The organism is Rhizobium sp. BK661 (assembly GCF_024808825.1).
In the GTDB taxonomy this organism is placed as follows: Bacteria; Pseudomonadota; Alphaproteobacteria; order Rhizobiales; family Rhizobiaceae; genus Rhizobium.
On record NZ_JANTYT010000001.1, the window covers coordinates 1 to 57,671 of the forward strand.

45 protein-coding genes and 1 tRNA gene (1 of these 46 running past the window's edge) are annotated in these 57,671 nt (G+C 60.1%); 19 read left to right on the forward strand and 27 right to left on the reverse strand.

Features of this window, described 5'->3' with window-relative positions:
- The first annotated feature begins 157 nt into the window (after window positions 1-157).
- Window positions 158-234 (forward strand) — tRNA-Met (locus FHX16_RS00005).
- A gap of 23 nt (window positions 235-257) precedes the next feature.
- Here the strand turns inward: FHX16_RS00005 and FHX16_RS00010 are convergent.
- From FHX16_RS00010 to FHX16_RS00035, 6 genes are all read right to left on the reverse strand, one after another.
- A complete protein-coding gene (locus FHX16_RS00010; RefSeq protein WP_183863043.1) occupies window positions 258-533 on the reverse strand; it encodes a hypothetical protein in 276 nt (91 codons plus the stop codon).
- Between the two features lie 136 nt (window positions 534-669).
- On the reverse strand, window positions 670-2,049 hold the full coding sequence (locus tag FHX16_RS00015) for an aldehyde dehydrogenase family protein (protein WP_183863045.1): 1,380 nt from the start codon (window positions 2,047-2,049) through the stop codon (window positions 670-672).
- Between the two features lie 17 nt (window positions 2,050-2,066).
- A complete protein-coding gene (locus tag FHX16_RS00020) occupies window positions 2,067-2,369 on the reverse strand; it encodes a putative quinol monooxygenase (RefSeq protein ID WP_183863047.1) in 303 nt (100 codons plus the stop codon).
- Between the two features lie 27 nt (window positions 2,370-2,396).
- A complete protein-coding gene (locus tag FHX16_RS00025; protein ID WP_183863049.1) occupies window positions 2,397-3,080 on the reverse strand; it encodes a type 1 glutamine amidotransferase domain-containing protein in 684 nt (227 codons plus the stop codon).
- 48 nt (window positions 3,081-3,128) lie between these two features.
- Window positions 3,129-4,184, reverse strand: a complete 1,056-nt coding sequence (locus FHX16_RS00030) for an NAD(P)-dependent alcohol dehydrogenase (protein WP_183863051.1) — start codon at window positions 4,182-4,184, stop codon at window positions 3,129-3,131.
- Between the two features lie 12 nt (window positions 4,185-4,196).
- Complete coding sequence (locus FHX16_RS00035; protein WP_183863053.1) at window positions 4,197-4,628, reverse strand: heme-binding protein; 432 nt, start codon at window positions 4,626-4,628, stop codon at window positions 4,197-4,199.
- Window positions 4,629-5,076: 448 nt separating this feature from the next.
- On the opposite strand from FHX16_RS00035, the gene FHX16_RS00040 reads away from it, so the two are divergent.
- The 3 genes from FHX16_RS00040 to FHX16_RS00050 all read left to right on the forward strand — a co-directional run bounded on the left by FHX16_RS00040 (window position 5,077) and on the right by FHX16_RS00050 (window position 7,525).
- The gene (locus tag FHX16_RS00040) at window positions 5,077-6,300 is read left to right on the forward strand and encodes an MFS transporter (RefSeq protein ID WP_259126301.1); all 1,224 of its coding nucleotides are present in this window, start codon (window positions 5,077-5,079) and stop codon (window positions 6,298-6,300) included.
- Window positions 6,301-6,490: 190 nt separating this feature from the next.
- Window positions 6,491-7,207 carry an alpha/beta fold hydrolase gene (locus FHX16_RS00045; protein ID WP_183863057.1) on the forward strand — a complete coding sequence of 239 codons (717 nt, stop codon included), beginning with the start codon at window positions 6,491-6,493 and terminating at the stop codon, window positions 7,205-7,207.
- 12 nt (window positions 7,208-7,219) lie between these two features.
- Window positions 7,220-7,525 carry a putative quinol monooxygenase gene (locus FHX16_RS00050; protein ID WP_183863059.1) on the forward strand — a complete coding sequence of 102 codons (306 nt, stop codon included), beginning with the start codon at window positions 7,220-7,222 and terminating at the stop codon, window positions 7,523-7,525.
- A 9-nt stretch (window positions 7,526-7,534) separates the two neighbouring features.
- Here FHX16_RS00050 and FHX16_RS00055 read toward each other — a convergent pair whose 3' ends face one another.
- The gene (locus FHX16_RS00055) at window positions 7,535-10,405 is read right to left on the reverse strand and encodes a helix-turn-helix transcriptional regulator (protein WP_259126302.1); all 2,871 of its coding nucleotides are present in this window, start codon (window positions 10,403-10,405) and stop codon (window positions 7,535-7,537) included.
- A gap of 462 nt (window positions 10,406-10,867) precedes the next feature.
- On the opposite strand from FHX16_RS00055, the gene FHX16_RS00060 reads away from it, so the two are divergent.
- From FHX16_RS00060 to FHX16_RS00100, 9 genes are all read left to right on the forward strand, one after another.
- Window positions 10,868-11,896 (forward strand): substrate-binding domain-containing protein, encoded by a 1,029-nt coding sequence (locus tag FHX16_RS00060; protein WP_183757651.1) that lies wholly within the window; start codon window positions 10,868-10,870, stop codon window positions 11,894-11,896.
- Between the two features lie 167 nt (window positions 11,897-12,063).
- Complete coding sequence (locus FHX16_RS00065; protein ID WP_259126304.1) at window positions 12,064-13,590, forward strand: sugar ABC transporter ATP-binding protein; 1,527 nt, start codon at window positions 12,064-12,066, stop codon at window positions 13,588-13,590.
- Between the two features lie 16 nt (window positions 13,591-13,606).
- Window positions 13,607-14,596, forward strand: a complete 990-nt coding sequence (locus FHX16_RS00070; RefSeq protein WP_259126305.1) for an ABC transporter permease — start codon at window positions 13,607-13,609, stop codon at window positions 14,594-14,596.
- Window position 14,597: 1 nt separating this feature from the next.
- Window positions 14,598-15,605 (forward strand): sugar-binding transcriptional regulator, encoded by a 1,008-nt coding sequence (locus tag FHX16_RS00075; RefSeq protein ID WP_183863066.1) that lies wholly within the window; start codon window positions 14,598-14,600, stop codon window positions 15,603-15,605.
- Complete coding sequence (locus FHX16_RS00080; RefSeq protein WP_183863068.1) at window positions 15,602-16,597, forward strand: aldo/keto reductase; 996 nt, start codon at window positions 15,602-15,604, stop codon at window positions 16,595-16,597. Before FHX16_RS00075 ends, FHX16_RS00080 begins: the two co-directional genes overlap by 4 nt.
- A 12-nt stretch (window positions 16,598-16,609) precedes the next feature.
- Window positions 16,610-18,358: a glycerol-3-phosphate dehydrogenase/oxidase gene (locus tag FHX16_RS00085; protein ID WP_183863070.1), complete on the forward strand. Its 1,749-nt coding sequence runs from the start codon at window positions 16,610-16,612 to the stop codon at window positions 18,356-18,358.
- Window positions 18,331-19,173: a class I fructose-bisphosphate aldolase gene (locus FHX16_RS00090; protein ID WP_183863072.1), complete on the forward strand. Its 843-nt coding sequence runs from the start codon at window positions 18,331-18,333 to the stop codon at window positions 19,171-19,173. Before FHX16_RS00085 ends, FHX16_RS00090 begins: the two co-directional genes overlap by 28 nt.
- A gap of 68 nt (window positions 19,174-19,241) precedes the next feature.
- A complete protein-coding gene (locus tag FHX16_RS00095; protein ID WP_259126306.1) occupies window positions 19,242-20,771 on the forward strand; it encodes an FGGY-family carbohydrate kinase in 1,530 nt (509 codons plus the stop codon).
- A 2-nt stretch (window positions 20,772-20,773) separates the two neighbouring features.
- Window positions 20,774-22,393: a GMC family oxidoreductase gene (locus tag FHX16_RS00100; protein ID WP_210296714.1), complete on the forward strand. Its 1,620-nt coding sequence runs from the start codon at window positions 20,774-20,776 to the stop codon at window positions 22,391-22,393.
- A 372-nt stretch (window positions 22,394-22,765) separates the two neighbouring features.
- Here FHX16_RS00100 and FHX16_RS00105 read toward each other — a convergent pair whose 3' ends face one another.
- The 12 genes from FHX16_RS00105 to FHX16_RS00160 form a co-directional block, all read right to left on the reverse strand.
- Complete coding sequence (locus FHX16_RS00105; RefSeq protein WP_183863077.1) at window positions 22,766-24,016, reverse strand: glycosyltransferase family A protein; 1,251 nt, start codon at window positions 24,014-24,016, stop codon at window positions 22,766-22,768.
- Window positions 24,017-24,143: 127 nt separating this feature from the next.
- Entirely contained in the window at window positions 24,144-24,902 is a 759-nt protein-coding gene (locus FHX16_RS00110) for a TylF/MycF/NovP-related O-methyltransferase (RefSeq protein WP_183757669.1), read from the reverse strand.
- Window positions 24,903-25,009: 107 nt separating this feature from the next.
- Window positions 25,010-25,822 (reverse strand): cephalosporin hydroxylase family protein, encoded by an 813-nt coding sequence (locus FHX16_RS00115; protein WP_183863079.1) that lies wholly within the window; start codon window positions 25,820-25,822, stop codon window positions 25,010-25,012.
- Window positions 25,815-26,561 carry an FkbM family methyltransferase gene (locus tag FHX16_RS00120; protein ID WP_183863081.1) on the reverse strand — a complete coding sequence of 249 codons (747 nt, stop codon included), beginning with the start codon at window positions 26,559-26,561 and terminating at the stop codon, window positions 25,815-25,817. Before FHX16_RS00120 ends, FHX16_RS00115 begins: the two co-directional genes overlap by 8 nt.
- The gene (locus tag FHX16_RS00125) at window positions 26,558-27,793 is read right to left on the reverse strand and encodes an FkbM family methyltransferase (protein WP_246712648.1); all 1,236 of its coding nucleotides are present in this window, start codon (window positions 27,791-27,793) and stop codon (window positions 26,558-26,560) included. Before FHX16_RS00125 ends, FHX16_RS00120 begins: the two co-directional genes overlap by 4 nt.
- Before the next feature lie 33 nt (window positions 27,794-27,826).
- Window positions 27,827-29,128 (reverse strand): glycosyltransferase family 4 protein, encoded by a 1,302-nt coding sequence (locus tag FHX16_RS00130; RefSeq protein WP_183863085.1) that lies wholly within the window; start codon window positions 29,126-29,128, stop codon window positions 27,827-27,829.
- On the reverse strand, window positions 29,125-30,333 hold the full coding sequence (locus FHX16_RS00135) for a radical SAM protein (protein ID WP_259126307.1): 1,209 nt from the start codon (window positions 30,331-30,333) through the stop codon (window positions 29,125-29,127). The genes FHX16_RS00130 and FHX16_RS00135 overlap by 4 nt, the downstream gene beginning before the upstream one ends.
- 204 nt (window positions 30,334-30,537) lie before the next feature.
- Window positions 30,538-33,837 (reverse strand): MASE1 domain-containing protein, encoded by a 3,300-nt coding sequence (locus FHX16_RS00140; RefSeq protein WP_259126308.1) that lies wholly within the window; start codon window positions 33,835-33,837, stop codon window positions 30,538-30,540.
- A gap of 578 nt (window positions 33,838-34,415) precedes the next feature.
- Window positions 34,416-34,862 carry a hypothetical protein gene (locus FHX16_RS00145; protein ID WP_259126309.1) on the reverse strand — a complete coding sequence of 149 codons (447 nt, stop codon included), beginning with the start codon at window positions 34,860-34,862 and terminating at the stop codon, window positions 34,416-34,418.
- A gap of 328 nt (window positions 34,863-35,190) precedes the next feature.
- The gene (locus tag FHX16_RS00150; RefSeq protein WP_405049259.1) at window positions 35,191-36,027 is read right to left on the reverse strand and encodes an alpha/beta fold hydrolase; all 837 of its coding nucleotides are present in this window, start codon (window positions 36,025-36,027) and stop codon (window positions 35,191-35,193) included.
- Between the two features lie 306 nt (window positions 36,028-36,333).
- The gene (locus FHX16_RS00155; RefSeq protein ID WP_183863096.1) at window positions 36,334-37,518 is read right to left on the reverse strand and encodes an adenylate/guanylate cyclase domain-containing protein; all 1,185 of its coding nucleotides are present in this window, start codon (window positions 37,516-37,518) and stop codon (window positions 36,334-36,336) included.
- A gap of 218 nt (window positions 37,519-37,736) precedes the next feature.
- Window positions 37,737-38,108 carry a response regulator transcription factor gene (locus tag FHX16_RS00160; RefSeq protein ID WP_183757684.1) on the reverse strand — a complete coding sequence of 124 codons (372 nt, stop codon included), beginning with the start codon at window positions 38,106-38,108 and terminating at the stop codon, window positions 37,737-37,739.
- 774 nt (window positions 38,109-38,882) lie between these two features.
- Here FHX16_RS00160 and FHX16_RS00165 point away from each other — a divergent pair.
- From FHX16_RS00165 to FHX16_RS00175, 3 genes are read left to right on the forward strand one after another with little or no spacing between them, the layout of a single operon-like run.
- Complete coding sequence (locus tag FHX16_RS00165; protein ID WP_183863098.1) at window positions 38,883-39,440, forward strand: TetR/AcrR family transcriptional regulator; 558 nt, start codon at window positions 38,883-38,885, stop codon at window positions 39,438-39,440.
- Window positions 39,441-39,450: 10 nt separating this feature from the next.
- Window positions 39,451-39,870: a sensor histidine kinase gene (locus tag FHX16_RS00170; RefSeq protein ID WP_246712636.1), complete on the forward strand. Its 420-nt coding sequence runs from the start codon at window positions 39,451-39,453 to the stop codon at window positions 39,868-39,870.
- Between the two features lie 33 nt (window positions 39,871-39,903).
- On the forward strand, window positions 39,904-40,659 hold the full coding sequence (locus FHX16_RS00175; RefSeq protein WP_183863100.1) for an SDR family oxidoreductase: 756 nt from the start codon (window positions 39,904-39,906) through the stop codon (window positions 40,657-40,659).
- 137 nt (window positions 40,660-40,796) lie between these two features.
- Here FHX16_RS00175 and FHX16_RS00180 read toward each other — a convergent pair whose 3' ends face one another.
- The 8 genes from FHX16_RS00180 to hemA form a co-directional block, all read right to left on the reverse strand.
- A complete protein-coding gene (locus FHX16_RS00180; protein WP_259126310.1) occupies window positions 40,797-42,197 on the reverse strand; it encodes an amidohydrolase family protein in 1,401 nt (466 codons plus the stop codon).
- 108 nt (window positions 42,198-42,305) lie between these two features.
- Window positions 42,306-43,163 carry a LysR substrate-binding domain-containing protein gene (locus FHX16_RS00185; RefSeq protein ID WP_259126311.1) on the reverse strand — a complete coding sequence of 286 codons (858 nt, stop codon included), beginning with the start codon at window positions 43,161-43,163 and terminating at the stop codon, window positions 42,306-42,308.
- Window positions 43,164-43,300: 137 nt separating this feature from the next.
- Window positions 43,301-43,792: a heme-binding protein gene (locus FHX16_RS00190; protein WP_259126312.1), complete on the reverse strand. Its 492-nt coding sequence runs from the start codon at window positions 43,790-43,792 to the stop codon at window positions 43,301-43,303.
- A gap of 93 nt (window positions 43,793-43,885) precedes the next feature.
- Window positions 43,886-44,467, reverse strand: a complete 582-nt coding sequence (locus FHX16_RS00195; protein WP_259126313.1) for a response regulator transcription factor — start codon at window positions 44,465-44,467, stop codon at window positions 43,886-43,888.
- A complete protein-coding gene (locus FHX16_RS00200) occupies window positions 44,464-45,909 on the reverse strand; it encodes a sensor histidine kinase (protein ID WP_259126314.1) in 1,446 nt (481 codons plus the stop codon). The genes FHX16_RS00195 and FHX16_RS00200 overlap by 4 nt, the downstream gene beginning before the upstream one ends.
- Window positions 45,910-46,197: 288 nt before the next feature.
- Complete coding sequence (locus tag FHX16_RS00205; protein WP_259126315.1) at window positions 46,198-49,356, reverse strand: efflux RND transporter permease subunit; 3,159 nt, start codon at window positions 49,354-49,356, stop codon at window positions 46,198-46,200.
- Between the two features lie 8 nt (window positions 49,357-49,364).
- Window positions 49,365-50,582, reverse strand: a complete 1,218-nt coding sequence (locus FHX16_RS00210) for an efflux RND transporter periplasmic adaptor subunit (RefSeq protein WP_259126316.1) — start codon at window positions 50,580-50,582, stop codon at window positions 49,365-49,367.
- An 89-nt stretch (window positions 50,583-50,671) separates the two neighbouring features.
- Window positions 50,672-52,030: a 5-aminolevulinate synthase gene (gene hemA / locus FHX16_RS00215; RefSeq protein WP_259126317.1), complete on the reverse strand. Its 1,359-nt coding sequence runs from the start codon at window positions 52,028-52,030 to the stop codon at window positions 50,672-50,674.
- 364 nt (window positions 52,031-52,394) lie between these two features.
- On the opposite strand from hemA, the gene FHX16_RS00220 reads away from it, so the two are divergent.
- From FHX16_RS00220 to FHX16_RS00230, 3 genes are all read left to right on the forward strand, one after another.
- Complete coding sequence (locus FHX16_RS00220) at window positions 52,395-54,674, forward strand: CDC48 family AAA ATPase (RefSeq protein WP_183863112.1); 2,280 nt, start codon at window positions 52,395-52,397, stop codon at window positions 54,672-54,674.
- 162 nt (window positions 54,675-54,836) lie between these two features.
- Window positions 54,837-56,666 (forward strand): sensor histidine kinase, encoded by a 1,830-nt coding sequence (locus FHX16_RS00225; protein ID WP_259126318.1) that lies wholly within the window; start codon window positions 54,837-54,839, stop codon window positions 56,664-56,666.
- On the forward strand, window positions 56,663-57,671 hold the 5' portion of the coding sequence (locus FHX16_RS00230; protein ID WP_183863113.1) for a sigma-54 dependent transcriptional regulator. The gene runs 335 nt beyond the window's last position; the window shows 1,009 of its 1,344 coding nt (coding positions 1-1,009); it begins with the start codon at window positions 56,663-56,665; its stop codon lies beyond the right edge, outside the window. The genes FHX16_RS00225 and FHX16_RS00230 overlap by 4 nt, the downstream gene beginning before the upstream one ends.

Here is a 57,671-nt window from a genome sequence, read left to right on the forward strand (position 1 = left end):
CTGCTATAATCGGCCGACTGAAATTTGAGGGCATTCACCAGACATATAATGGTGCGTCCCTTACAGGAGACAAAACCCATAGGGTTTTGCTCCGGCAGTAAGAGCAAACCGCAAAGCGGTTTACTCTATCGCGACAACTCCGAAGGAGTTGCGCTGGCGCGGGGTGGAGCAGCCCGGTAGCTCGTCAGGCTCATAACCTGAAGGCCGCAGGTTCAAATCCTGCCCCCGCAACCAAACAAACTTGAATATTTGCACATTCAAGGCGCCTGATACAAAGCTCCTCCGCTCAAGCGTCGAGGAGCTTTTTTGCGTTTCTGCCAAGTGTCCAGCTCGACGGATGCGATCCTGGTCATCAAATCATTCTGTGCGGCGGTGATGAACTGCTGCTCCATCAGGTCCAGAACCTCCATCGAGGCCATGATGTTGGCGATCGAGCCGTGCACCTGCAGACCGGCCGGCTGATGGCCCGGGGTCTTGCCGATCACGGTACCCGGTTCAGGCTGCCAGCAGCCAGGGGAGACGAGTTTACTCATGGTGGCGGGCCGGATCCACGCGATGCATCGAAGCCGATCGTGCGACCGAAGGCGATGGATGAGCCCGATCTGAGGATCGAAATGCTGAAGGTCAAGGCGCGGAATTTTCACTAATGCCCTCGCGGCGGACGGCGAGCTACGGCTGCCTGAAGACAATCATTTTTTCTGCCGTCATCTCACGCGCAGTATATGGAATACCGCCGACCCCATAGCCTGATGTCCGCCGACCGGCAAACGGCATCCAGTCGGTCCGAAACGCGCTGTGGTCATTGACCATAACAGTCGAGGCATCAAGGCGCTCGGCCGCCTTGAGCGCAACGGCGAGATCACGCGTGAAGATGCTGCTCTGAAATGAGACCGGCAACGAATTTGCCTCATGAATGGCCTCATCGAGACTGGAAAATGAAAAGATGCAGGTGACCGGGCCGAACGCTTCTTCGTGTGATATCGTCGATTTTTGGGGCGGCTCCATGAGAACAGCAGGCGCCAACGTTGTGCTGCTGAGGCGTCCACCTCCGACAAGGCGCGCACCGTCCGAGGCGGCTTGCGCGACCCAGTCTGCGACCCGGTCGGCTTCTTCAGGCGTAATGAGTGGGCCGACTTCGGTTTGGGCAAGCAGGGGGTCTCCGACGCGCAGTCGCCCGACACGCTCGGCGAACCGTTCGACGAAGGCATCCTTGAGAGACCCATGGACATAGATGCGTTGGACGGAGACGCAAACCTGACCCGCATGATAGTAGCCGCCCTTCGCGAGCGGTTCGATGATTGCGTCGATATCGGCAGTCTGGTCGATGATAACGGGGGCCACGCCGCCGTGCTCGAGTGCGCAGCGGGTTCCCGGCGCCAGATTGGCGCGCAGATGCCAGCCCACCGCGGCTGAGCCGATGAAGCTCAGGAAGGCGATCCGCGGATCGCTTGCAAAGGCGCTCGACAGATCGCGGCTCTCGGGGAGCAGGGTCTGGACCCAGCCATCCGGTATGCCTGCTTCATGGACGAGCTTGACCAGCTCCAGGCAGCTAAGCGGCGTGGTGGCGGCGGGCTTGACGATGACAGGACAGCCCGTGGCGATCGCCGGCGCGATCTGGTGAACAATGAGATTGAGAGGATGGTTGAACGCCGAAATTGCGGCAACCACGCCGATGGGTTCCAGGATCGTCCAAGCGCGGCGGCCCTCGCTGGCCGGGGTGACGCCCATCGGTATCTCGGAGCCACCTCGGCTGCGAAGCAGTTCGGCGGCGTTTTGAATCCCATCGATCGCCCGATCGGTTTCAACCAATGCATCGGTGTAGGGCTTGCCGCCTTCTCGTGCGATGCGTTTTGCGAACGTCTCGCGTTGCTGCAAAACCAGATCGGCAAGGCGGAGGAGAACCGCCCGACGCTGGTGCGGCTGCAGCCAGCCGCGCCTGTCCTCGAAGCGTTTGCGGGCGAGGGTCAGCTTGCTTTCAAGTGCTGTGGCGTCGTCCGTCGGAAGATCGGCGATATGTTCGCGATCATAGGCTTGCACGACTTCAAGCATGAGATCCTCCGTTCCAGTTACTCTCCGAGCGCGACAGCTTCGAGGACAAGCGCCGAGCGATCCGCCAACGCCGGAACACGGGCGAGATAGGCCTGGTAGTGCTGCGTCTGGCGATGGGCTTCGACCGCCTCCGCGTCACGATAGAGCTCATCGAGCACGTAGCGCGTGGGCATTGAGGTGTCTCGCCATATGTCCCAGCGCAGATTGCCCGGCTCTGCCCGGCAATGCGGGATCATGCCGATCAGCAACTCGCGCAGTTCATCCGCCTTGCCGGGATGTGCAGTCAGGCTGGCGGTGATTTTCACGAATGATTGCGGCATGATGGTTCTCCCGTTTGACGTTGCTGCCTAGGCCAAAGAGGCGCGGTCTCGCAGGGCCGCAAGCAGCTTCTTTCCGAGTTCGCCTGCCGAAGCGGGATTCTGGCCCGTGATCAAACGTCCGTCGACGACGACATGCTCCTGCCAATTGGCAACCGACGAATAGTCGGCGCCCTCGGTTCTGAGCGCGTCCTCGAGTTCGTAGGGCACGTCCTCGCGGGCATAGTCATATTCCTCTTTCGTGGAGAAGCCCGTGAGCTTTTTGCCATGGACGAACGGTTTGCCGTCTCCGACGTCCACACCGAGCAGCGCGCAGGGTCCGTGGCACACGGCGGTCACCAGCTTGTTCGTCGTCCAGGCACGCGCGACCGCCTGCTGCACCTGCGCATTGCGCTGTATGTCGACCATCGGCCCCAGGCCGCCGGGCACAAGAATGGCATCGTAGTCGGCCGCATCCACCTCGCTGAGTTTACGACTGCGATTTAGCCGCCGAAAAGCCTTGCTCTCGAAGAACGCCTTCTGGGCGAGGTCCTTTTCGTCATAGGCGTCGTAAGGAGTCCAACCGCCGGCAGGAGAGGCGAATTCCACGGCGATGCCGGCGGTGTCGAGGACATCGAACGGATGGGCAACTTCCGCAAAGAAGAAGCCGGTTTTCCGGTTGTGCGGTCCGATCACGGCTGCGTTGGTGACGATGAACAGGACATGCTGGGTCATGATTGTCTCCTAGACATATGGTTCGGTTGGTTCTCGCGGGCCGTCCCGTCAGAATGTGACCACGGCACGCCCGACGATCTTGTTGTCCCGCATGAGATCGATGTATTCGTTGATATTCTTGAACGAGATCGTCTTGATCGTGTGCTGGATCTTGCCCGCGGCTGCCAGCGCCATGACCTCGATCAGATCCGCGTTGCTTCCCCAGAACGAGCCGTGAAAGGTTTGCTCGCCGGAGACACGTGGAAACAAAGGAATGTTGATCCGGTCGCCGATGAAGCCGACGTCGGCATAGTGCCCGCTGATCGCCAGGCGTGAGAAGGCTAGTTGCATCATCTCCGTAGCACCGGCGCAGTCGATGATCGCGTCGAACTTGTCCTGGCCGGTCGCCTTCTTGAGCTCTTTTCCGACATCCTCCGACGACTTGCCCTCGATCGCGATGATATGGTCGGCACCGTATTTCTTGGCGACCTGAAGCTTTTCCTCGTTCCGCGCGACGGCAACGACCGGGCCGCCCGCGCCCAGCAGCTTGGCATATTGGACGGCATAGGTGCCAAGGCCGCCGATGCCGAATACGCCGATGACCTTATCGGGTCCCAGGCCACCGGCATCGCGGATCTTCTTGAGTCCGCGATAGGGGGTCAGTCCGGCATCCGTCAGTGGTGCCAGCTGCTCGAACTTGAGATGTTTGGCAACTTTGATGGCATAGCGGGCTGGCACCGGGATGTATTCGGCAAAGCCACCATAGGTACCGAAGCCCGGCCAGCGGACATTGGGGCAGATATGCGTATTGCCGACCTGGCAATGCTTGCAGACACCGTCACCCCATCCGGGCGAGACGACGACATGATCACCTTCCGAAAGGCCAGAGGCTTTGGCCACCACGCCGCCGATCTTCTCGACCGTTCCGGTGATTTCATGACCAGGAATGACGGGGGGCGGGATATCGCCATAGCCCTGGAAGAAGCCATCGATGAGGAGCACGTCCGAGCGGCACATGCCACAGGCGGCGACCTTCACGAGCACCTCGTCGGGCTGAATATCGGGAACCTTGATGTCCTCAAGAACGAGGGGCTTGTTGTATTCGAGAATACGCGCGGCCTTCATAACAGGTCTCCTTCACCGTGTTGGATTTCTCATGATCGCGGCTGCCGCCGCCTCGGCGACCGCGATGTCCTGCTCGACAGAACCGGCGCTTGCGCCCACCGCACCGACGATCTGATCGCCAATCGTCACAGGCAGACCGCCGCCGAAAATCACGACACGGCCATCGTTGCTCTGCTCGATCCCGAACAGCGGTGCGCCGGGCTGTGCCAATTCAGCGAGATATTCGGTCGTCTTGTTGAACATCCGGGATGTCTTTGCCTTGCCGATGGCAAGATCGATGCTGCCTTCGAGCGCACCGTCCTGGCGTGCGAAGGCGATCAGCGCGCCACCCGCATCGACCACGGCGATGTTGTAGGGAATGCCAATTTTGGCCGCCTTGACCTCAGCTGCTTGGAGCATCTGCTTGGCGTCCGACAAAGTTAGCGTGCTCAGCGCGCGAGGCATGGTCCCTCCTCGATCCGATAGTTCCTCGACCAGTCACGTCCAGGCGCAAGCAGGCATGGCCAACAACGACCACCGAAAGCTAGAACCTGTTGATGCTGTCGGGCCGTAACCTGTGGGATTTCGTTATCCGCCGACCCCCACCTTGATATCACCGCTCAAGGAAGGTCGCCGGTTAAAAAAGGTAAATCTCCGATCAGGGCGAGCGGGCTCGGTTGGGATGGCCGCAATTCGCCTTCATATCCGTTTTGGACATGGTGGCCGTCGTATCAACGCAGCGGCCACTGTGGAGACAGCCCATTTCTCATCCGATCGGCCACCTTCCAATAGGTTCCGCTGGTGTTACGACTGTGGTCAACCGTGCATGAGTTGCAGACATAGATAGGTTGCCCATACACTTTTGCGCCGTGACGCGGTTGCCGGACAATTGGTTTCGACGAGGGAAGTCTTTATGAAGGGAACGGACTTCTCCGAATTCAGGAGCGGCTGGCGGATCGTTCTGGCCAGCCTGCTTGGAACGGCTTTTGGCTTGCCTGCCGTAGTGTTTTACACGATCGGCGTTTTCGCTCCGATCTTTGCGCGGGAATTCGGCTGGTCGTTCGCGACAATTTTTGGCGGCCTGTCGTTGTTGGCCGCTTCGGTCCTGGCTGTCGGGCCATTTTTCGCGATCTTGATCGACAAGTTTGGAGCACGGCTGGTGGCGTCGACCTCTCTGTCGTGCCTGGGCCTGAGCTATATGACGCTTGCGGCATCGAGCGGCTCGATTGGACAGTATTATCTCTCGTGGCTGGCCATCGCGATCTTCGGGCTGGGGGCGACGCCAGTCGTCTTCACGCGGGTGATCAACGGCGTATTCGAGGAACGCCGGGGGCTTGCCCTTGGCATCGCGTTGTCAGGCGCGGGGCTGTTCGCCTTCGTGGTGAAGCCGCTGGCGCAATTTTTGATCGAGACGGGCGGCTGGCGTGTCGCGATCCTCATCGTGGGCACAATGCCGATAGTCATGGCATGTCCGATGGTGCTTTGGGGCTTTGCCGGATTGCGCAGCAGGAATGTCGACGCGGGGTTGGCACCAAGGATTGCGTCGGAAGGCATGACCGCACGCGAGGCCTTCCGCTCACGCTCGTTCTGGCTTCTGGCCATCGTCTTCATTCCGATGTCCCTTGCCGTCGCGGCTCCGCTTCCCAACATCGAGAACATCCTTCGCTCGCTGCATCTGTCGCCGACCGAAGTCGTCCAGCTCGCCTCGCTCGTCGGCATAGCGGCTGTAGCCGGTCGGCTGCTGGGCGGCGTTCTGGTCGACAGGTTCTGGGCGCCGGCTGTTGGTACGGTCATATTGACGCTCGGCGCGGTCGCCTGCTTCACCCTGTCACTGGACGATGTGAGCTTCGCCATGGCTTGCATCGCCATTCTATTGCTTGGCCTGGTATCCGGGGTGGAATTCGACCTGATGGCCTATCTGGTTTCCCGCTATCTCGGGATGCGGAGCTACGCCACGACATATGCAACACTATACGGTATCTTCGTGGTCGGGGCTTTCGTGGGCCCCAGCCTGTTTGGCTACGCGTTCGACAGCACCGGCACCTATTCGGGCATCCTCAAAGCCTGTGCGCTGCTGCTCATCGGCGGCGCGACAGTGGTTCTTTTCCTGGGGCCTTATCCAACCCGGAAAGCCTAGCAGCGCCAGCGGGCCGATCCCGGTGGTTGTGTGACCGCGTTCGATTTTTACGTCTTTTAACCAGCCGAGCCGCAACCCTCACGATATCATCTCCGCAGTTTCCAGGACGGCCGGCATCGGTCCGCCGCCCATCGCGAGACATCAGGAGTTCGACACGATGAAACCCACAATCTGGATATTGTCCGCGGCCATGACTGCTTTTGCTCCAGCGGCCTCTGTCGCCGCCGAAAAACCCGTCTCGATCGTTCTGGTGCACGGCGCGTTCGTCGACGGCTCCGGCTGGCAGGCGGTGTTCGACACCCTGAGCAAGGATGGGTATGAGGTGCTGGTGGTTCAGAACCCGACGATCAGCCTCAGTGGCGATGTCGCGGCCACGGAGCGTGTGATCGCTAAGGCGAAACATCCGGTGGTCCTCGTTGGCCACTCCTACGGTGGGATGGTCATTACCGAGGCCGGCGATAACCCCAAGGTGCAAAGCCTGGTCTATGTCGCGGCGTTCGCGCCCGACGCCGGGGAGTCGGTGGCATCGCTTGCGGAACAGCCGGTTCCGGCCGGAGAATCGGCCGCACCGCTGTTGCCGCCCAGTGATGGCTACCTAACCGTCGACCCGTCGAAATTCCCGAAGGCATTTGCCGCCGATGTCGATGCCTCAATTACAGGCTTCATGGCCGCAGCCCAGGTTCCCTGGGGACTGGACGCTGTGAAGACCCCAATCAGCAAGGTCGCGTGGAAGGCCAAGCCCTCGTATTTCATGGTCACCACGAAAGACATGATGATCCCCCCAACCTTCCAGAGGGGATTTGCCAAACGGGCCGGCAGTGTGACCACCGAGATCGACAGCAGCCATGCCGTCATGCTTTCGCATGCCAAAGAGGTCGCAGCCTTCATCGAAACTGCGGATAAATAGCGGAACCGGATCATGCCCTACATCAAGATCATGGCCAACTTGCTTGCCAAGCCGGGCAAAGCCGAAGAACTTGAGGCGCTGCTCTTCGCCATGGCACCCGAGTGCAGGATGGAGCCGGGGAACCTGAGATGGGATGTCTGGCGGGATCAGGCGAAAGCCGACCGCTATGTTCTGGATGAACTCTATATCGACAACGCCGCGGTGGCGGCGCACCGCGAGACGCCGCATTTCAAGAATTACCTCGCCAGCATCCATGATCTCGCCGAACGGAGCGCCTTTGTCCTCGACCCCGTAATGGTTGCGAGCAAGAATGGCTAGGGTCAAAACTCAATCAGGATAGGTGTTTTGCCGGAGAGCTTCGAGAAGTTGACGCGCCTTCACCACGGTCACGCAGGGTAGTACGTCATCGAACTCGGCGCAGACGGGCGACAGCAGTTCGGCCGCGGCGTCGCGCCGGTCGGCTTCGACCCATAGTTCCGCCAATGCCGTCGATGCCCGAAGCCGGAAGAAAAGCGCGCCGCTTTCCCTTGCTGTTTCCGCCGCGAGCAGCAGCGTTTTCGACGCGCCCGACAGGTCGCCATCCAGTCGCTGCAGCATGGCGCGCACGCGTAACAGCTCCGGTCGAGACCAGTGTTCACCCTGTCGGTCGGCGCGGTCGAAAGAGGCACTCAGGCTGTCGCGGGCCAGCGCGATGCGCCCTTCGCGCAAGGCAGCCTCGGCGAGAGTGGCGAGATAGAACGGCACCCGAACAAGGAAGTTGTTGGCGACGAGTTGCTCGATCGCGAGTTTCATCGTGTCGACCCCTTCCGGGTCGCCGTCCGTGCTCCCGACGACGCCGCGGTAGAACAGGCAGACCGGCCGCCAGATCGCGATTTCGCGTAGAGTAAGATTGCGGGCAAGCGCCGCGACATGCAGGCGTGCGATTTCGGTATCGCCGGACCAAAAGGCGATAGGCAAGGCGGCCTGCGCCAGAGCGTTGGAATGCGAGACCGTGTGGTTGAGTGCGACACTATGGTCGAGCGCGTCCTGCAATGCTGCCGCCGCTTCACGGCGATCTCCGGCTACCCAGGCCGTCATCGCCAATGCCACCCGGATCGACACGAACCGGTCCATCTGGAAGCGGGCAACAGCCGAGCGCTTTGCCGAGGTGGCATTGTCGCGCGCGAGCCGTTTCAGGCCGGAATGCGCGCGCCCGATATCGCCGCGATAGAAGACGGCCGTGAGCCTTACCCGTTCTCCCTCTACGATAGCCAGCCGTTCATCATCGCCGCCTGCGAGTTTGGCAAACTGCTCAAGCGTCGCGATCGCCTGCCTGTGTCGCCCGGTGAAGCTCTGCAATATGCCAAGCCCCCACAAGGTGCGAAGTTGATAATCGACATTGCCGATCTCGCGCGCCAGTCGGTTTGCCTCCGTCCACGCCGCGTCGGCTTCGGGACCGAGATTATCGGAGAAATTGAGGCCCGAGGCATAGGACGCGATGAGCTTCATCTTGATAGCGGGGTCGCAACGCGACAGTGCTTCCGTGCATCTCAGCGCACGCTCGACACATTGCCGGCTTTCAGCGACGGTCGACAATTCGTCCCAAAGCGGAATTGCAGCGGCGGTAAGGCGCACGCCCACCTCCGGCTGGGCGCCGTGACCGAGTGTCCAGTCGATCGCCTTGCGCAAGTCGTTCGTCCGCTGTGCGTAGCACGCGGTCCATTCATTTCTCGGCCTCCACAGCCACTCCGCTTCGGCTTGCTCGAAAAGCCGGAGCAGGTAGCGCGCGTGGCTGGATCGGGCATTGGCGGCTTCTCCACTCCTGTCCAACTGCTCGGCCGCAAAGCTGCGAGTGCAGTCGAGCAGACGATAGCGTAGTCCTTCGACGTCGTGCGCGGCCGACAAAAGCGATTTTGCCGCAAGGTTTTGCGTACAAGCGGCGATCTCCTCGATTGCTAGGCCAATGTGGTCGGCCACGCCGATGACATCGGAGAAAGAGAAGCTTGCCGAAAAGACCGACAGGAAGCGTAGAAGCTTGGCCTCCTCCTTGGACAGGAGCTGATAGCTCCACTCCAGGGTCGCGAGCAGGGTCTGGTGTCGTGGCGGGGTCCCCGCGGAACTGGCGACAAGTGGCTCAAAACTGTGCTCGAGCAGAAAGAGCAGGGTTGTCGGTTTCAATAACGGCAGCCGCGATGCTGCGAGCTCGATTGCAAGCGCAATACCGTCCAGACGCCGGCATATTGCTGCCACGACTGGTGCGTCAGCGTCATCGAGTTGGTATCCGCAGGCTTCGTTGACGCGTTGAACAAAGAGTTGGACCGCGGGGAAGGTCAGGGCATCTGCTCGGTTCTCTCCGCGGTGTTCGTCTGGATAGGGAAGCGGAGACAGGCGATAGACGCTCTCCGACCGTGATCGAAGCGGCTCCCGGCTTGTGGCGATGATGTGAAGGCCCGGAAGCGCAAGCGTAAGGTGTTCCGCGATCGCCGACGCGGTGCTGAGAACATGCTCGCAGTTGTCCAGCACGAGCAGCATTTCGTGACTGCGCAATGCCTCGACGATCCCGGCAAGCGTATTCGCCGATCTGCCGCCGATGCCCAGCGACGTCGCTATCGTCACCTCCACAAGCTGGGGATCGCCGATGACGGCAAGATCCACAAAACAGACACCGTCCCGATAGTTGTCCAGAAGGCTTTTTGCCGTGGCGACAGCGACAGTCGTCTTGCCGACTCCCGCTGGTCCGACAACGGTTACCAGTCGGCTTTCCGGAAGCCTGGCGGCGAGCTCCGCAACGACGTCGTGGCGACCGACAAGTTGCGGCAGGCGGGGCAACTCGCGGATGAAAGCGTTGGCCGCATCGAAGGAGAGGTGCGGCTGGCTTCCACCATAGATGCGCAGGGGCGCAACGAAGCGGTAGCCGCGGCCGGCCACGGTGGCAATGCACGACAGGCCTGAGGCCGTTCGTGGAAGGGCCCGGCGCAGCGCGGCGATGTTGACTTTCAGGTTGCTTTCGTGAACGAAGGTGCCCGGCCAGGCGAAACTCATAAGCTTGTCCTTGCCGACGACCTCTCCCGGGTGGCTCACGAGCAGGTGGAGCAGATCGACGGCCCGGCTTCCCAACCGCAACGGCTTGTCGCGAAACATCAGTAGTTGCCGGTCCGGAATGAACCGATAGTCACCAAAGCAATATGTCTTGCCGTCTGATTTGCCGGATCGTTCCATGCGCTCTCAGATGATTTCGCTGTGACCGTGCTGTCATGAGTTGCGCCGAACGAATTCAAGGCTCAAACTGGCGCTTGCCAGCGAATTTAGCCGCTTTTCGCGCCAGGGTCACCCACCCGTGTTGGCTCAACAAGTGAAGACGTTCATCATGACTGAGCGCACGATCATGCCGCACTCGGGCGACAATATCACCTCGCGGTAAAGTGCTGGCATTGCTGGACCTGTTGCGCCGTGGCAGCAATAACGACGCAAGGCATGCAACCTCGCAGCCGAAATTGAATTCCGTCTGATTGTGACGTTGTGAAATATATTTCACAATATGAATTATATTGACAAGTATTTCATCTTCGCCTTTATTGTTCCCATCGAACTTCGAGGAGGAAGTTCGGTTTCAACGCGATCAGCGGCGTCGGTTTGACGCCCTCGGGCTTTTGGGAGGGGCTTCGGCCTCGAGGAGGAATCTTGCGCAAATTTTTAGGCTCGACCGCATTGGCGGTCCTTGCAACAACGCTTTTTGCCGGCACGGCGTCGGCGGAGACCGACAATCCGTTCCGCTGTAAGCCGGGTGAAAAATACGTCATGAACGTCATGGTTTCGGGCGTCGAATACTGGTTCCCGGTCTATGAGATGTTCAAGCAGGCCGGCCAGCAGTTCGGCTGCGAAACGGCCTATACAGGCACGCCGGAATATGACGTCAACAAGCAGATCGCCACCTTCGACCAGGCGCTGGCCCAGAACCCGGCCGGCATCCTCGTCCATCCGATGAACTCCGATCCGTTCATCGAGCCGATCAACCGCGCCATCGACCAGGGCACGGCCGTCGTCACCTTCGCCGCCGACTCGCCGCTTTCCAAGCGCGTTTCGTTCATCACCTCGGACAACAACCGCGAAGGAGTCTATGCCGCCGATGCGATTGCCGAGAAGATGGGTGGCAAGGGCGAATATGCGGTTCTGGAAAATCCTGGTCAGGACAACCACGACAAGCGCATCACCGCCTTCATCGGCCGCATGGAAGAAAAGTGGCCGGACATGAAGCTGGTTGGCCGCGCCGCTTCCAACCAAGACCCGACCAAGGCCTATCAGGGGCTTTCGAGCCTGATTCAGGCCAATCCGAACCTCGGTGCAGTCTTCATGCCAGAGGCGAACTCCGCGATCGGTGCCTCGCAGGCGTCCAAGGAAAACGGCGGCAAGGTTCTCGTGATGTGCGCCGACGTCAACGCCAACATCCTCGACATGATCAAGGCCGGCGAAGTCTTCGGATCGATCAACCCGAACCAAGGCATGCAGGGCTATATGGGCTTCATGCTGCTGTGGCTTGCAAAGCACCCGGAACTGATCGACCCGATGAATGACGCCAAGCGCTCGGGCTTCAACCCGATGAGCATCCCGGTGGTGGACAACGGCCTTTCGATCGTCACCGCCGAAAATGCCGACGACTTCTATTGGGACAAGTACCTGAAGCGGCGTGGCACGAAGGGAATCGAGGAATAAGGGGCTCTTCTCCCCGGGTGGATGAGGGGCTGGCTCTGAGCATGCCGCACTGTCCCTGTCCCGTCATCGCCTCGCAAACTTGGCACTTCTCCCCGCTGGGGGAGAAGCGTCAGATTACAGCGGCCGCCTCGATCTGTTGCCGGCTATGAAGTAAGGGAAAATGACCAATGACGGAGCCGGTGCTTACCATTCACGGCATGACCAAGCATTTCGGGGCGGTGAAGGCCTTGACCGATGTCAACTTCACGCTCGAACGCGGCGAGGTTCATGCGCTGTGTGGCGAAAACGGCGCCGGAAAGTCGACCCTGATGAACATCATCGCGGGCGTGCTGCAGCCGACCGAAGGCGAGATCCGCGTTGATGGCAAACCCGTGCGTATTGCTTCGCCGGCTGCCGCGCAATCGCTGGGCATCGGTCTCGTGCATCAGGAAATCGCACTTTGCCCGGATGCGACAGTGGCCGAAAACATGTTCATGGCGGCGACCAACCGGCGACGCACCCCTTTCATGAATTACCGTGCCCTGGAGCGCGATGCCCAGGCAGTGATGAACCGGCTCGCCGCCATCGATGTGCGCCAGAAGGTCGCGGACCTGCCGATTTCCAGCCAGCAGCTTGTCGAGATCGCCAAGGCGCTGACGCTAGACTGCCGCGTTCTGATCCTCGATGAGCCCACTGCTGCGCTTACCGAAACGGAGGCGCAGCGGCTCTTTTCCATCATCCGCGACCTCAAGGCGAACGGCATCTCGATCATCTATATCAGCCATCGCATGGCGGAGATCTTCAGTCTCTGCGACCGGGTGACCGTGTTCCGTGACGGCCGTTATGTCTGCACCGACAACATCGCCGATGTCACGGCTGACGACGTGGTGAGCCGCATGGTCGGTCGCGAGATTACGCAGCTCTATCCCGACAAACTCGGAGCGGGCGAGGCATCCAGCGAGACGATCCTTGAAGTCGATGGCATCAGCGACGGTGCGCGTTTTCATGACATCAGCTTCGATTTGCACAAAGGCGAAATCCTCGGCATTGGTGGCCTGATCGGCTCCGGCCGCACGGAAATCGCCGAGGGCATTTGCGGCCTTCGTGCGCATACATCCGGCGAGGTCCGCCTGCATGGCAAGTCTCAGGCGATCCGCGCCTATGCCGATGCCGTTAAGGCCGGTATCCTCTATCTGTCGGAGGATCGTAAGGGCGCGGGCATTTTCCTGGAAATGTCGATCGCCCAGAATATCTCGGTGCTGAACCTGAAGGCGCTCACCAATCATGCCGGTCTGCTCAACGGTCGCGCCGAGGCGATGGTGGCGGAGGATTTCGCGCGGCGGCTGGCGGTGCGCATGCTCGGCGTCGAGGCGCCGGTCAAATCGCTTTCGGGCGGTAACCAGCAGAAGGTGGCGATCGCCAAGCAACTTGCCGTCAATCCCAAGGTGATCCTGATGGATGAGCCGACACGCGGCATCGATGTCGGCGCGAAAGCCGAAATTCACCGGCTGCTGCGCGACCTTGCGCGCGGCGGTATCGGTATCGTCGTCATCTCTTCGGAAATGCCCGAGCTGCTCGGGCTCTGCGACCGCGTGATGGTCGTGCGGGAGGGGCGCATCGCGGGCGAGCTTGGCCCGCAAGACATGACGGAAGAAGCCGTGATCCGCCTTGCATCGGGGGTCAGCGCGGCGAGGACGGCAGATCATGCCGCTTAAGGAGGGGGAGACGGGAATGGCAATCGACACGATGGCGGCGGACATGCCGAAAACGGGGCATTGGAAACGCATCGGCACCATGCGCGAGGCGGGGCTGATCGCTATCATCCTAGCTCTCTGTGTGATCATGAGCTTTGCCTCTCCGCACTTCCTCACGTTCGGCAATTTCCGCGCCATGCTGATGAGCTTTTCTGTGGAGGGCATCGTCGTCGTCGGCATGACGATCCTCCTGATCGTCGGCGGTATCGATCTCGCCGTCGGCTCGGTGGTCTGCTTTGCTATGGTGCTCTCCGGCTCGCTGTTCCTTGCCGGATTGGACCCGTGGACGTCCTCGGTAGTCGGCATTCTCGCCAGCGGTTTCATTGGGGCGATCATGGGCTTCTTCGTGACGGTGGTCGGGCTCAATCACTTCATCACCTCACTTGCGGGCATGGTGATCGTACGCGGGCTTTGCCTGATCATAATCAAGGGCACGCCGCTCTCGCTTTTCACGCTGCCGGCAAGTTTCAAGGCCGTGGGGCAGGGCACGTTCTATGGTGTTCCCTACGTGATCCTGATCTTCGTCGCTGTGGTCATCCTGTTCGATTTCCTGCTGCGCCGGGCGACTGCCTTCCGCAAGGTCTTCTACACCGGCAGCAACGAGAAGGCGGCACTCTATTCCGGCATCCGCACCAACCAAGTGAAGTTCTGGGTGACGGTTCTCTGCTCAACGCTGTCAGGTGTCGCAGGTGTCATCTATATGTCCCGCTTCGGTGCCGCGACGCCCACTTTCGGCGTCGGCATGGAGCTGAATATCATCGCGGCGGCGGTTATCGGCGGGGCTTCACTGAACGGTGGCTCGGGCACGATCTTCGGCGCCATCCTTGGCATTGCGCTGCTCTCGGTCGTCACCTCGTCGCTGATCCTGCTCGATGTCTCCGTCTATTGGCAGGACATGATCAAGGGGTGCATTCTGCTCGCCGCCGTTTCCATCGATCATTTCCTGCACAAGCGGAAGGCCGTCTGATATGCCGATCGCCAAACTGAAACCCAAGACCACAGCGCCACGCGAGGAAATCGTCATCGCGCGCCAGATGCACCAGGCGCTCGTGCTGCACTTCCTCGAAGGTTTGACGCAGTCGCAGATCGCCGACCAGCTCGGCATCTCGCACGCCACCGTCAACCGGCTGATCAAGCGCGGCCGCCAGCTCGGCCTTGTCGAGATCAAGATCAAATCGCCGGTCGAACCGCTGGTGGACATGGAAGAACGCCTGCTTTCGCTCGGCGGCATCCGCCGCGCCGTGGTGGTGCCGACAGTCTCCGACAATCCGCAGACGGCGTTGCAAGCGGTTGGGGAAGCGGCGGCTCGGCTGCTGCTGGAGGAAATCGCCGATGGCGACACGATCTGCATCACCGGCGGCAAGGGTGTCGGGGCAGTCGTCGCCGGCCTGCAGCCCGCCCGCCGTTTCGACGTCGAGGTGATCCCCGCGACCGGCTGCGTTCAGGGCAAGCACTATACCGACGTCAACCACGTCTCGACGCTGATGGCCGACCGGCTCGGCGGACGCTCCTACCAGATCCACGCGCCGCTCTTTGCCGATGATGCCGTGCAGCGGGACATGCTGCTCAACATGCGCGCCGTCGCGGATGTCTTCCGGCGGGCGCGGGAAGCCAAGGTCGCGGTGGTTGGTATCGGCTCGATCCTCAGCGCAGACTCGACGTACTACGATCTGCATCCTTCTTCGAGCGAGGACCGCAAGGCCATTGAACATTCCGGCGCGAGTGCGGAACTGCTCGCCCATCTGCTCGATGGCGAAGGCCGGGTCTGCGATTACAGCCTGAACCGGGCGCTGGTTTCGCTGACGCTGGAAGAGTTCGCCTCGATCCCGACGAAGATCGGCGTGGCAAGCGGCCTCAACAAGGCCAGCTCGATCCTGAGCGTCCTACGCGGCAACCATCTCGATACGCTCGTCACTGACGAGGCCACCGGGGCGCGCATTCTTGAAATTGCATCCGGGGAAGGGTTTTCGGCATGAGCGGCGAACAGTTGATCCGCGAGATCGGGCGCTCCGGCGTCAGGGCCTCGGCCGTAGGGCTGGGCACGTGGGCGATCGGCGGTTGGATGTGGGGCGGCACCGACGAGGCGCAATCCATCGCCGCCATCCACGCCTCGCTTGATGCCGGCGTGACCCTCATCGACACGGCCCCGGCTTATGGCCTCGGCCGCTCTGAGGAGATCGTTGGCAAGGCGCTCACCCGCCGGCGCGACAAGGCTGTCATCGCCACCAAGTGCGGCCTCGTCTGGCATACACAGAAGGGAAAGCATTTCTTCGACCAGGATGGCAAGCCGGTTCACCGCTATCTCGGGCGTGACTCTATCATTCACGAAGTCGAGGAAAGTCTGCGCCGGCTCGGCACGGATTATATCGACCTCTACATCACCCACTGGCAGGACGTAACGACACCGATCGAGGAGACCGTGCGGGCGCTTGAAGAGTTGAAGTCGGCTGGCAAGATCCGTGCCATCGGCGCAAGCAACGTCGATAAGGCCGGGCTTCAGCAATATGTTCAAACTGGATCGCTCGATGCGATCCAGGAGCGGTTCAGTATGATCGATCGCGAAATCGAGGCGGACCTGCTGCCACTTACTGTTCAAAGCGGGATTTCGACGCTCAGCTACTCCTCGCTGGCGCTCGGTCTGCTGTCGAGCACCATCGGACCGGATCGCATCTTCGCAGGCGACGACCAGCGCAAGGGCAATCCGCGCTTCTCCGTCGCCAACCGGCAGAAGGCGAAGGCGTTTTCCGACGCGATCGGGCCGATAGCGGAGCGGCATGCGGCGAGCGTCGCGCAGGTGGTGATCGCCTGGACGCTTTCGCAGCCGGGCGTCACCTTTGCTCTCTGTGGCGCACGCAATCCGGCGCAAGCACTCGACAATGCACGAGCCGGAACGCTCAGGCTTTCTGCGGACGATCTTTCGGCCATTGACGCGGCGCTGGCCGCGAAACTGGCTAACATGGACGGATAACAGGCTGTCATCATGAACCGTGAAGAGACATTGGACGGGCTCCGCAAGAGCCCGAAGGTGGACGTGTGCGTCCTCGGCGGCGGTATCAACGGGCTCAGCGTCTTTCGCGAGCTGGCGCTGCAGGGCGTGAATGTGCTGCTGGTCGAGAAGGGCGACTATTGTTCCGGTGCCAGCGCCGCGCTCTCGCGCATGGTGCATGGTGGGCTGCGCTATCTCGAAAACGGCGAGTTCAGCCTGGTCCGGGAATCGCTGGTCGAGCGCGACCGGTTGTTGCGCAACGCCCCCCATTACGTCGCACCTCTGCCGACCACCGTTCCGATCTTCGACGTTTTCTCGGGTCTCGGTAATGGCATCGTGCGTTTCCTCGGCCTCACCCGCCGCCCGAGCCGCCGCGGCGCCATCGCCATCAAGGCGGGGCTCAGCATCTATGATTTTCTGACACGCAAGCGCGCCCTGATGCGGAAGCACCAGTTTCGCGGCCGCCGCAGCACGCTTGCCAAATGGCCGGCGCTCAACCCGGCGATCCGGAGCGCCGCTACCTATTACGACGCCTGGGTCAGCCACCCAGAGCGCGTCGGTATCGAGATCTTACGCGACGGCCTCTCAACCGACACGAATGCCTCCGCTCTGAACTATGCGACGATCGAGCAGGCTCCAGCCGGAGGTTTTCTGCTGCGTGACGGGATTTCGGGCGAGACGCTGACAGTCAAGCCATCCCTCGTCATCAACGCCACCGGCGGCTGGATCGATATCGCCAATGACACGCTCTTTCCGCAAGAGGCTCCTTCCGCGCCGCTGATGGGCGGCACCAAGGGGTCACATCTGATCATCGACCATCCCGGTCTGCGCGACATGCTCGACGGCCACATGATCTATTATGAAAACGAGGACGGCCGCATCTGCATTCTCTTTCCCTATCTTGGAAAGGTGCTGGTCGGCTCCACCGATATCCGGGTGGATGACCCCGAAACGGTGCGCTGCGAGGCAGACGAGCGGGATTATATCCTACAATCACTGGCATTCGTGCTGCCGGGCATTTCGATCCGGCCCGAGGAGATCGTCTTCCAGTTTGCTGGCGTTCGGCCCCTGCCGGCAAGCAATGACAGCTTCACCGGCCGTATTCCGCGCGATCATTTCTGCACGATGCTTGAAGGCCGCGACGGCGAGCCGCCGGTCCTCTGCATGATTGGCGGCAAGTGGACCACTTTCCGTTCCTTTGGGGAACTGGCAGCCGATATGACGCTGGAACGGCTCGGCCGAAAACGTCGCATTGATACCGCCGAGCGTACCTTCGGGGGTGGGCGCGGCTTTCCAGGCAAGCCGAACCTCTGGGTCCATCAGCTCGCTGAGGCGACGGGCATCACCCTCGATCGCACGGAAACGCTCTTTGAACGCTATGGCACGGACGCGCAGGAGGTCGCCCACTTTATTGCGCTGGAACCGGACTATCTTCTGCCTCATGCCGGCTACAGCACCCGCGAGTTCATCTATCTCATGCGTCACGAAGCCGTGGAGCATCTGGACGACCTGCTCTTGCGGCGCACAACACTCGCCATCAGTGGTGAACTTTCGCTCGACATGACCGACGCCGTGCTCGCCATCCTCTCGGTGGAAAAAAGCTGGCCGCCCCAGCGCGCCGCCGAGGAGCGAACCCGTTTTCTGACCCTCCTGAACGACCGTCACGGCGTTTCGGAGGAAGCCCTTTCCGCAAGGAACGAACAAAGGAGTGAATTATGCGAGACAACCGCAAGGTCCGGATGAACCGGCTGTTCGGCAACGGCCGTTGCCTGGACGTGGCGATCGATCATGGCGTCTGCAACGAGCCGTCCTTCCTCGATGGGCTGGAGAACATGCCCGCCGTGCTGAAGGCGCTGGTCGACGCGAAGCCCGATGCGATCCAGATGAACTATGGTCAGGCCGACCTGTTGCAGGACCTGCCCGGCAAGGACAAGCCGGCACTCGTCATGCGCATCGACATGGGCAACCCCTATAACCGCATCCGCCACCGGGATATGTGGGCCGTGTTGCAGAACGAGGCCGAGCCGCTGATCGGCGCGCTGCAGGCGGATGCGGCCTGCGTTGTCGTCAATCTGTTCATGCTGCCGGATGAGCCTGATCTTTTCCGCCAATGCGTCCAGAACATTGCCCGTGTTCGCGCCGATTGCGAGAAATACGGCATGCCGCTGATGATCGAGCCGCTTGTGATGCAGCCGGTGACTGAGCACGGCGGCTACATGGTCGATGGCGATGCCGACAAGATCGTGACGCTGACGCGGCTTGCCCGCGAGATGGGTGCCGATATCGTCAAGGCCGACCCGACGATCAACCCGGAGGATTTTCACCGCGTGGTCGAGGCGGCACGCTGCCCGGTTCTCGTGCGCGGCGGCGGCAAGGAGGACTTGTCCGCCGTCTTCGCCAAGTCCGCCGCCTTGATGCGGCAGGGTGCGGTGGGCATGGTCTATGGGCGCAATGTCTACCAGCATGCCAATCCGAGCGCCGTCGTGCGCGGCCTGCTGGCGATCATCCACGAGAATGCGACTGGCGAAGAGGCGTTTGCACTTTATCGGAAGGGGTGATGGAGCTGGGCCTGTGTTTTCAGCCAGAATCACGCAAGACTCTACCAGAACCTTGGGAGGGGTTCGGAATGGAAAAATATCTGTTGGGGCTCGATGCCGGAAACACGGTCATCAAGGCTGTAATCTTTGATCTCAATGGCCGGGAGGTGGCTTACGCCGGGGAGGAGGGGCATAGTCGTATGCCGTACCCCGGTCACGTGGAGCGCGATCTCGGCGAGCTCTGGGCCAATGCCAAACGGGTGATCCGCACCTGCCTCGACAAGGCCGGCATCGCTGCCACGGATATCGCCGCGATCGGCTGTGCTGGCCATGGCAATGGTCTTTATGCGCTCGATCGCGATCGTCAGCCGCTTCTCGGTATCCAGTCGCTCGATACGCGCGCGACCGGACTTGTCGAGGAATGGGCAGCGGAAGGGGTCGGCGACCGCACAGCACCGATCGCGCGCCAGCGCCCTTGGCCCTCCCAGACGCCGACGCTGCTTGCCTGGCTGAAGCGCCACCGGCCGGACATGTTCCAGCGCATAGGCACGGTGTTCTTCTCCAAGGATTTCGTTGTCAACCGACTGACCGGTAGCCGCGTCAGCGAAGTTTCCGACATGTCCGGAGCCGGCTTGCTCGACCTTGCGGCCCGCCGCTATGACAGGACACTGATGGCGGCCTACGGCCTCGCAGACAGCATGCACATGCTGCCGCCGCTGATAGAAAGCGCCGATATCGCGGGACATGTGGCGGAAGAGGTGGCGGCCGAAACCGGGCTCGCGGCAGGCACACCTGTCATCGGCGGGCTGTTCGACGTCGTGGCCTCGGCGCTCGGCTCGGGCGTGTCGCGCACCGGCAGCGCCTCGATCATCGCCGGCACCTGGAGCATCAACCAGGTGATCATCGACGGTCCCGATCTCAATGGTCCTGTCTTCATGTCCTCCACCTTCGATCGCAGCCGCTATATGGCGATGGAAAATAGCGCGACGTCGGCCGCCAATCTCGAATGGCTGGTGCGAGAGTTCTTCGAAGGGGAGCATGAGGAAAGCGTCTCGCCCTTCGATGCGGCTTGCGCGCTTGCAGCCGCGGTCAAGCCGGCGACTGACGATCCGCTCTATCACCCCTATCTCTATGGCGCCCAGCAGGATGGCCACGCGCGGGCCGGCTTCTACGGCATGGCCGGCTGGCATACCAAGGGGCACCTGATCCGGGCGCTTCTGGAAGGCGTCGCCTTCGGCCATCGCCAGCATATCGAGACGATCCGCAAGGCGGGCGCAACCTTCGAGGAGGCTGTGCTCTCCGGCGGCGGCTCGCGCAGCAAGCTCTGGCCGCAGATCTTTGCCGATGTCCTCGGCGTTCCTGTCACCGTCGCCGTTTCGCGGGAAACCGGGGCGCTCGGGGCTGCGATCGCGGCGGGGATGGGCGTCGGCCTGTTTGCCGATTTCACCGAAGGGGCCACCGCCATGGTCCGCAACGATCGGCATTATCAGCCGAACGGCGCGCTGTCGGCCCACTACGACCGTCGCTATGGGCTCTACAAGGATATTGCTGAGGCGATGGCGCCGCTGTGGCGGCGCCTTTCGGAAGCGCAAAGTCCCGCGACAGGAGTTGCAGCGTGACCATGCCCATGAATGAAATGCCCGTGGATGAAGGCAGCTACGATTTCATCGTCGTTGGCGCGGGGTCGGCTGGTTGCGTACTGGCAAACCGGCTCTCGGCCGATCCGAAAAACCGGGTGCTGCTGCTCGAAGCCGGCGGCTCGGATCGGTATCATTGGGTGCATGTGCCGATCGGTTATCTCTATTGCATGGGCAATCCGCGCACCGACTGGATGATGAAGACGGCCGCTGAAAAAGGCCTCAACGGCCGCGTCCTCAACTATCCGCGCGGCAAGGTGCTCGGGGGCTGCTCCTCCATCAACGGCATGATCTACATGCGGGGGCAGGCGGCCGATTACGATGGCTGGCGGCAGGCGGGCAACGCCGGCTGGGGCTGGGATGACGTGCTGCCGTATTTTCTGAAGTCGGAAGACAATTATCGCGGCAGATCGGTCATGCACGGCGCGGGCGGCGAATGGCGCGTCGAGCGCCAGCGGCTGTCCTGGCCGATTCTCGATGCGTTTCGCGATGCCGCGGAAGAACTGGGTATCCGAAAGACCGACGATTTCAACGACGGCGACAACGAAGGGTCCGGCTATTTCGAGGTCAATCAAAAGGGCGGGCTACGGTGGAACACGACGAAAGCCTTCCTGCGGCCGGCGATGAAGCGCCGGAATTTGCGCGTGCTGACGGGCGCCGAAACCGAGCGGCTGGAATTTGACGGGAAGATGGTAACGGGCGTGCGTTTCCGCCGGAAGGGCCGATCCTGTGTTGCGCGGGCGTCACGCGAGGTCGTGCTCTCGGCCGGGGCGATCAACTCGCCGAAAATTCTGGAGCTCTCGGGGGTCGGCCGGCCGGATGTTCTTTCGGCGCTCGACATTCCTGTCTTGCACGATCTTCAAGGCGTTGGCGAAAATCTGCAGGACCATCTGCAAATCCGCACCGTCTTCCAGGTCGAGGGCGCACGCACGCTGAACCAGCTCTATCACAACCTCTTCAGCCGGGCCGGCATGGGCCTGCAATATGCAATCAGCCGCTCCGGTCCCTTGTCGATGGCGCCGAGCCAACTCGGCATTTTCGCCAGAAGCGATCCGGCAGTTGCGACGGCCGATCTCGAATATCACGTACAGCCGCTCAGCACCGACCGTCTCGGTGAACCGCTTCATCGTTATCCTGCCGTAACTGTCTCTGTCTGCAACCTCCGGCCGGAAAGTCGCGGCGCGGTGCACATGACGACTCGTGATGCCTCGGTCGCCCCTGAAATCCGTCCCAACTATCTGTCGACCGCGGGCGACCGGCTGCTGGCGGCAAATTCTATCCGCCACGCGCGTAGCCTTATGGAAACGAAGGCTATCTCCCGTTTTCGACCGCAGGAGATGCTGCCGGGCCGGCAATATCAGAGCGATGACGAGTTGATCCATCGTGCCGGTGATATCGCGACCACGATTTTTCACCCTGTCGGCACCTGCAGGATGGGAAGCGATCCGATGGCGGTGGTGGATGCAAATCTGCGCGTGCATGGGCTTGAGAAGCTGCGCGTTGTTGATGCCTCGATCATGCCGACGATTGTGTCCGGCAATACGAACTCCCCGGTGATCATGATCGCGGAAAAGGCAGCGGAGATGGCGCTGAGGATGCAATAGCTGGACGATGCTTTCTTCCATCCGCCTAGACATTCAGGAGCATCTACCAGTGCCCGAGATGTTCAAGTTCAGCACTGTGCCAATGGTCAACGCCCCGCACACATCTGTCGCGATGCAGGCTTTTTTGTAAGTCGCTGTGTGATCAGGCGCCGCAACCAAACTTCCCTATGCCAAGCCCGCTTTATGCGGGCTTCTTACGTTTATGCTAATCGCCGCAGCGGCGCTCCATCAAGGTTCAAAAGACGGCCTTGACGGGCCCGACGCAACGAAGGCTCGCCGCCCGCCTGCCGTATCGCTCGTCTTTGCGGCGCCTGCCAAGCGTTAAGGTAACGCAATATTCGGGCCGAAAACGATATGCAGCTCGCCTGCAGACTAAGTCACCACCGACGACACCATATCGCTTTCGCAAAAGACCATGTTTGGCCTGTATCCGTTGTCCAGGAAAGTGTCGCGCCCAGCAGCACTTGACGTAAATACTGCTGCTGCGGACGTTATTTCGGGGGTGTGCTCGGTTGGCGCCGGAAGTATCGTGATGTTATTGTTGAGGCCAACCTCGAGAAGAAGGCTTGCGAGCGAGTCGACGGACGAGACCTGATCAAGGATCAGGTACTTCAGGCTCGACGCGGCATTCACTTTTTGTGCCAACGTTTGAACCGCCACCATCAGGGGCAGCCTCTCACGGAGGCCTTGGATCTCGGGATGTTGGCTGCCGCCCCCATAGCACATTCGCGCAAAAATCTCGTAAGCCTTGATATATTCGCCTCGTTCGAACCACATGCGCAATGCCACCGACATTCGTCGCATTGTAAAGACCTTGCACGCCTCCTCGTATTGCGTCGATTTTGCTGGCGAGAGGTCAATCTGGCCCCGTTTTGAGCCCAAATAGAGAAAGTATTCGAGGCCACCCCGATAGCGGTCCCATCCTGTCATTGCCTCGTCGTTACCGGCCTGCGCACGGTCCCGCACGACAGCGGTCCGCACGACGGATCGATAGAAAGGCTTGTCGAGAAAAGCGACTGCGCCGACATCGAGCAAATGGGCAAGATGGGAGAATGCCCAGAAGCAAAAGTCTTTCGGCACGAAGGCCGACCTCAAGGCCGACGTTCTATAGATAGCGATTTCAGGAAAAATGTGCCGCTTTGTCATGAAGTCGAAGACGTCGCTGAAGCTTCGGCGAGAGAATTTGCGATTCTTTTCAATGGTGTAGAACAGACTAAGATCGACCTGATCAATGGCATCGTACATCGTCCACGGGGCATAACAGGCGACCGTTTCGGGATTGATGTTGAGGTAGACGATGGCCGCCCGCAGGTTCTGGAAATTCAGAAGATCGTCGTCGGCAAGATAGAGTGCGTACTCTCCGACCGCTTGCTGATAGGCGTTTGCGAGGTTGGGCCAACCTCCGCCATCTACGTCACGCCGGCAATACTTGATCGGCAAGCCCTGAAGGAGAAACTCCTCGACGACCGTCGCCGTGTCGTCGGTAGAAGCGTTGTCCGAGATGACGATTTCATACGGAAAATCGATAACTTTCTGTTCTACGAAAGTGGTCAGCAGAAAGCGTAGGAAGGCCGCGCGATTGTACGTCGGTATGCAAATGCTTAACTTCGTCTTTTTTTCCATTGCTGCGTTCCGCTGTCGTATTCGCGCGCTCAGCGCTGTCCTGCTTAGCCCTTTGGCCGCTCATCCAAGGTGGCGTCCACGTGGACGACCAGACGTGAGATCTAGTGCCCGGCGTTCCCTGTCGACGTCACTTGACCACCCATGCTCCCGGTGCGTTTGCCCAGGGGAATCTTGATAAGGGTTTGTCGATCTTCCTGTTGCGCGCGAATTCATCCCAAGCGAGCGTTTCGCCTGGCCACTTGCTTGTCGCATATTCATCGAGGATCAGCACGCCGCCGGGCACCAAGCGGTCCCAGCATTGCTCGAGGATGATGCGCGTCGGCTCATAGATGTCGACGTCGAGATTGAGCAGACAGAAGCGAGCTTCGGGATTTTCTTCGAGCCAGCGAGGCAAGGTCTTGCAGATATCGCCCTTGACGATCGAGCCACGATTGCTGGGGATCACTCCATCTTCGTTGTGGAGCTTGAGCAGCGCCTGGAATTCCTCCAGGAAGCTGCCGGAGCTAAGGCCGCCGACTTCCTTCTGGATGTTCGCATCAACCGCACCGTCTTCGCTTGCAAGCGTGGGAAAGCCATCGAACGTATCGAAACCGATGACCTTCTTATGCGTGGCCGTTGGTGTAAACGTCTCGAGGAATTTATGCCAGCTGAAGAACGACTTGCCGAAATAGACGCCGAAATCTGCATAGTGTCCGGGCAGATCTACAGTGAGCTTGAAAAGCTCATAGTGGGCAAGCTGGCGAATGAAAGAACGGCGGCTCGCATAGACCGGGAACAGATCCAGGTAATGCCGAATTTCATGCGGCCATCTCTTTGCGAGTTCATCAAGCTTCGAGAAGAACACGCTCTCGCCGCCGGAAGGATAGTAAAAAGTATCGGTAGCCATTCAGTTTTCCTGCTCGTTACGGGATCGCTTCAAAACGTCGTTACTTTCGAAGCGGAGGTGCTGCACGGTGACAAACGGATAGAGCGCTTTCTGCCTGTGGGCAGCGTTTAAATGCGGCGCAAGAATCCGTCAGCCGATGCCGTAATCATGATCTTGTTCTCGATGATCTTGTCGGTTTCGAATGACAGCTTTCCACCCTCCGAACCGGTCCGTCCTTCAGATGACAGGAGTTCGAGATACGCCCTGACGGCGGTCTTTGGGTTGTTTCCTTTGCCCCAAGGTCGATCGCCGCACATATCTTCGGGCAGATCCTCGACACCAGTGTCCCACACGACGCAATAGGATCCCTTTGACGTCAACGGCGCATAAAGCTCCAATTCAGCGAGGACGTGGTCATGCGTGTGGTTGGAGTCCAGAAAGACCATGACCCGTTCGTAGCCTTTCGCGTGCGCAGCTACCTGGGAAAAGACGTCCGGTGCGGTCGACGAGCCTTCAATCGTGACGATCTTATGAGCGAGCGGATGACTCTCTATTCCCGCGCGGTTGTGTTTTCGGATATCGATGTCGACAGCGACGACCTTGCGGCGGCTCGCCTTGGGATCGAGAACACGCCCATCGGCAATGGCGTCACAATAGTCGAGCATGGCGAGCATCGACGCGCTCATGACGAGCGATCCGCCATGTGCGATGCCTGTCTCGATGATGAGGTCAGGCCGGCATGCCCAGATCAGTTCCTGTATGGCATAAATATCCTGCGGCACCTGGATGATCGGGCGGCCCAACCACGTGAAGTTCTGAACGTAGTTGTGACGGATGCATTCGCGGACCCACACTTGTGAGAGGCCGATGAAGCCTGCATCCTTACTCGCACTCTCGATGTTGCCGGCGACGTATGCCGCAAATTTCTGATCTTCAGTCATGATGCTTCTCTTGGGGCGTACGCGTGCAGTGGATGTCCCACCACTGCGTGCGCGGGGCTAGTCTGTTTCCATTGAAGTCGCGGACAGTGTGCGAATAGCTATCGACAACAGAGCCGTACGATGACCATGCGCCAGGAACGTCATCGCCGAACGGCCCAGACGAACCCACCGGAAAATTGTGGCCAAGCGAGCTATCGCGCAGCGACGGAACGGTCGATTGATCGAGCAACTTGAAACCGTCGTAGCCGCATGCAGCGAGCGTCTCCAGATACTGGAAGCCGAAACGACAATCCTCGACGCTGACGTACAAAGGGAGGCTCGGGAGTTCCTTCAATTGATCGAGGACCACGTGGTCGACGCCCTCGACATCGATCTTTAGATACAAGGGTACGCCGTACGTGGCGAACAACTCCGACAAAGTCACGCAGCGAACGGTGATCTCACGGCAATTGCCGTCGTTGCGCCCAGCCCAACCGATATCAATGCTGCTCCAATGATCGTTTTCGAGGTTAATGTGGAAGACCGCTTCGCCTGAACGCTCAAAGATTGCCGCGTGAACAATGGTCAGTCGCCCGTCGTTCAGTTCCATCTCGAAACGCCTGGCGGCCCTTTCGCAAAGCTCCGGGTTGGCTTCAAGCGAGACCACGCGGAAGCCGCGTTTCAGATAGTAGTCCGTGTCGTCACCGTTGTTCATCCCGAGATCGAAGACGAGTTGGCTGCCGCTTGCGAAGTGTTTCATTGGATACGGACTTTTTCCTGAGGAACTGCATAGACGACCGCTCCGGTGCCACACCAGCTATGAAGCCGCATAAAGAAGCGGTACGCCGGAAGCTGCTCCATCAAATACTCAGGGGTGCGCCATAGACCGTCGCTGTTGTGGTAGGTTGTGACGGCAACGATGGGCCGATGCCGCTGCAGCGTTTCGGATGCACCCATAAGGGCGTTCAGTTCCGCCCCTTCTAGGTGCAGCTTTAGAAAGCCGGGGGAGAGAGCCAAACTATCCAGCGTTACAGTCCGAACATGCTCTCGACCCGTATCGGATAGTTGGGAGGCGTATCCGAGCCCGTTGTGGAAGCAGCGTTCATGCTCCATTGAATCAAGTGCATATGGCAGCAGCGTCACATCGCCGGCGCCCTTGGCGTCCAGAGATGCAAGCCTTCTGCTGAAGGCGGCGGCATTCTTCGCATCCGGCTCGATTGCAACGATAGCGGCCTGACGAGGCCCGGCGTTGGCGATCAGCTTCGCAGTAATGCTTCCGTCATGCGCGCCGCCATCGACAAAGACCGACACTGCATTCAAGCAATGCCGTATCTCCGGAATGAAGAAACGATCGTCGCCGGTGACCGGTGCGCCTTCAAAGGTCCATTCATCGCGTAGACGTCGCCATGCCAGAAATTGCAGGTGGTGGGCACGCGAAAGATCATCCTCCCATCCCAGCAGGACTTTCGTTGTCGTGGCGAATTCTTCCGATGTCAGCTTTTCGGCGAACCAACCGTTCGAGAGGGGATGCTGCTCCCGGTAGCTCTCGGCGATATCGTAAAACGGCACAACGTCATGCCAGCCCGCTTCACGCAAAGCCGTTTCCAAAGGAACGAAGGGCGTCGTGGCGATGCTGACCGCCAGCAGCGCCGAGCGCATCATGTCGTTAGGCACCTCGGACGGGTGAAGAACCTGCACGTCTGCCCAAAACGCGTCGTTACGAAGTGCGACTGCATTCCTGTCGACGACGAACGCAAAGTCATGCCCTATTGAGCGAAGGTAATCACGCGCAAGGCGTCCCATGTCGCCGGCGCCGTAGAGCACCAGTGGATCGCGCAGCGGGCGCGCTGAAAAGCGGCAGGTGGCATCATTAATTCGACGCAGAAGCTCTTGTGCAGCCAACCCGTCCGGCAGTGCAGGAAAGTGAAGCGCGCCGTGCGCGGCAGACGCTTGTGCGACCTCTTGCGATCTCGCTCCTTGGTGATGAAACATTGCCGTCACGTGACCTTCATCCTTCTTTCCTGGTCACGCGACCACACACTCACGGTCTCGAGAAAGGCAATTGAAACGATCCCGTGACCAATCTTCGTCCATCGGTTCGGCAACCAGCGAGAGCAGCGACGTGTCTTCGGGAAAGCAGGTGAGAAAATGATCAATCGTTCCCTTTGCTGCACGCCCACCCGTCCGAAGATCGAGCTTTTCGAGCGTTGCAGTGGCCAGGGTCTTGGTCGACAAGAACCATTCAGCGGCTGTATTGCCAAGCCTGCTGCGGAAATCAGTGCGCCGCTTTTCGACCTGCAGAAGGTCAGCGTAAATTTTCTCAAACGCCATGGCGCTAGAAACGGGCGTCCGCGTCGTGGCTATATGGTCAGCTGCTTTCCTGCCCATTTCTGCGACAGCTTCCGGATTTCGCATCATCCAGCGAAGCCGTTCCGTGGCCTCCGCGATGCTGCTCACGATAAATCCTGTTCGACCATCTTCGACGATGGCCGCTTCCGCGGGATTGTTAAACACGACCGGCACACACCCCGATGACATTGCCTCGGTCAGGGCGTTTTCCGCCGTCCCAAGATGTTCCGTCTGCAGCAAGTAGAGAAAGATGCTGGTTTGCGCGAAGACATCCGCCGGATTGTCAGTATGACCCATAAAGCGGACGCGTCGCGGGTCCTTCATGGCAGCCGCCGTATGAACGACTTCGCTCAATGGGCTGACTTCGCCCCATAGACGGACCGGTGCCTCTGACGTGGCCGCCTCGTCGGCGACACGAAAGATATCCGGGCTCATCTTGGCGAAATCGACTGTCCCCAGGTAGCTGATGGAATTGCCGTTTCGCCGTACACCGTCAACTGTCCGAGGTGGAAGGCCAAAGCCGCTGTTGACGACACCAAATCTGTTTCTTGTCGCGGGAGGAAGCGTTGCGACGTTAGGCGCAGCGAATGAGCACTCCGACGAAAACACGAATCGATCGTCACCGGTCAGAAGCCCAGTCGGCAGATAAGGAGCCGCAATACCCGAGATGTGCGACCAAAACAGTGTCCGCATCTTCGGCCAGGCGGTTTCGCACAGGCATTCGTACAATCTCGGATGGTTCCACCATTCGACCTGAACGATATCCGCCTTTGCCGCCATCGACGATATGGTTTTGCGATCCGGTGCGACCACAACATCGGCGCCGACTTGCTTAAGCAAGTCGACATGGCGGAGGTCGCGGGGAGCCTCGAGTAGAAGGTAGGTTCGCTTGATGGAAGTTGGATCAACGCTGCACAGGCTGCTGTGCGCTTTGCCCACTCCACCTCCGAGATGAGCCGCAATGTGTAGAATGTTCATTCGGCCGCCTCGACTGCAAGTCTGCGGCCGCCGGGAGCCTGAGCGCCGGGATCCATGGTCACAGCAGACTTGAATTTCTCGAGTAGCATCGGGCGAAACGCGTCGATGTTGTCGGGGAGGCAATGGGTCAACTGGCCACAATTGCCGCAGGTACCGTTTTCACATCGACGCCCCTCCAGATGTTGCAGTCGCAGGGCATTCATGGTGTCCGAGTTCCATATCTCCCTCATCGTCTGCTTTCGGACGTCACCGATGATGAGTTTTCGTCCCCAATCAAGGAAGCATGAGCTGACGAGGCCGTCGGCGTTTACGGAATAGCCGTAGAAAATGTAGGGACAGGTGTCGGTATTGCCGATCTCCTGCTGGTAGATGCCGCCGGTGATTTTGACACCCGTATGCTTTTCGATATCGAATTCCGGCCAGCACGGTGCAAAATTCTCAATGAAGATGCGGTCACAATGATCGCCGAACGTATCGAAGAACTCTTGCCTTTGGGCTTGGGTGATCAGTTCTCCAGGGATCTTGATGGAGATCTCCATGTTTCCCTTGTTGGCATAGAGCCATTTGACGTTCTTCACGAAAGCGTCGAAATCGAACTTGAACCCTGTAAACTGGATGTACTGCTCTCGCGTCATTCCATCCACGGAGATGTTGAGCTTATCCAATCCAGCTTCAATAATCGGCCCCATTCGCTCTGGGGTGATGAAAGTGCCGTTCGTCGTTGAATCGATATAGTCTGCATGTCCGCTTTGCTTTGCGTAGGCAACCATGTCAGCGAAGCGCTTGTTCAGAAGCGGCTCACCATCCTTGTACATCCTTAGGACTTTGATTTTTTGTGGAAACTCGCCAAGATTGTCGACGACTTTCTGAAAAACCTCATACTTCATCGCGCCTTGAAAGCGGCCGGTATCGGCGATCAGGTCGCGGTGTCCCGTCGGACAGAATGTGCACTTAAAGTTGCAAGAACTGGCCGGATCAACAAAGACGATGAAGGGCGTGTCGAGGGGTATAACCGTCTCCAACGCAGTACGATCATCGAGATTGATTCTGGGCTTAAGCTGCGCCTTCATTAAACGTCTCCGGTCTCTCCGGCGTTGAAAGGCTGCAGGCGCGCACGACGACAGGACGATATTGGCCGGCCTTGGTTTGGCCCCCGATATTCCCACGCCAGCACCCGCAAACCGCTCACAACGGCTGGATATCACGGCTCAACTCAATCAAACGTTGGTTGCGCCAAGCTGACCGCGCTCGCGGCAGCGGTGGCTGAGGACAGACGGTAGTCTCAGGCTGGCACGGCCATATTAGGTGGTTGGTTGCCCGCGTCCGATGTGCGACCGGCGAGCGGTCGTCGAGAAAGTCGCGGGACGCGATCCCGTTCGGCCCTCAGACCAGATTGAAGCATCTTGTCCTCACAGTTCCAGGTTCACTTCGATCGGCAATGTGAAGATGAATGTAGCGCCGAACGGCTTGTTGTCCTCCGCCCATAGCCGTCCGCCATGCGATTCGACGATCGAACGACAGATCGCCAGTCCCATGCCCATTCCCTGTTCCTTCGTCGTGAAGAACGGCTGGAAGATCCTCTCGGGAAATTCGACGCCAGGGCCGTGATCGCTGATCTCGGTCTGCACGACGCCCTTCATGCGGCGCAAACGCACGCTAAGGACTCGATCGCCTGTCGTCATCTCCATCGCCTCCATGCCGTTGCGCATCAGATTGATCAGAACCTGCTGGAGCTGGACGCGATCGACCGCGACGCGCGGGAGGCCGTCTTCGACTTCGACGAGCAGACGGACGTGACGTCTCGAAGCTTCCTCGGCTAAAAGGTCGCGCGCCTCCGCGATGACCCCTTCAAGGTCCGTAAGGCTGCGGGTCTCCACGGATTGTTTGAACAGCGCGCGAATGCGGGTCACGACATTGCCTGCGGAGTTGGCGCTACGCATGATGCGCTCCAGAGCCATCCGGGCGCGCTCCATATTGGGTGGGTTCGCGGTGAGCCAGCGCTGGCAGGCGTCCGAACTGGATACCAAGGCCGCCAGCGGCTGACCGACTTCATGGGCAATGGATGCCGAAAGTTCGGCAAGGCTAGCGGCCTGGCTCGCGCGCGCCATGTTCTCGTGAGCCATCCGCAGATCCTCCTGCGCCTTGATGCGATCCGTAGCGTCGAGAAAACTGCCGATGCTGATGCCGAGGCTGGCGAGGGCCGACGGGAATACCGTGGTGTGGAGACCTTCGAGCGCGCGTCCGTCATAGGTCGTGAACTTTGCATGCTCGGCGTGAGACTGCTCGCCACGGAAGCGTGCTTCGAAACTCCGCCTCACCCTATCGGATGGCGCCTGCCAATACGGGGTGATCGGCCCCGTCAGGTCGATGTCGTGCTTGGCGCCGAAGAGCTCGATGGCGCTCCGATTGACTTCTTCGATCACAGTGAGGTCCATGGCCTCCTTCAGGAAGTCGGGATGCTCGTTCATGTACCGGCCGAGGTCCGTTACGCCCTGCGAGCGCACCTGATTCAATAGCTCATCGAGGCGGGAAGTATTCACCCGCCAAAGAGGAATAGGTGTGTAATGGAACACAGCGCGATAAAGCTGCTCGCTTTGGCGCAACGCCTCCTGGGCGCGCACCTGGTCATCGATGTCGTGGGAGAGGCCAAACCACTGGGTGATGCGCCCGCTTGGGTCCCGCAGCGGCTCGGCACGACCATCCACCCAGCGATAGACGCCATCCGCGTACCGCATGCGATACTTCATGGAGAAATGCTCGCCTGTAGCGAGGCAGCGGCCGAGCGCCTCCTTCAGACCCGCGACATCATCGGGATGCGCAATAGCCTCGATAATCGTAGGCAGTCGGTTCCCTTCCGGGTTGTCGAGGTCTGGTATCCCCGGGCCGAAAAAATCCCCGATACGCTTGTTGAAGAAGGTCGTCCGCCCTTCGGGGTCCAGCCGCCACAGGAGGCTGGGCACCATGTCCACCAGTTGCGAGAGTTCGCGCTCGCGCTCGCGCAGGGCTTCCTGGGTGCGCATCTCATCGTCGATGTCGACGCTCACGCCGTACCATTGGACGATCTTGCCTGAGTCATCGCGCAGGGGCTCGGCACGGCTCTCGACCCACCGATGGCAGGTACCGGAGCGGCGCTGACGGTACCTCGCCGTGAAAGAAGTCCCCGTCGCGATTGCGTGCGCCAAGGTCCTATCCACCCCATCCCGCTCATCCGGATGGACGACGGCCAAATATCGCGCGCCATCAGGCGCGACCATATCCTTCAAAGTAATGCCGGTGATATCCGTTGTTCGCTTGTTGAGGTAACAGGGTGTTCCTTCCGGTGTCATGCACCAGATCATGGCAGGCACGGTGTCGATCATCTGCTGCAACTGCCGCTCGCTTCGCCGCAGCGCGTCTTCCGCGTGCGTCTGATCGTCGATATCGTGACAGAGGCCGTACCACTGGACGATGCGTCCACCGTCGTCCCGCATCGGCTCTGCCCGGCTCGACATCCAGCGATAAACACCATCGGCACGCCGCAAGCGGCATTGCAGAGCGAAACTGTCGCCGGTGGCGAGGCAGCGTCGCAGACTCTCCCTAACCTGAGCCGCATCGTCCGGATGCACGGTCTCTGTGAACGCTTCCAGTCGGCTCATGCCGGGCCTATCTGTGTCTTCTACGTCCATGCCGACATAGTCGACCATGCGCCGATTGAAGAAGACTGGTTCTCCGTTCGGGCTCAGCCGCCAAAGGTGGATGGGAACCATGTCGATGAGCTGCGATAGCTGCCTCTCGCTTTCACGCAATGTCGCCAACGCGGTATGGTGCTGCCGGGATATTGCCGCCACGACGAGCGCCGAAAGGGCCGAAATCGCCAAAAACAGCTGCAGCATGATCTGCTTTTGATGCTGGGATTCGGGATCGCCGGCAAACTGACTGACGCCGGTGATCGTGAATGCTGCCGTGATCAGAGCGAGGAGAGCCAAGGCGATGACCGCACCCTTAAACTCAAAACGCACAGCGGCCCAAAGTAGAGGCGGCATGATGAGGTAGGCGAAGGGCAGGTAGCTGCTCAAGGAAAAGGCGGCGACAACCAGAAAGATCAAGCCGACGGCGCAAGCTTCGATCCATCGCGGAGCTGCCGAGATCGGGTTCTCACGACGCCAGTTCTGGACTAGAACCAGAGCTAGCGGTGCGACGATCAGCACCCCGGTGGCGTCTCCGATCCAGAACAATGGCCAGGCCCCCGTGAAGGACTGCATGCCAAACCACGCGAGAGTCGCACTTCCCACGGTCGCGCTGACAATGGGCGCAATTCCAGCGCCCACCAAGGCCAACACGACAACCTCGCGCAAGGTTTCCAGCCGAACCGGACGCCTGCAGGTCCGCTGGATTAGCCATGCGCCGAGTACTGCCTCGAGTGCGTTGCCGGCATTGATCAGCACGGCGACTGGCAACTGATTGTGGAACCACAGGAGGTTGCAGGTCAGTTCGGCCAGGAGGCCCGCCAGCACCCACCAGGGCCAGCTTGGCGGCGTAGCAACGACAAGCGTAGCGATGAACACACCGCTCGGCGGCCAAATGGAGATGCCTGTTCCGGGCACGACGGCGAGCAACTGAGCGAAACCAGCGCCCAACACGTAAGCCGCTATGAAAAGCCCCATGTGCAGGAAGCGCGGGCGGTGCCACCCAATGCGAGACCACCTGCTTTGTTCAAGTTCGCTGATCATATTGTCGCCCAGTTCGTTCAGCGCGAGAGATCCTTTTTCCGGACAGTCCAGATTGCGCATTGAGGACGGTCGCCGCAGCCTTCAAGGCTGCGCTGACGCCCAAGAGCCGCCCGACCATCCTGGTCCGCTATCGCACCGAACGGTTGCCAGCCTAAAGCAATGCAAGCGAGCAGGCCGAGCGGCGCATGAGCCGGGAAGCCGCCTGACCGGCGGCGGAGGCCAGCATCGTATGCACTGGGCGTTGGCAAAACCGCCCATAGTCAGGGCTCTCTGCCAGAACAAGACCGAGAGTCCTCAGATCTTGTTTCGTATTCGGGCTCGGCTTCAACGCCAGCGCCGCCGCGGTCAGGCATCAATGCGCATGGCCGGCCAACAACGCTTGCCCGTTCCCGCCGACTGCCCGACCAATATCCACCACAGGACCGGAACCCGTTTGCCCCCGTGCCCAGCCCAAACGGCACTCCCCGCCAGCATCACGACCGGCTGACGCCGATCTTCATGATTGGGGCGTAGGTCGACAGCCGTCAGTGTGCTTACGACGGTTCGCCAGCGCATCCCCTCCGCATGTCGACCTATGCTCAATAACCTTGCAAGGGTTGCTGAGATCCTTTTTGCGCCGAGGAGCCAATCGCGTGGCGAGCCGCCCAAAGCGTTGCAACAATACCGAAGATTGCCGGAAGGCTAACGGCCGGGAAGTCCCGCAAGATCACGGCGGGGCCGCAGATACCAACCGCCACTTCCCAGCAGTGGAAGGTGGCGTGAGCGATTAGCCACAGCGTCCCGCCAGCCCAAAGCTCCAGGCGGCGGGCGGGCTTCCAGAGGCCGATCGCAAAGGCGAGCGCGACGAAACCCTGGATGATTCCGATATCTCGAATGAAATGCTGGTTGAACATCCCGGTATCCGTGACGCCCGGGACGAAATAGTACCAGCCTTCGGGGTCGTAGAGCATGTGAATGCACAGCCAGGTCGACAGCAGCGCGTTGAACCCGACCATGCCATAGACGAAATATCTGGTTGCCTGCATTGTGACCTCCAACACAAAATTGTTGCCAAAATTAGCACCAGCGACGACCGGCTTCTTCCCAAACGAAGGTATGGGGGTGCCAAGTGCCCGTTGTTGAAACGGGAGGTGACGAACATCGCGCGTGTTCAACTCCGCATCCGTTGAGCGAAACACCGCGGAGCATCGATCGCGCTGGAATTCCTTTCCGCGACCTGACGGCGCAAACAAAAACAGCCTCCGAATGAAACCGGAGACTGTCGCAATCCTGAGGAGATTTCTTTTGGCCTGCTCCTTTGGAGTGCGAAATCTTCACGATGGCGGATGATATCTCTGGCGCGTCGTTGGATTCCTAGGCCTTCAAAAAAGCGAGAAGGTGGGCGTTGATGACATCCGCATGCGTCGTTGCCATGCCGTGCGGCAAGCCTTTGTAGACCTTAAGCGTCGCAGTCTTCAGCAACTTTGCCGAAAGAAGCGCGGAGTCGGCAATCGGCACGATCTGGTCGTCGTCACCATGCATAACGAGGGTCGGTACATCGATCACCTTCAGGTCTTCGGTGAAATCCGTTTCCGAAAATGCCTTGATGCCTTCGTAGTGCGCTTTTGCGCCGCCCATCATGCCCTGGCGCCACCAATTCTGCACCACCGGCTGTTGGACCGGTATACCCGGACGGTTGAAGCCGTAGAACGGACCGCTGGAAAGATCGACGTAGAACTGAGACCGGTTGGCCGCAAGGGCCGTACGCAAACCATCGAATACTTCGATCGGCAAGCCGCCCGGATTGGCTGGCGTCTTGACCATGATGGGTGGCACCGCTCCGATCAGCACAAGTTTCGCGGCCCGTCCCTTGCCATGACGGGCAACATATCGTGTCGCTTCACCGCCACCGGTCGAATGTCCGACATGGATCGCATTGCGAAGATCGAGGTGCTCCACGACAGCCGCCACGTCGGCAGCATAGTGGTCCATATCGTGACCGTCGCTCACCTGGCTTGAGCGACCGTGCCCACGACGATCATGGGCGATCACCCGGTAACCCTTGCTGAGAAAGAACAGCATCTGGTTGTCCCAGTCATCGCCGCTGAGCGGCCAGCCGTGATGAAAGACGATGGGCTGGCCATCCTTCGGGCCCCAGTCCTTGAAGAAGATTTTGGTGCCATCCTTCGCGGTGACGTATTCGGTGGTCATTTCAAGCGTTCCTTTTGGTGTCGTCGGTTTGGCAATGGCTTCGGTGGAAGAGGTCTGAAATGCGACCGCCGCGGCGGCAAGGTTGAAGGTGCCCGCCATAACGTCGCGACGCGTAGCTTCAGTGTATTTCCGATCCATATCGTCTCCTGTCCCGCGTGGTCTCTACGCGGCAGATCGTCGAGTTTTCTGCTGATCCTGTTGCCGAACGGCGATACCAACCTAGCGGCCCCGGGAGGCTGGCGGAACTAAACTTACGTTTTGGATCGATGTCTGGCGCACGTGGAAGTCATCGTGCCGCTTCAAAAATCAGACAAAGGTGTGAGCTGGAAGGCGCAGCGCGTGAACTTCTACCGGCTCTTCAAATCCCCTCAGATTGTGGAGTCCCATGCGCTCGGTTCGCTCCGAACAGTTTGCCAACTTGACAAACTCGGACGAGATCAAGACCGGGCGCTGGAGCTCCTTTGTGAGATTTTCGAGACGAGAAGCAAGGTTCACGGCCGGTCCGATCACGGTAAAGTCGAGCCTCTTCTGCGAGCCGATATTGCCATACATTACTTCGCCGACGTGTACGCCGGTGCCGTAGCGCAGTTCATCCGCGAATCTGGTCCCCTGAGCCTTCGCAATCGCTTCGTGGGCGTCGTAAACGGCTTGCAGGAGGTTTTCGCACGCTTTTGGCTGTTCTAGTGGAAAAACGGCAAGCAGCCCGTCGCCGATGAATTTCAGGATCTCTCCGCCATGCCGGTCAACCGGACCGGCAACGGCATCGAAATACTGGTTCAGTATGGAGATGACTTCATCGCGCGGACGACGGTCCGACAGTTTGGTGAAGCCGCGCAGATCGCAGATCATGATCGCCGCGTTGATTGACACGCCGCTTCCGCGCGTCGTCGCCCCGTCCAGTATCTGCTCGCTGGCATGCGGTCCGACATAGGTCTCAAGTAACGTGCGTGCCAGCTGATTCTTGACCCGGATTTCGCTGACCAAAGAAAACAGGGGCAGTATTTCGCGCAGAAATCCAATGTCACCATCATCGAAGCCACTCGGTCTGGCTGTCGAAAATGTAATGAGATGCCGCTTGCCCTGCGTGTGATCGATTGGCCAGCCGGTATATTCAGAATGACCCTGCTCGCGCAGCTCCTCGTACAGCGGAAAGGCGTGCGGCCCGTGGATCTGAAGCTTTTGACGGATTTCCGAGCCTGTGCTGAAGACGACGCGATAAGGGCTCTGGAGGAAGGTAGCGGTTGCCTCAACTTCGTAGCCCACGATCTGTACATCCGGTCTCGATTGCCCCCTGGCCCATATGATCCTCGTCCCGAGCCACTGCGGATGGTAGACGCGGATATGCAGGCTCGCCCGGCTGAGCGCGACGCCACAGTCAACGAGCCGAGTGCAGAGCTGCATGAATATCTGCGCGATATCGCGTTCCTCGCGAACGCCAGCGAGCAACCACTGAACGAGCGAATCGCGGCGGGGGTTATTCAGAAGACTCATCTTGTTCCTCCCGATCGAGCGTCTGAACTCATCGACCGAAACCTTGACCTTCGCACTGATACCATTTCAACGGTTATCGGTGGGCGGATCTTGGCAGGACCGCCAGCGGCCGCGCGGTTCTGGGTATTTACGTCTGCATTTGGTACTGCACGGCGCCCGGAGGCGCCAATGGCGGCAGCCAGAGACGCTCGCGAGAAACACGTCCGTGCTGTCTTTCTTCAACGCGACGTGGCTTGCGCAACAAACTCGAGCAGATCCTGCGAGTTCAGAGGCTTCGCCAGAAACAACGCTGCGCCGGCCGACAGCGCGTGCTGCCTGATGGTGCTCTCAGCAAAGGACGACATCATGCAAACCGGAGGGCCTTCAGCCCGAACCACCGCATCGAGAAGCACGAGGCCGCTGGTCCCTGGCATTCTTACATCGGCGAGCACGCAGTCCACACGGGACAGGTCGCCCGAGTCCAAGAAGGCGTCGGCCGAGCCGTAAATCAGACTGGAGACGCCGACGGTTTCGAAGAGGTCACGGAGTGCCTCCAGCAAAGCGCAATCATCGTCTATGATGGCGATCGTCGTTTGTTTCGTGGCCTGCATGGAGCATGGAACCTCAGAAGAGTGGGCCGGGGCAGTTCCCGGCGGTTAAAAGAAAATTTCGTTCTAAAAGCACTGGATAACGACGCTCGGCCTTTCAAACATTCCGGGCGGTGAGATCAGCCAGACGGTGCTCATGCGCACGCCTTGGTCAAAAGGCTGTGGCGACCCTATGACCTCTAGTTCGCAAGCGTCGGTTCCAACGCTATCTGTCGAAGACAGCTGCTGCGTGCTCGTCATTCTTCGCTCGAAGGTATTTCAGGCTCCCGCCAAGATCGCGGCACCTCTCCGCCCGATGACGAGAACTCCGGTTACATCTCATGGTATCAGACCGGTAAGGCGATACAATTAAACGAACGTTTGGTCGCGGACCGAAAGTCTTTGATTCAACGCTGAGCGGGGCTCTGTGCGCGCCACTCGTTACCCGATTCATCTCTGCGCTCACTGAACGCACAAAATCCCCCAACTCAGGTTTGAGTCGACCGCTAGCACCCCCGACAGAGGGTCCGCGACGGTCCTGAACCGGCACGTCTCGACCCGGCAAAGCAGAAGCGAAGGCACAAACACGATTGAACAGCTGGAGTGGCCGAGGTTTTGCGGCAAACGCTGCCCCTCTTTGCAATTGCCGTCGTGATGTTAGGTGCGGCTTCGTGGCTCTTTCGACGTCGTCTCGAATAGGGACGCCTCTCCAATTTCGTTCGTTTCCCGATTGAGCCGCATGGGGCGGTACGCTACAGTACCGTTACCATTTCAGAAAGACTTCGTTTGCGATCAACTATGAACCAGACGACGGTGTTTTTCGAGAAGGGCTTCTCCCGGACGTCGATGGATGACGTCATCGGGATCGTCGGCGGCTCCAAGCGGACCCTGTATAAGTACTTCCCAAGCAAGGACGAGTTGTTTTTTGCGGTTGCCGTGCGCGTTTCGGACCGCACTGTGGAAGAACTAAGGGTCAAGCACAGCGGCGATCTGCAGGAAACATTGACAAAGTTCGGAATGAGTTACCTGCGAACTGTTGTCTCGCCAGAAGGGCTGTCTCTTTTCCGCGCAGTCATTTCGGAGGCGCCGCGCCTGCCGAAGCTGGGGGAAGGCTTTTTACGTCATTTAACAAATCGCATTTCTCAGCTTCTGGTGGACTACTTCGAGACACAGGAAAAGATTGGCGATGCAATCTCGGCTGCGGAGCAGTTTCTAGCCCTTGTCCGGGGGCCGACCCACTATGTGGCTTTGCTCGGTGGTAGACCGCCGAGCGATGAAGAGATCGCATTCGCGGTGAGGCAAGCGGTCGCGACGTTCCTCTATGGAGCTATTGGTAGCCCAGATACCAACGTCTGACCCCAACGTCTTGGGCGACCGCATTCAGCTTCAGCAAGTCATCGTGAACGTGCTGCTGAACGGTATTCAGGCCATCTCGCATGCCGGGACCGACCGGCGCCAAATCGTTGTTGAGACATCGTATGGTTTGGACGGAGTGACAATGCTGAGTGTGGAAGACACCGGTGGTGGCATAGCTTCCGACCATCTAAGCCGGATCTTCGACGGATTCTTCTCGACGAAGGCGGACGGCGTTGGCATCGGCCTAGCCATATGTCGTTTCATCGTGGCAGATCACCAAGGAGCGATCAGCGTCGAAAATGAAGCGGGCGTAGGCGCACGGTATTTGGTCACACTTCCCGCTATATCCGACGGAGAGGTTTCGAACGACGGTGGCAAGGTTGCGGACAGCAGTGCACTGGCGCCGACACGGACAAGGGACAATCGATGAAGAAGCAAATTGCATTCACTTGAGGAAAAACGCATGAGCATTCAACTCTTCAGCTTGAAGGGCAAGCGGGCCCTCGTCACCGGCTCCTCGCAGGGCATCGGCTATGCCCTGGCCGAGGGCCTTGCAGGCGCCGGCGCAGAGATCGTGCTCAATGGCCGCGACGAGGCGAAGCTACAGGCGGCCGCCCAAAGCCTCGGCGTGAAGCGCACGCTTGCCTTCGATGCTACGGATCACGAGGCCGTGCGCAACGCCGTCGACGGCTTCGAGGCGGAAATCGGCGCCATTGACATACTTGTCAACAATGCTGGCATGCAGCACCGCACTCCATTGGAGGACTTTCCGGCAGATGCCTTCGAGCGGTTGCTGAAGACCAACATCTCCACGGTTTTCAATGTCGGCCAGGCGGTCGCGCGTCACATGATCAAACGAGGCGCCGGGAAGATCGTCAATATCGCCAGCGTCCAGACCGCGCTTGCTCGCCCCGGCATCGCGCCCTATACGGCGACCAAAGGCGCGGTCGGCAACCTGACCAAAGGCATGGCGACCGACTGGGCGAAATACGGTCTGCAATGCAATGCGATCGCCCCTGGCTATTTCGACACGCCACTAAACGCCGCTCTCGTCGCCGATCCGGCCTTCTCAGCCTGGTTGGAAAAACGCACGCCGGCTGGCCGCTGGGGCAAAGTCGAAGAGCTTGTTGGCGCCTGCATCTTCCTTTCCTCCGACGCTTCCTCTTTCGTGAACGGACATGTGCTCTACGTCGACGGCGGCATCACGGCTTCGCTCTGAGGCATCCCGGCGCATTGCGGTAAGGCGGTCGGGTACGAGCCGCTCGCCCAACCAGTTATTCCAAAGATCAGAAACTGCCCGGAACGCGATCGTGCCGCCGCGATGGGAAAGGCCGCCTTTCGGCGGCCTTTCCGCTTCTACGAGGATGCCTTGCCGATTCCTCCGGAAACGAGGCGACCCTTGTGGAAGGTGGCGCCGCGGGCCGGCATGCGGGCGACGGCTTCGGCCGAGCAGCTCGCGGTCGTCAGCGTAAAACCCGCATCGTCGCCGGGTTTCGGCCAGGCGCGATTGCCGTCATTGTCGAGTGGCAGGACACCACCGGTGGAAATGGCGAGCGAGCGGGACAGGTGGTACTCGTCGGAGCCGCGGTAGAGCTGGGCGTAGAGATTGGCCTTCTCCAGCATGTCGCCGCTGCCGAAGGGCGACCAATGGTCGATGACGCTGTCGGTGCCGGTCATCACGAAGACGCCTGCCTTGCTGAGCTGTGGTAGCGGCATCATCAGCCCGCCGATCGGTACGGTCGATGCGATCGTCATGCCGTTTGCGGCAAGCCGCGCCGCCGTCTCTTCGAGGACTTCGGGGCTGAGCGTCGTCAACGCGAAGGCGTGGCTGATCGTCACCTTGCCCTTGAGTGCCGGGTTCTTCTCCACCGTGTCGATCATGTAGTTGACCGCGGCAACGCCTGCCGGACTTGTCTCATGCAGGTGAATGTCCACGCCCTTGCCGGTGTCGAGTGCGATCTGGAACATCGCGTCGAGCGATTTTTCCATGGCGCCGTCGACATTCGTCGGGTCGAGGCCACCCACATATTCGACGCCCATCTGCATGGCTTCACGCATCAGGGCATCGACCTTCGAGTGCAACAGGCCGTGCTGTGGGAAGGCGACGATCTCGCAGATGAAGTCGTCTTTGTGTTTCTCCAGCGCAAGCTTCAGGTGCTCCAGGCTTTTCAGGCCGCTCACCGGATCGATGTTGCAATGGCTGCGGGCAATCGTGCTGCCCTTGGACTGCAGGAGCGCGATCAGGCCTTCGGCGCGCTGGACCGAGGCCGGGAGCAATTTCGGTAGCAGCTTTTCCTCGAGTGCGATCATATCCATGATCGTCTTGCCTTGGCGTGGTAGCGGCGCCTGCCACGCGCCACCGTAGAATGTCTTGTCGAGGTGGATGTGCATATCGCGCATGGTCGGCAGGGCGAGTTGACCGCCTGCCTGGTAGGTCGGCAGGCCCGCCGGTAGCGTCGCTCCGGCGGCATGCAGCGCGGCGACCTTGCCGTCTTTGACTTCCAGTGTGTATAGCGCCGTGCGGGTGGCGACGATGACATCGCCATCCCTCTCGAAACCCTCTTCGAGGCGTATGTTGCCGAGCAGGTAGTGGCTGTCTTTCACCGTCGTTACCGTGGCGCTCTGTGCGCAATTCATGGTCTCGGCTGCGGCCTCGCGGCTCATGCCGCCGGTCAGCCCTGTGACTGCCGCGACTGTTGTCAATTGACCGGTGCGGCTTAGGAAGGCCCTGCGGCTCTGCGATACAGCGTGTTGCACTATCGTCTCCTCATCGTCGTGCATGGAAGGGATGACGTATTTTAGGAAATGTCCCCGTTGCATGGCAGCGACAATTGAAAATGCTTGCTATTCGATTTGCCACTGACGTCAGCGTGTCAGACCACAGAAAGCAATGAGCCGATCAGCGAGGTCGAGCGCCAAGGGGGAAGCGTTGTCCCGGTAGAACAGAGCAAGCTCGAAGTCCTCGACCGGTGGCAAGTGCTCGGCGGCACCGAGCACACGATGCGCCGGCAGCCGACAGCTTGCCGGTAGCAAGCTAACGCCGAGACCGGCGGCAGACGCGGCCGCTAGGGCTGCGAGGCCCCCGCCGCTATAGCTGACGCGCCAGCGAACGCCGAGGCTGTCCAGCGTCTGGCACAGTTCCTCGCGGTAGAGCCCGTTAACGGGAAAGACGGCGATCGGAACCGGCGATTGGTCGATAGCTGGGTGCTTCTGGCTATCGAGCCAGAGCAGTGGTTCGGCCCGTGCGGCGCGTGGCAGATGTACTCGTCGCTGCTTGACCAGCACGAGGTCGAGTTCCTCTTGAAGGTAGGCGCGGTGCAGGTCGCGGCTGAGGCCGCTGGTGACGTCGAGTCGGAGATTCGGATGCTCGCGCTTGAAGGCTGCAAGCAACTCGACCGTCGGCACGGTGAAATCCTCAGGCATGCCGAGCCGCAAAACGCCGTCTCGCCACGGTCCGGCCAGCGCATCGTGCGCCTCCTCGTTGATCGCAATAATGCGTCGCGCATAGCTCAGAAGCTTGATGCCCTCTTCGGTTAGCCGCACCTCGTGGGAGGTTCGCTCGAAGAGCGCCTTGCCGAGAAGTTCCTCCAGGCGGCGCACCTGCTGACTGACGGTGGACTGCGATAGCGACACCCTGTCGGCCGCGCGTGTAAAACTGGTGGTCTCGCTCACGGCCACGAAGCTGATCAGAAGCTGCGGGCTGAACATGGGATAGCGATTCATAATTCCGCCGTCGCGCGTTGGACCATTATCACTTCTAACCGGACGCGAAGGACTCCACAATGTTCGCATATTCGAAGGCGTAGGCAGGCAAATGAAGCGTCCGAACCGCAATTGGGCACGGACGCTTTCCATCACAGTTACTTCAACCTGTCGGCCAATTTCTCGATGGCTTTGACGGCGCAGGCTTCATCGAGGTTGCCGCCCGGTGCACCGCCGACGCCGATCGCGCCGATCGTGTCCTTCCCGACCTTGACCGGCACGCCACCGGCGAGCACCAGGAAGCCCGGAATATCTGCGAGGCCAGCCGCGGCACCGTTCTTCTGCACCGTCTCGGCCATGCCGCTGGTCGGATTCCGCGAGGATGCGGATGTATAGGCCTTGGCTGTCGCGGCATTCGCGGTGTGAGCACCTGCGCCTTCAGCGCGGACGAGCGCCAGCAAGATGCCCGCGCGGTCGGTAACGGCGGCTGCGACGTTGTAGCCATCAGCGGCGCACGCGCTGACGGCGGCTTGAGCAAGATCAACCGCAAACACACTGCCGAGGCTGGTTTGCTTGGCGATATCTTCGGCAACAGCCGGAGCGGCGACAACGGTGCCAAGAACAATAGAAAGAAGGACGCTTTTCATCATGGGAACCTCCAGGTGTTCGTTTTCCCGGAAGAGGGTGTATCCGGCGTGGTGCTGTTCCGAAATTCGCACGGTCACGGAAGCTTATCGGTAGGATTACCGATACACGCCGAGCCAGATGCGCGTCTGCTCGGCGACAGCGGGCGTTCCAAGCTTCATGGCGATGCTTGCTCTGTGGCTGTCGACGGTGCGAACGGAGACGTCGAGGGTTGTTGCAATATCTTTGCTGCCCAGCCCCTTTGACACGAGCTCCATGACCTCGCGCTCACGGGCAGTGAGCTGGTCGAGCAGGCCGGCGGTTTCCTGTCGGGCAAGCAGCTCGGCAAGTTGCGCCTCGCACGAGGCAATCGCCTCGATCAGCACATGTTCATCAATGGGCTTGACCAGGAAGTCTGCCACGCCGGCCTTGAAGGCGCGGCGGCAGGCTTCGACGTCGCCATGCCCGGTGATCATGATTGCGGGCCACGCAATGCTCATCTCGGCCAGCTTCTTCAGGAGCTGCAATCCGCTCGTTGCCGGCATGCGCAGGTCAAGGATCAGTATGCCCGGCTTTGCCTTGTCCATATGGGCGAGCAGGTGCGCCGCATCCGGGAAAGCCGTTACTTCCTTGCCATAGGTCGAAAGCAGCAGCACCAGAGCCTCGCGCACCGAGGCGTCGTCATCGACAAGATAGATCATTGAGCTCCTCCCGACGGCAGGCGAATGATGAAGCAACCACCGTCATCGTTGCGTGCCTCGATTGTGCCGTTCATTTTTTCGATCAGGCGCGCACAAAGAGGCAACCCAAGACCCATACCGTCCGGCTTGGTGGTAAAAAATGGCTCGAAAATGCGGTCCAAGGCAGCGACATCGATCCCCGGACCGTTATCAGCGACAGCAACGATGACGTCTTGGCCTTCGGATCCGGTCCACAGGTTGATGCGCGGTTCAGGCCGACCAGAGAGAACTTCGACCGCATTGCGGATCAGGTTGTGGATGACCTGCTGGAACGAGATGACATCGATTGCCACCATGCAGGACCGGTCGGAGATCGCGATGTTCAGCGCGATGCTCCGTTGTGCCAGGTCCGCTTCGACGAGCCGCACCGCATCAGTCAGCGCATCGGCAAGCGCCACCATCTCGATCCGTGCCTTTGCTCCAGAGATATAGGCCCGCATACGGCCCAGAATGTCGCCTGCGCGTTTTGCTTCACGGACGTTGGCGTCGAGCGCCTGCAACAGGATGTCATTGTCCTGGATCACCAGCGCCCGTCGCGCGGCCTGACTCTGGCTCAGCAGAGCGGTAACCGGCTGGGCCAGTTCATGGGCGATGCCCGAAGCCATCTCGCCAAGTGCGTTCACCCGCCCGGCGTGGGCAAGGCGCGCCTCCTGCTCCAGCAGGGCCGCGCGTAGCTCCTGACGATGTCTTTCTTGCCTGGCATTGCGATATCCCGCCACCAGCCAAACGAGCGCCGCCAAACCGAGCATCAGTGGTGCAATGAGACGCGGAGGCATGAGCTCGCCGAGGCTGAAGTACCGTCCCAAGGTGAGGTGCAACGGTTGACCCGGATTGCTGGCCGACAGGCTCGTCGCTGCGCTGAGGCGTGATGCCTCGTTCGCTCCACTGGTGAATAGTTTGATGCCATCGAGCGACAGGCCGACGAAATAGCCAGGAGAAATCTCGTCGGCCGGTAACAACGCGCCGGCGTTGATGCGCAGCCGTAGCAGCCGGTTGCTTTCGACCAGCTTATAGATGTCGTAGGCATTTTTTCTGGCGATTGCTCGGATTGCAGTTTCGCCGGGCTTATTCAGTCCCGGCAACTCGGCACCAGCCGGGTATTCGGCAACCGTCGGGCCGGTGGGCTTTCCGTAGGTGACCACATGGGCCGTCGGACCATCAACGTGGATCGTCGCGATGTCGTCGATGCGCGGGTAGAAGGCGGTAATCGAGTTGGCAAGCCCCTGAATGGTAGGGGATGGCTCGGTCGGCGACATGCGGATTACGGCCGCAAGTGCGGTCATGTGGGCATCATGCTGTGCCAGCTTTTCAGCGAGCAGCGTATCGGTCTGCCGCGCCAGCGCCGAAAGTTCTGCAAGGCCTGCACGATATTCGATCGCAGCTACCGTGGCGATGCTGATCAAGCTGCTAATCAGCCAAATTGCGAGCGGTAGGATCCACTGAGTCGAGCGATTTCTTTTCATTGTGTAGCGACGAGAAGGACAGGCCTTTGCATACTAAAAAACCTCAGGATCATTCACCCTGTCCGGAAGGGCGGCCGTGGAGCAAAATGACGCCGCTACGCTAGAGCTGCACCTCCTCCTCATTAAAGCAGGAATTCACGTGATTAACCGCCTCTGGCGCGCAAAGCAAATTCGCCCAAAATCAAGGGGCTTCATTCGGCCGTGAAGCTTGTGTGGGCCAACCCGTGATTAGTCACGCCTTGCATCTAAGCTCTGGACCATTCGAGTCTGAGGGCGGAGAGAAGGTTTTGGTGACCAAATACGGGTGATCATGGCGCCTATCTTCTGTACTTGCAGATAGAGCGCCGGCACGAAGACGAGCGACAGCGCCGTCGAGGCGACCAGTCCGCCGATGACGAAGATCGCCATGGGAGCGCGGAATGCGCCGCCATCGCCAGTTCCGAAGGCGACGGGCATCATGCCGGCAACCATGGCAACAGTGGTCATGACAATCGGCCGGAGTCGCCGCTCGGCAGCCAGGACAACGGCCTCTCGGGGCTCCTCGCCCGCCTCGATTATCCGACTGGCCAGATCCACGATCAGAATGGCATTTTTAGCGACGATGCCCATAAGCATAAGAGCTCCGATCAAGACTGGCATAGTCACGCCATGGCCAGTCGCGGCGAGCGCGATGAGCCCGCCGGACAGCGCCAGCGGTAGCGACAGAAGGATTGTCAACGGTTGAAACGGACTACCGAAGAGAACGAAGAGAATGACAAAAACGCAGGTCGAGCCGAGAATGCTCGCGTCAACAAAGCTCGCAAAAAAATCTTCCATCGAGCGCGTTTCCCCGGCCGTTTGCAGGATTACACCGGCCGGTAGCGGATGTTGTTCAATCAGTGACTTCACGAGCGCGAGCGCCGTCCCCGGCGAGGCGCCCGCAGCAAGATCGGCGTTGAGTTCGATCCGGCGCAATCCGTCCTGGCGAAGGATCTGGCCGGGTCCATAAGCTGTCGCGATGCGTGCAACTGCCCCCAAGGGAACCACCTTCCCGTCTCCTGTTCGCAGGGGAATGGTCTCGACCACCGACAGTTCATTGGCCGATTTTGCGGCCTCAACCCGAACGGGGACGCTCCGGCCATCGATCTGGATGGAGCCGAGTTCCCGATCCCTGTCGCCCATCGTTGCAACGCGCACCGCATTCGACAGCGAATGCAGGTCGACACCCAAGGAGGCGGCAAGATCAAGGTCCGGGATGATTTGGAGCTCCGGCCTGTGCGCAGCGCCGAAGGATGAGACATGACCGACTGAGGGGATGGTTGCCATTGAGGATGCAAGCCAATCGGATGCGCGCTCCAGTGCCGCCGCGTCCTCTGACAGCAACGAGACGGAAAACTGCCGCCCGCCCGTCAGCCCAAGTTGATTGACCCCGATGTCGGCAACCGATGTTAGTTTCCGGGCGATATTGGAGGCGATGACCTGTCGCGTTTGTGCGCGATCGGCAGGGTCGGTGAGTTCAATCTGGATGGAGAAGGCCTGTCGGGTTGCGACGCGGCCAGCGGGGGCAGATCTGTAAGCGTAAACATGCGTGACATTTTCATCAGCGGCGAGCAACCTGGTCACTTCGCCAGATTTCTCCCGCATGGAGGCGTTGCTCGTGCCGCCCGCCATCTCGACCGTAAATCGCAGTTGTGTCCCGTCCTCTTCCGGAATGAAGCCCCGTGTCAGGCCGGGCAGGACGAAAAAGGCAGTCCATGCAAGGGAAGCAATGCCGAGAGCAATCGTGATGAAGGACATGTCAAGCGTCATGGCGCGGCGAGGCAAGCCCGCTCTTGATCGTCCAAGTGGAATGCGGTGGCGGCCGGTCGCAAATCTCAGCAGTCGGGAGTAGCCGCTGGCAGGCAAGGCGGAGTTGCGTAGAGCGGGCGCCCTCGGCCGGAGCATTCTCGAGGCGAGAAGCGGCGTCATGAGACGGGCAACGAGCAGAGACGCCACCGTTGCCGCTGCTACCGTCATGCCGAACTCGCGAAAATATTGACCGGGCATGCCGCCGATCATGGCAAGCGGCGCAAAGACGGCAACGATCGTCAATGAGATCGCAATAACGGAGCTGCCGATTTCGTCCGTTGCATCGATAACCGCCTGAAACGGGGTCTTTCCCATTTCCAGATGCCGGGCCGTGTTCTCGATTTCGACGATGGTGTCATCGACAAGCAGGCCGATCGCCAACGTCAATCCGAGCAGCGAGACGAGGTTTAAGGAGAAGCCGAGCGCCTCCATCACGAAGAATGTCGGAATTACGGCAAGCGGTAAGCTGATTGCTGCGATCGTGACTGAACGCCAATCTCTCAGGAAGAGAAACAGCACCGCAATCGTGCAGACCGCGCCTTCGATCATGGCACTCACGGTGCTTGCAACATTGTTGCGGGTGTAGCTGGCATTCTCGTCCAGTAAGGTGAACTGCAAGCGCGTGTCTTCAGCGGCGAAATTGTCAATCGCCGCGCGGATGCGGGTGAATGTTTCGACCTCGTTTGCCCCTTTCTCCGTGAAAAAGGAGAGAGCCAGGATGGGTTCCCCGTTTAGTTGGGCGAAGCCGTTGGCCTCGGCCCAGCCATCTTCGATCCGGGCGATATCCGAAAGCCTCAGAATGGAACCGTTGGCATCCGGCAATACGACGTTGGGGAGTGCGGCAACGGCCGAAGGTGCCGATACCGTTCTTATTGGCCGATCGATGTCATCGGCGGACGCGATGCCCGCGGGGGAATTGGTGATCGCAGTGCGAAGCGCGGCGCTTATGGCACCAGCGGACAACCCGCGTGCGAGCATCTCGTCAGGGTCGAGCCAGACCCGAACCTCACGGTTGTCACCGCCTCTAAGGACGACCTTTCCAACGCCCCGAATTCGCTCGAACCGGCGCAGGACATCATCGCTAAGCAAGCGGTTGAGCGCCTGGAGAGACATTGTGTTCGACTGCACGGCGAAGGTCGCAATGGCGATCTCCCGCAAGTTTGATATCTCGATCGCCGGCTCTTCGACCGCCGCTGGAAGGTCGCCTCGAATCGAACGGATAGCGCGATCGGTACGCTCGAGGGCCAACTGTGGGTCAATGCCGCTATCGAACTCCACGTTGAAGGTCACAGCGCCATCCTCGATCGTAGTATCAAGGCGACGGATACCTTGAAGTCTCAGCAAGGCATCTTCGGATTTCTGCGCAACGTCATATTCGAGATCGCTGGCCGAGGCCGCTTGCTGCCGAAGCACGACCTTGACGATTGGAGATTCCATTTCGGGAAAACGGCTGATCGGCAAGGCACGCAGCGACAGAATGCCGATCACGACGAGAAGAACAAAAATCGCAATGCTGTAGGCGGGCCTTTCGATCGACCAGCGGGAAAGGTTGAACGACATGAGCAACCTCACTTGCTCGAGGCGAGAACGGAAGCGACGGGCACCTGTCGCACACGCATACCCGCCTGGACGATTCCGCTTGCACGCAGCACGACATGCTCGCCCTCGCGCAAACCTGACAGGATCTGGATCTGTTCAGTCGTCTGCTCCCCGGTCACCACGCTTCGCCTTTCAACGACGCCTGAGGTCACCACATCCACCTGCGCCCCTTCGGGCGCCTGACGGACGGCAGCGAGAGGCAGGACAAGCGACGTTCCTTCGACATAAGGCAGCTCGGCGCGCGCGAAGGCGCCAATCTTCAAAACATCGGATTGGGGAAGGGCAATGCGAAGGCGCGCCATCCTGGTGGACGGATCAACGCTGGGCGCGATGTGCCGCAGCGTGCCAGAAACGGCTGTGCCCATACCTTGAACCGTGACGACGACAGGCGAATCAGTTTGAACACGCCCGACAAGACGCATTGGCGCCATGGCCTCGAACTCGACGAGACCATCTCTGACAAGCCGGAATAGCGGCGCGTCGGCGGAGGCGATGTCGCCGAGCCTTGCGATCCGCTCGGTGACGATGCCGTCGGCGGGCGCCCTGATCCGGTTTTTTTCGAGGCGGGTCATCAGCTCTCGGCGTTTGACGTAGGCAATCGCGCGTTCTGCGATGGCAACCCGTCTCGTTTGCTGCGCGGTCCTCAGCTTGGCTTTGGCTACCTTCACGTCGGCCTCGCGCTGCTCGAGCGCGTCAAGTGATGTCACCCCACTGCGTGATAGCGGCTGGGCCCTTTCGAGTGCCTTGCGGGCCAGGTCCAAATTGGCCTCTTCCAGGGCGATCGAGCTTTCGCTTTGGAGGAGGAGGGCGTTCGCGCGCTCGATCTCGACCTCGTTCATCGAGACAGCGATTTCATCGAGATCGGACGCCAGGATGGCGAGTATCTGCCCTTCATGGACTTGATCGCCTTCTTCCACGAGGACCGCCTGAATTCTCGCGTGTTGGCTCTCGGTTCCAACGGACACCTCCTCACGCGCCACAAGCGATCCAGAGACGATCGTGCGCGTCTCGAGACGCCGGGTTTCGGCCGTGACCGTTGTGACGGTCGGAGCGTTGTCGGCATTTGAAACGAGGCCTATATCCGAGACAAGTTTCGGCGAGCCCGCGCCCAAACGTGACTTTCCGACAAGAAGGGGGCTGACGAGCACGGCGGCGGCAATCGCCGCAAGCGCGATCGCCGATGCCATTTTCCGCAGCCAGGCGACGCAACCTTGCACGGTGGCGTCGAGCCGAGATTTATTCGTCCATCGCCGTCTTCCGTTCATGACGACGCCCTCTACGCCAAGGTGGCACTCGCAATCGCGGCGCGGTCGCCACCGGTGGAACAGTTGCTCATCGCCAAGAGGGTGCGACAGCCGGCGCAGATGGCCGGTTCCTTTGGCTGCCAAGCCGGTATCGGTACCCTTGTCGGCTGCTTTCTGGTCTCCGGAGCGCGAGCGAGCCCCATCTGCTCCCAAACCTCGTCCAGGGCCGCGACCAGCCGATCGATGTCTGCCCGGCTATGGAGGGGCGAAGGGGTGATGCGCAGCCTTTCTGTGCCGCGGGGAACGGTTGGGTAGTTGATCGGCTGGATATAGATGTCGAAATCGTCGAGCAGCAGATTGGCGACGGTCCGGCATTTCACCGGATCGCCAACCATCACCGGCACGATATGGCTGGGATTGGCGAGGTGCGGAATGCCCCGTTCGTCGAGGCGCTCGCGCAGCATCCGAACGTGACGCTGTTGAGCTTCCCGTTCCCGTTGGCTCTCCTTCAGGTGCCTTACGGAGGCAAGAGCTCCGGCCGCAAGCATCGGCGGAAGCGCCGTCGTGAAGATGAAGCCGGAGGCGAAGGATCTGACGAAGTCGACCACCGGAGCGCTGGATGCGATGTATCCCCCAACGACCCCGAATGCCTTGCCGAGCGTGCCCTGGATGATTGTCAGACGATTCATCACCCCGTCACGCTCTGCGATCCCTGCACCATGCCGGCCGTAGAGGCCGACGGCATGGACTTCGTCCAGGTAGGTCATGGCGTCATACTGTTCAGCCACGTCACACAGTTCCGCGATCGGCGCGATGTCGCCGTCCATGGAATAGACCGACTCGAAGGCGACCAGCTTTGCGCGGCCGGGTTCGACTTCGCTCAGACAGCGTGCCAGATCCTCTGGGCTGTTGTGCTTGAAGATCCGGTAGTCGGCCCGGGAGTGACGAATGCCTTCGATCATGGAGGCATGGTTGCCGGCGTCGGACAGGACGACACAGTTCGGCAGCTTCGCCGCAAGGGTAGAAAGGGCCGCCCAGTTGGAGACGTAGCCCGACGTAAACAGCAGAGCGGCCTCCTTGCCATGGAGGTCGGCCAATTCGCGCTCCAGCAGGACGTGACTATGGTTGGTGCCGGCGATGTTGCGCGTGCCGCCGGCGCCGGTGCCGCACAGGTCGATCGAACGATGCATGGCTTTCCGAACCTTGTCGTTCTGCCCCATGCCGAGATAGTCGTTGGAACACCAGACAATGACATCACGGACGCGCTCGCCATCATGATAACGGGCGCGCGGAAAGGCGCCCGCCACTCTTTCTATGTCGGCAAAGACGCGATAGCGCCCTTCCTGACGTAGCCCATCCAGGGCGTTGGTGAAGAACGCACGATAGTCCATTGCCCCCTCCTTGGTCGGATCCCAATCCTCGGTATGAGGTTCCGACTTGATTCCACCTTGTATGGTAAGGGAGTTCACGGGCTGTCAGGGACCTACTTAGGTTGAACGAAGTTTGCGACGTAGGTGCCGTTGGACTGGACGAAAGTCCCATAGTTTCCTGCGACCTTTGTAGTTGGTCTCGGAGACGCCCCCTCAAATATGGGCTCTGTCTCCAACCGGCAGCCGGAGGTGCGTGCGGACCACCCGTTTTGGGCTGGCAAGAGTGCCAACGGACCGCGCTTACACCGTTCCGTGGCTTGCCTTTTTCTCTGCGCCTCTAGCTACCACCTGATCGTGTTTCAGGAATGATTTTGTGGAGAGGGCGATGTCTGTTCCGGACGATCAGGTTCTAACGCTGCAAGTTGCCAACATGAGGCCACAGGACGCCGGAGCGAGCATCGCGCGGCTATCCGCTACGGCAATGAATAAGGTTGGCGTGCGCGAGGGCGATCTCATCGAGTTGATAGGCAAGCGTCACACGGCCGCTATTGCGATGCAGCCTTACCCGGATGACGAAGGGCTCAACATTGTGCGCCTCGATGGCTTGCAGAGGGTCAATGCAGGTGCGACGAGCGGCGATCACATCGAGGTTCGCAAGGTCGAGGCGAGGGCGGCCGCCAAGGTCGTGCTCGCGCCCGCGCAGAAAAATCTCGTTCTCCAGGGCTCCGGCGAGGCATTGCAGCGAACGTTTCTGCATCGGCCCATGGTCGCAGGCGACGTCATCTCGACCTCCGTCCAGCAGCGCGCAAGCGGACGAGATCCGCGGGATCAGGCGTTGCGAAACCTTCTCGATCTGCCGGCATACGGCCTCCAAGAAATCAGGCTCGTGGTCGTGTCGACGCAGCCGCGCGGCATCGTCCAGATGACTGAGCAAACCGTCGTTGAGCTTCGCCCGCAGTTCGAAGAGCCGAAGGAAGCACGCAGGGCAGACGTTACCTACGACGATATTGGCGGTTTGGGGTCTTCTGTGGACCAAGTCCGGGAGATGGTCGAGTTGCCATTGCGCCATCCTGAACTGTTTCAGCGGCTCGGGATCGATCCGCCGAAGGGTGTTCTTCTTTACGGCCCTCCAGGGACCGGCAAAACGCTGCTTGCGCGAGCCGTTGCCAACGAAACGGAAGCCAACTTCTACCATATCGCCGGCCCGGAAATCATGGGCAGCCGATACGGTGAGTCCGAGGAGCGGCTGAGGCAGGTGTTCCAAGAGGCGTCGCAAAACGCGCCGTCGATCATCTTCATCGACGAAATCGATTCCATCGCCCCAAAACGCGAGCAAGTCACCGGCGAAGTGGAGCGGCGCATCGTTGCTCAACTATTGACCCTGATGGATGGGTTGGAGCCGCGGCAGAACATCGTGGTGATCGGCGCGACCAACAGGCGCGATGCTATCGACGAAGCGCTTCGTCGGCCGGGGCGCTTTGACCGCGAAATCGTCATTGGTGTGCCGGATCAGAATGGAAGGCGGGAGGTTCTTGCCATCCATACAAGAGGAATGCCGCTCGCTGAAAACACCGACATGGATGAGATCGCCCGGACGACCTACGGCTTTGTCGGTGCCGATCTCGGTGCATTGGTACGCGAGGCGGCCATGGACGCGTTGCGGCGCGTTCTGCCGGACATCAATCTGAGGGATGGCATCCCCGCCGAGGTCCTCGAAAGACTCACGGTATCGCAAGATGATTTCATGTCCGCAATGAAGCGCATACAGCCATCGGCATTGCGCGAAATCATGATCCAGGCCCCCAATGTCCGGTGGGAGGATGTTGGCGGCCTTGATGAAGCGCAAATGAGGCTGAGAGAAGGGGTGGAACTGCCGCTTCGATCTCCCCAGTCGTTCAAGCGCATGGGCATCCGTCCGGCGAAGGGCTTCCTGCTATTCGGACCGCCCGGAACGGGCAAGACACTTCTTGCGAAGGCGGTCGCTCGCGAGGCCGAGGCCAATTTTGTCGCAACCAAATCGTCCGATCTCCTGTCTAAATGGTACGGCGAATCCGAGCAGCAGGTGTCCCGCCTTTTCGAACGCGCCAGACAGGTCGCGCCGACCGTGGTCTTCATCGACGAGATTGACTCGTTGGCACCTGCGAGAGGTGGAGGCTTGGGCGAGCCCGCTGTGACAGAGCGCGTCGTCAATACGCTTCTGGCTGAAATGGACGGCCTCGAAGACATGCAGGGTGTCGTCGTCATGGCTGCCACCAATCGCCCGAACCTGCTTGATCCGGCTCTGCTTCGCCCGGGCCGTTTCGACGAGTTGGTCTATGTTCCCGTTCCCGATGCGAAAGCGAGACGGAAGATCTTGGGCATTCATACGAAGAAGATGCCATTGGCTGGCGACATCGATCTCGACGACCTGGCTGAAAAGACGGAGCGCTTCACCGGAGCCGATTTGGAGGATCTGACGCGGCGGGCAGGGCTGATCGCGCTTCGCCAGTCTCTCGACGCATCGACGGTCACCAACGAGGATTTCACGAGAGCGCTGCAGGAGGTGCGGCCGTCTGTAACGCCGGAGATGGAGCGAGAGTACGAGGAGATGCTGCGCACACTTCGCCAGGAGAATCCGCAGAGAATGCAGATCGGCTTTACAGCTCGGCGACAAGCGGCCGAGTAGCCTGCCGCCTGTCCAGCGGACCGCTTGTTTCGGTTGTCATGCGCGAAGCCATTCCTGGCCAGGCGGATCCATCGGGATCGCTCTTGGAAACTCTGCCTTTGATCTCTACACTTACTCTGTGCTCGGAAGGGCCATGGCGAGGGGAGGGAGGAGCCCGCGTTCGTGAAGCAGCGATTTCGTGTTCTTGTCGGACTCTGCCTTTTGTCGGCTGCTTGCTACGCGGCTATCTCTTCCGGCAGGGAATTCGCGACGCGAAGCTATATGAACGAGGCGTCCTTGCAGGCTGGTTCCGCCTTGCGCCTGGCCGTTTCGGCGCTTGCGGGACATCTGAGCCGATATGAACCGCTGCCTGAATTGATTGCCGATCATGACAATATCAAGCAACTGGTGAACGATCCCGGCAATGAGGCTCTCCGCAGTAGAGCAAACACTTATCTCAAGGAAATCAATAGCCTGCTTGAATCGTCCGACATTTATGTGATGCGGATGAACGGCGATACGATCGCTGCGAGCAACTACGATGGGCCGACCAGCTTCGTGGGGGAGAACTTCAGCTACCGCCCCTACTTTCAAGACGCTGCAAGGGGGAGTCAGGCGCGGTTTTACGCGCTCGGCACGACGTCGTTGAAGCGAGGCTACTACTTCGCCTCTCCCATCCAGGTGAACGGGACCGTACGCGGGGTTATTGTCTTCAAGGTCGACATCGACTCGATCGAGGGGTCGTGGAAGGGCGGTGAGTACAAGATACTGGTGTCCGACCCGGAAGGCATCATCTTCATGACCGGTAGCCCCGAGTGGCTATATTCCTCCGTCCTGCCATTGACAGAGGAGCGCCTGCGACGCACCCAGGCATCGCGCCGCTATGCCGAGGCTGTTCTCAGGCCACTTCCAATTAGCGAGCAGTATGCTGATGGTCATCGGCTGCTTACAGTCGCCGACGGCGCCGCGCCCAGGGAATATCTGACGCTCTCTCACTATATGAGGGATGCCGACTGGACCGTCAGTGTGTTGATGGACACAAGTTCGGTGCATGCGCAGGCGCGGACCATGCTCATCGCAGTGCTGCTTTCAATCGGTCTGATGGGGCTGGTTGTCGCGATCGTGCTGCAGCGTCGCGCCCGGGCGCAGGAGCGGATGCGCATGCAGATCGATGCGCGCAATGAACTTGAGGAGCGCGTGGAGGAGCGGACCGCCGCTCTCGCGCACGTCAATCAGCGCATCGAAGAGGAGATCGCCGAGCGGCGCCTGACTGAACAGAAGCTTCGCCAGACACAGGCGGATCTCATCCAGGCAGGAAAACTTGCTGGCCTCGGACAAATGTCAGCCGCGCTATCGCATGAACTCAACCAACCGCTTGCTGCCGCCAAGACCTATGTGGACAGTGCCGCAATGCTGATTGCGCGCGATCGAGTCGACGAGGCCCGCGATAACCTCTCTCGCATCTCCGGCCTGATAGACCGGATGGCGTCGATAAGCCGACACCTGCGCAATTTTGCGCGCAAACCAAATGAAAAGGTAGGGCCGGTTTCGCTCGCGACTGCGATCGCCGATACGCTCGAAATCGTTTCCGCGCGTTTGAAAGTGGCAGACGCGACACTCGTCATCGACCTCGGCGAACCTTCCGCCGCCGTGCAGGCGGGCTCTGTGCGTCTTCAACAAGTTCTCGTCAATATCATCACCAACGCCGCTGATGCGGTGGAAGGTCTTGATGACCGACGTATCCATGTCGTGGCGGTTCAGGATGGCGCCAAGATGATCCTCACGGTCCGCGATCATGGTCCGGGTGTTTCCCCCGCGATCGCCGAGCGCATCTTCGATCCGTTCTTCAGCACGAAGGGCGTTGGCCGCGGCCTCGGACTGGGCCTGTCGATCTCCTACAATATCATCAAGGATTTCGGTGGCACCCTTTCGGTCAGCAATGCAGAAGACGGGGGCGCCGAGTTCCGTATCGTGCTTGATGCCGCGCCCGTTGTCAGTGAGGCGGCCGAATGAAGGAAGGCCGGATACTCCTGATAGACGACGAAGAGGAGATGCGTCGCTCTTCCGCCCAGGCGCTCAGCCTGTTCGGACTCGACGTCGCGACATTCGCGAGCGCCGAGCCGGTCCTGGAGCGGGTCGGCTATGGCTTCGACGGCGTGGTGATCAGCGACATCCGGATGCCCGGAATGGATGGCATGACTTTGTTGCAGCGCGTCCGCGAAATGGATTCCGAGATACCGGTCATTCTGGTGACGGGACACGCAGATGTGCAGCTCGCCGTCAGCGCCATGCACGCCGGGGTCTATGACTTCGTTGAAAAGCCCTTCGCGGCCCAGCATCTGGTTGGCATCATCCGACGCGCGCTGGATCGGCGCAGTTTGGTTCTCGAGAACAGACGGCTGCGCGCCGTGGCCGGCAAACGCGACGACATCGAGGCGCGCCTGCCGGGACGCACCCAGGCCATGGTGGACCTGCGGTATCGACTGCGTGCAATAGCAGCGACGGATGCCGACACACTGATCATCGGTGAGACGGGCGTCGGCAAGGAGGTGGTAGCCCGTGCGTTGCACGATACCAGCGCCCGCGCAGAAAAGCCGTTCATCGCGATCAATTGCGCTGCGTTGCCGGAGACTCTGATCGAAAGCGAGCTGTTTGGACACGAAGCCGGTGCTTTTCCCGGAGCTCTTCGGCCGCGATACGGCAAGTTCGAGCACGGCCGAGGTGGCACGATCCTGCTCGACGAAATTGGTTCGATGCCGTTCGATCTTCAGGCTAAATTCCTGCGCGTGCTGCAGGAGCGCGTTATCACGCGCCTGGGCTCCAACGAGGCTGTACCGCTCGACGTGCGCTTCATCGCGACGAGCAAGGTTGATCTGGAGATCGAAGTCGCGCAGGGCCGCTTTCGTCCAGACCTTCTTTACCGTCTCAATGTCGCTACTATTCACGTGCCCGCGCTTGCGCAACGACAGGCGGATATTCCGCTTCTGTTTCTCCAGCTTGTTCGAGAGGCGGCCGCCC

Excerpts from the sequence above, each read along its gene's own strand:
- FHX16_RS00010 (WP_183863043.1), bottom strand. The coding sequence starts at position 533 with ATGAGTAAACTCGTCTCCCCTGGCTGCTGGCAGCCTGAACCGGGTACC.
- FHX16_RS00015 (WP_183863045.1), bottom strand. The coding sequence starts at position 2,049 with ATGCTTGAAGTCGTGCAAGCCTATGATCGCGAACATATCGCCGATCTT.
- FHX16_RS00020 (WP_183863047.1), bottom strand. The coding sequence starts at position 2,369 with ATGCCGCAATCATTCGTGAAAATCACCGCCAGCCTGACTGCACATCCC.
- FHX16_RS00025 (WP_183863049.1), bottom strand. The coding sequence starts at position 3,080 with ATGACCCAGCATGTCCTGTTCATCGTCACCAACGCAGCCGTGATCGGA.
- FHX16_RS00030 (WP_183863051.1), bottom strand. The coding sequence starts at position 4,184 with ATGAAGGCCGCGCGTATTCTCGAATACAACAAGCCCCTCGTTCTTGAG.
- FHX16_RS00035 (WP_183863053.1), bottom strand. The coding sequence starts at position 4,628 with ATGCCTCGCGCGCTGAGCACGCTAACTTTGTCGGACGCCAAGCAGATG.
- FHX16_RS00040 (WP_259126301.1), top strand. The coding sequence starts at position 5,077 with ATGAAGGGAACGGACTTCTCCGAATTCAGGAGCGGCTGGCGGATCGTT.
- FHX16_RS00045 (WP_183863057.1), top strand. The coding sequence starts at position 6,491 with ATGACTGCTTTTGCTCCAGCGGCCTCTGTCGCCGCCGAAAAACCCGTC.
- FHX16_RS00050 (WP_183863059.1), top strand. The coding sequence starts at position 7,220 with ATGCCCTACATCAAGATCATGGCCAACTTGCTTGCCAAGCCGGGCAAA.
- FHX16_RS00055 (WP_259126302.1), bottom strand. The coding sequence starts at position 10,405 with ATGGAACGATCCGGCAAATCAGACGGCAAGACATATTGCTTTGGTGAC.
- FHX16_RS00065 (WP_259126304.1), top strand. The coding sequence starts at position 12,064 with ATGACGGAGCCGGTGCTTACCATTCACGGCATGACCAAGCATTTCGGG.
- FHX16_RS00070 (WP_259126305.1), top strand. The coding sequence starts at position 13,607 with ATGGCAATCGACACGATGGCGGCGGACATGCCGAAAACGGGGCATTGG.
- FHX16_RS00075 (WP_183863066.1), top strand. The coding sequence starts at position 14,598 with ATGCCGATCGCCAAACTGAAACCCAAGACCACAGCGCCACGCGAGGAA.
- FHX16_RS00080 (WP_183863068.1), top strand. The coding sequence starts at position 15,602 with ATGAGCGGCGAACAGTTGATCCGCGAGATCGGGCGCTCCGGCGTCAGG.
- FHX16_RS00085 (WP_183863070.1), top strand. The coding sequence starts at position 16,610 with ATGAACCGTGAAGAGACATTGGACGGGCTCCGCAAGAGCCCGAAGGTG.
- FHX16_RS00090 (WP_183863072.1), top strand. The coding sequence starts at position 18,331 with ATGCGAGACAACCGCAAGGTCCGGATGAACCGGCTGTTCGGCAACGGC.
- FHX16_RS00095 (WP_259126306.1), top strand. The coding sequence starts at position 19,242 with ATGGAAAAATATCTGTTGGGGCTCGATGCCGGAAACACGGTCATCAAG.
- FHX16_RS00100 (WP_210296714.1), top strand. The coding sequence starts at position 20,774 with ATGCCCATGAATGAAATGCCCGTGGATGAAGGCAGCTACGATTTCATC.
- FHX16_RS00105 (WP_183863077.1), bottom strand. The coding sequence starts at position 24,016 with ATGGAAAAAAAGACGAAGTTAAGCATTTGCATACCGACGTACAATCGC.
- FHX16_RS00110 (WP_183757669.1), bottom strand. The coding sequence starts at position 24,902 with ATGGCTACCGATACTTTTTACTATCCTTCCGGCGGCGAGAGCGTGTTC.
- FHX16_RS00115 (WP_183863079.1), bottom strand. The coding sequence starts at position 25,822 with ATGACTGAAGATCAGAAATTTGCGGCATACGTCGCCGGCAACATCGAG.
- FHX16_RS00120 (WP_183863081.1), bottom strand. The coding sequence starts at position 26,561 with ATGAAACACTTCGCAAGCGGCAGCCAACTCGTCTTCGATCTCGGGATG.
- FHX16_RS00125 (WP_246712648.1), bottom strand. The coding sequence starts at position 27,793 with ATGTTTCATCACCAAGGAGCGAGATCGCAAGAGGTCGCACAAGCGTCT.
- FHX16_RS00130 (WP_183863085.1), bottom strand. The coding sequence starts at position 29,128 with ATGAACATTCTACACATTGCGGCTCATCTCGGAGGTGGAGTGGGCAAA.
- FHX16_RS00140 (WP_259126308.1), bottom strand. The coding sequence starts at position 33,837 with ATGATCAGCGAACTTGAACAAAGCAGGTGGTCTCGCATTGGGTGGCAC.
- FHX16_RS00145 (WP_259126309.1), bottom strand. The coding sequence starts at position 34,862 with ATGCAGGCAACCAGATATTTCGTCTATGGCATGGTCGGGTTCAACGCG.
- FHX16_RS00150 (WP_405049259.1), bottom strand. The coding sequence starts at position 36,027 with ATGACCACCGAATACGTCACCGCGAAGGATGGCACCAAAATCTTCTTC.
- FHX16_RS00155 (WP_183863096.1), bottom strand. The coding sequence starts at position 37,518 with ATGAGTCTTCTGAATAACCCCCGCCGCGATTCGCTCGTTCAGTGGTTG.
- FHX16_RS00160 (WP_183757684.1), bottom strand. The coding sequence starts at position 38,108 with ATGCAGGCCACGAAACAAACGACGATCGCCATCATAGACGATGATTGC.
- FHX16_RS00165 (WP_183863098.1), top strand. The coding sequence starts at position 38,883 with ATGAACCAGACGACGGTGTTTTTCGAGAAGGGCTTCTCCCGGACGTCG.
- FHX16_RS00175 (WP_183863100.1), top strand. The coding sequence starts at position 39,904 with ATGAGCATTCAACTCTTCAGCTTGAAGGGCAAGCGGGCCCTCGTCACC.
- FHX16_RS00185 (WP_259126311.1), bottom strand. The coding sequence starts at position 43,163 with ATGAATCGCTATCCCATGTTCAGCCCGCAGCTTCTGATCAGCTTCGTG.
- FHX16_RS00190 (WP_259126312.1), bottom strand. The coding sequence starts at position 43,792 with ATGATGAAAAGCGTCCTTCTTTCTATTGTTCTTGGCACCGTTGTCGCC.
- FHX16_RS00195 (WP_259126313.1), bottom strand. The coding sequence starts at position 44,467 with ATGATCTATCTTGTCGATGACGACGCCTCGGTGCGCGAGGCTCTGGTG.
- FHX16_RS00205 (WP_259126315.1), bottom strand. The coding sequence starts at position 49,356 with ATGTCGTTCAACCTTTCCCGCTGGTCGATCGAAAGGCCCGCCTACAGC.
- FHX16_RS00210 (WP_259126316.1), bottom strand. The coding sequence starts at position 50,582 with ATGGCATCGGCGATCGCGCTTGCGGCGATTGCCGCCGCCGTGCTCGTC.
- hemA (WP_259126317.1), bottom strand. The coding sequence starts at position 52,030 with ATGGACTATCGTGCGTTCTTCACCAACGCCCTGGATGGGCTACGTCAG.
- FHX16_RS00220 (WP_183863112.1), top strand. The coding sequence starts at position 52,395 with ATGTCTGTTCCGGACGATCAGGTTCTAACGCTGCAAGTTGCCAACATG.